We start from the raw sequence: 57,671 nt of genomic DNA on the forward strand, positions 1-57,671 counted from the left end.
TTCGTGTCGCAACGAGCTGGGAGATATGCTCGCCAGCTGTTGTAGTTTGTTTTCCCCCACCTAAAGAGGTGGAGGACATCTTAAAGCTCGTTATAACTTCCCCGAAGCCTTGCCCATGAATTTTTCCTTCATTACAGCGAAGCGCTCATGGGTGCCCGAACCTATTTCTTCCTTGTCATCAAAGGCCTTCACGGAAAAGGTTATCTTTCTGCCATCCACGGCAGTTACCTCCGCTTCTGCCCTTACACTCAGCCCAATAGGAGTTGCAGCCTTGTGCTGAACATCAAGGGATATGCCAACGGTGGTCCAGCCATCTGCCAACAATGGTTCCAGGGCCTCTGTTGCTGCCTTTTCCATAAGACAGGTCATGGCGGGGGTGGCATATACCTCCAGACTGCCGCTGCCCATGGTTTTGGCGGTATTTTTAGCTGAAACCTCTTCTGTCACCACATTTCTTAGTCCCACCTTAATTTCTTCCCTTGTAAAATCCATTACAAAACACCTCTCTTGCTTGTAATTTAAAAAAAGAAAAGCTGTGACGAAATAAAATCATTTCATCACAGCCTAAATACTATATTAATCAGCAAAAACCGGATCGGATGGCTTGAAGGTCATCTCACTGCGGCCCTTGAATATACCGCCGTCCTCAATCTTGAGGCTGCCAACCTTCACGTCACCAATGAGCTTGCCGGTGGAAGAGATGGACAAACCATTTTCAATGGTTGCATTACCCTCAACCTGGCCGGAAACCATCAGCTCCGGTGCCACAATGTCACCCTTTACAAGGCCATTCTCGCCAATGATAATGTTGCCGGAAACAGTCACAGAGCCTTCAACAGTGCCATCAATACGGAGATTGCTGCTGCCGTTGATTTCACCCTTGATGATGGTATTGATACCGATAATGGTCTCAATATCGTTTCCCTTTGAATTGTCAAACTGATTCTTTAAGCTACCAAACATAGTCTGTCTCCTTACCTAACAATCATTATCTAATATAGCCCGATGGATTTACCAGCTGGCCGTTAACTCTGATCTCATAATGAACGTGAGGACCCGTGCTGAAGCCGGTGCTGCCCATATAGGCAATAACCTGCCCACGCTTAACGTGGTCACCTGCACTTACTACAACCTGCTGTGCATGGCCATATCTCGTCATATACCCGTTGCCATGATCAATGTCCACCATGTTGCCATAGCCGCCGGAATTCCAGCCAGCAGTGGTAACAATGCCATCAGCTGTGGCCACAATAGGAGTACCATAATCATCAGCAATATCGATACCAGGATGGAAATCACTGCCACCCCATCTCATACCAAATGGGGAACTGATATCACCGGTTGATGGCCAGATGGACGGAGTGGAAGCATTAATGCTCTCCATCTGCTGAATCTGACGATGCTGCTCGTTTAAAATATCTCTCAGCATGGTAAGGCTGGCCTTGCGCTTTGCAATACGCTTTTCCACATCGTTAAGGGCATTGCTTACATCATTCACGTCAAGCTGCTTGTATGGGCCGCCCTGGCCGTTGTGGCTGCCATCACTATTATTGCTGTTTTCATCGCCCAATTCATCCCCGGCAACACCGGAAAGCTGGCGAATTTCTTTCTCTATCTGGCCTAACTGCTCGATTTCATCCTGAAGGTTGGTGGCCTTCTTGGACAGCTCCAGAAGCTGCTCCTGCTGCAGAGTATTTGCTTCCTTGAGCTTTTCGATCTGTGAGGCTTCATTTCTCAGGGAGTAGCTGCTGTATACGGAGTAACTGAAGGCACCCACCATCAGCACCACAACTGTCAAAGCAGAGAACAGGGCATATTTAATCCACTGCATTGGCAAATGAACGCTATGCACATCAGACCCCTGATGAGGAATAACCTTGATGGTATATTCGCGATTATCCACACTGTTTCCTTTCTTATCCAATGAAAATCCTCCAAACAATTTCTACACACAAAAAAAGACTCTATAGCTTGAGTATTATACCATAGAGTCTGGTGTTTTTCCAAGGGTAAAAATGATTAATTTTTTAGCGCTGGGCCATAGCCTGTTTCAGGGCTTCTTCTTCCTCATCTGTCATCTGATAGTTGGATTTTCCGGCGATAATTGGTTTTACATAGCTACGGGAATCCTCACGGGCAAAGATGCTGGACAAAACAACACCATTGTCATCGGAATCCAGCATGGCCACTGCATAGCTAAGGTCACTGCCCATATCCTCAAAGGCTCTGAAGCGTACCACAGCCACCTTGGTAATGGCCTTCTGAAGCAGTGCACGGATATCCTCAATATCCTTCTTTATCTGCTGGTTTTCCTCGGACACAGCCTTGGCATCGTCCACACAGCCGATAATGAGACGTTCAAGGTTGGTTCCGTCCACGCCGGTCATCATCTTCTTGTAGCGCTTCTTCATATAATTAAGATTGTACATAACATTAATCATCATGAGATACATGATAATCATCAGAACCCCAAGCCCGGCCACCATGTAGCTGAGATTGTTGACCACAAATTTCATAATTTCGGTATTATCCATCTTATAAAAAACTCCTCATTTTTTCATATTATACGTTGAATTTGCCCGTGGTGGAATATTCTCTGAGTTTTTTCAGCTTTTCAGCCGTATCCTGAACCTTTGCCTTTTCCGTCAAGAGTTCAAGGATACGTTCCAGATCCTCCTGGGAGGCAAAATCGATTTCCAGCTTTTTCTTCTTGCCGCTGTCCTTAATGCGAACTGATGTGCCAAAAATCATTTTCAGCTTGTCCTCGGCATCCAAAATAAACAGGCGGGCGGGATCAGTGTCTTCTCCCTTTGTGTCCACCGGCTTCTCGTCAAAATAATCAGGATGCTTCAAAAGCTGTTTAACCAGAGCCTCTGCCTTTCTAACAGACAAGTCATTGTCTATTATAAAGGTTGCGGCCTTTTCTTGCAAATTCAGGTCCTCAAGAGCCAAAAGCGGCTTTGCCTGGCCCATGGAAATCTTGCCATCCACCAGCAATGTCTGAATCTTATCAGACAGCTTCAAAAGGCGGAGGAAATTGGCAATATGGGAACGGCTGCGGCCCACCTTCTTGGAAAGCATATCCTGGGTAAGACCGTAATCAGAGAGAAGATGCTGATAGGCATGAGCTTCTTCAACTGGATTCAGGTTTTCACGCTGAATGTTTTCAATAAGGGCAATCTCCGTCATCTGGGCATCGTTATATTCCTTGATAATGGCAGGAATTGTTTTCTTTCCCGCCAGCTTGGAGGCCCGAAGACGTCTTTCACCGGCAATAAGCTCGTAGCCCTTGGCTGTTTTTCTCACAATTATAGGCTGGATAACACCATATTCCTTAATGGAATCCTGAAGTGCATTCAGTGCATCCTGGTCAAATTCAGTACGTGGCTGATTTGGATTAACCTTTATTTTGCTTATATCTATTTCCTGTGGTGAACCCACTGGAGCCTGTGCCCCTTTATCAATTTCATTTGTCTTTGCAGCCTTTGGCTGTACCTTTTTTTCTTCAGGCGTATTTACAGACTGAGTAACAGTAGAACTGCCAAGGCCCAAGGCTCCAAGACCGCGGCCAAGGCCGCCTTTTTTCTTAGCCATTATTAATTACCTCCTGCGCAAGGTCCATATATGCCTGTGCCCCCTTGGATGAAGGGTCATATGCAAAAATTGGGCAGCCATAGGAAGGTGCCTCACTAAGCCTTACGTTCCGTGGAATAGTAGTATTGTAAACCTTTTCCCCGATGTGATTGCGTACCTCTTCCTCCACCTGCTGGGAGAGGTTGGTACGGGAATCATACATGGTGAGGACAACACCCTCAATGTAAAGATTTACATTTATGTTTGACTTAATCATCTCAACGGTATTAAGGAGCTGGGACAATCCCTCCAGAGCGTAGAACTCACACTGCAAAGGAATCAGTACAGAATCAGCTGCCGCCAAAGAATTCAGTGTAAGAAATCCAAGGGATGGAGGACAGTCGATGATAATATAGTCATAATTATCCTTCACTGTGTTAATGGCCCTTTGCAGTCTGTACTCCCTGTTTTCCAGTGAAGCAATCTCAATTTCAGCCCCGGCCAGGCCAATCTGGGAAGGAACAATATCTATCTTGTATTCGGTGGGCAATATAATATCGGAAATATTCCAGTCATTAATGATAACATCATAGATACTGGACTCCAAATATTGCTTGCTTATACCAAAGCCACTTGTTGCGTTTCCCTGGGGATCGCAATCTACCAGTAATACTTTCTTTCCTTTTTCTGCCAAAGCTGCACTGAGGCTGACTGAGGTTGTAGTCTTTCCTACGCCGCCCTTCTGATTTGCAACTGCAATTACCTTGCCCATTTGCTCACCGACCTTATTATACAATGTAAAAAAATTATTCTCGTTTTTCGTACTTATATATTGTACCATTAATGGATATTTTTTTCGATATGAAAAATAATTGTTTTTTATTTTTCTTCATGGCAAAATAAAATGAGACTTCCAAAATGTTTCACGTGAAACATTCTGAATGATGAGGTGATAATATGGCAATATTCAACTCGCCATTTTTTGAAATAGATAAGTCAGAAACGAAACGCTATGCCGGTCTCAGAAAATCCGATTTTGATGAGAAGCTTATTGATGAAGCCTGTGATCTGGCAAGGCTGATTATTCATCCCACGGGAAATTGGGAAATATATGATTATGATGACAAGACCCAGACCATCGCTTCCACTCCCCCATTTCATATTGAAGGGGAATCCATCAAGAAACATCTCATGGGCTGTGACAAGGTAGTGCTGCTGGCCGCCACTGTGGGACAGGAAATAGAAGATAAAATTACCTCTTTATTTAAGGAAGGAAAATATGCACTTTCCCTGATTCTTGATGCTGCTGCAACTTCGGCTGTAGAGCAAAACGCAGATTTGATGGAAAAGGCTATCTTTGAAAAGATTTCCCGTCAGGGGTATAAAATGAAATGGCGATTCAGCCCCGGTTATGGAGATTGGCCTATTGAACAGCAGCCAGAAATGATCCGCACCTCCAAGGCTGAAACAATAGGTGTCCATCTCACTGAATCCCTTATGCTGGAACCACGTAAATCCATCACTGCAATTATAGGCCTATATATAATAGAAGAAAGTTGCACAAATGAGGCAGAAAAACATAACTGTGAGGCCTGTGATAAAACCCACTGCCTTGCTAGGAAATAAACTTGCGTGCAAGGCCTGCAAAATGTATACTTTCATTATGAAAGTTTAAAGAGTAAACAACCAGAGGGCAACCCTTCGGCTTCAGCCCGACGTTGCAATCGCCATGCACAATATATTCGACATACTACTTGGCGGTAGGACCGTGCTAACATCCAGCCATCAAGAAATGTCGTGCCCATGGCTCGCCTTCGGCAAGCAACTCTGGGCTTCCAGGCGAAGAATTACCCTCTGGTCTTTTCACTATCTTACTAAAAAATCTCAAGGACTGATTAAATGATTCATATATTTGACGGTGCCATGGGTACTATTTTACAGCAGAAGGGGCTTCTTCCCCCAGGCTACTGCCCGGAGCTTCTTAATATAGACAAGCCTGAGGAAATTACCGCCGTACATCAGCAATATATTGATGCGGGATCCACTATTGTGGAAACAAATACTTTTGGTGCTTCCCCTCTGAAGCTGGCCCATTATAATCTCAGCGACAGAGCCAGAGAGATTAATATCGCCGCAGTAAAGGCTGCAAGGGTTGCTGCCGGGGATAAGGCAAAAATCGCCGGAAGCATGGGGCCAACAGGCAAATTCATAAAGCCATTGGGAGATCTTGATTTTGAGGATGCCTTCGAAAATTACAAGGTGCAGGCTGCTGCCTTGGCCGAGGGTGGAGCTGATTACATCCTTATTGAGACTTCCATTGATCTTCAGGAAATGAGGGCTGCTCTGCTGGCTGCCAAGGAGGTAACCAACCTTCCTGTTATTTGTCAGCTTTCCTACAGCGAGGATGGCAGAACAGTTACTGGTACAGATCCCCAGACAGCGGCCATAACCCTGGATGCCATGGGTGCAGATATTATTGGTATTAACTGTTCTCTTGGTCCTGAACAGCTGGTGCCAATCGTAAAGATTCTCTCCGAGAATACAGAAAAGCCTATCAGCGTCCAGCCAAATGCAGGTCTGCCACAGCTGGTAAACGGCAAGACTACCTTCCCAATGGGGCCTGAAGATTTTGGAAAATGGGCTCCAAAGCTGGTACAGGCAGGAGCAACATACGTTGGTGGCTGCTGTGGTACCTCCCCTGCCCATATCGGAGCAATAAAAGAGGCTTTAAAGGACGTGGAGGAACCAAAATTTAAGCCACTCCGCCGCAGACTTATGCTGGCCAGCCGCAGTAAAACCGTGGTGGTTGATAAAGAACTTCCAACAGTTTTAATCGGTGAACGCATTAATCCTACAGGCCGCAAAAAACTGGCGGCAGAAATAAAGGACGGTTCATTCCTTTCAGTAAAAAAAGAGGCCATGGATCAGGTGAAGGCCGGAGCCAAGCTCCTTGACGTTAATATGGGCGTTGGTGGAATTGACCAGGCCAAGGCTATGAAAAAGGCCATTACTGAAATATCCCAGCTCACAGACGCTCCACTGGTAATTGATACCAGTGACCCGGAGGTTCTGGAGGCTGGTCTCAGGGCTTATCCCGGCAGAGCATTGATTAACTCTGTAAGTGCAGAAAAAGAAAGACTTCGCACCTTTATTCCATTGGCTATAAAATATGGTGCAGCTATTCTTTGTCTCCCATTAACTGATGATGGCATTCCCCAGACTGCTGAGGAACGCATCAAGGTTATGGACATTATTATTAATGAAGCAAAAAAAGCTGGTCTTAAGGACGGGGATTTTCTTCTGGACGGTCTCGTAATGACTGTGGCTGCTGACCAGTATGCCTGCGGCCATGTATTAGATACCCTCAGATTTTACAGGGAAAAATATGGCTATCCATCCACCATGGGTCTCAGCAATATTTCCTTTGGTTTACCAAACAGACCACTAATAAACAGCACCTTCTTTGCCATGTGTCTTGCCGCAGGGCTTGATGCTCCTATTATGAATCCTTATGACGAGCAGATGCAAAATGCCCTTATGGCCAGTATGGCTCTTTTGGGCAAGGACCCTAATGGCAAGGATTTCAGCACCAACGAAAAGAACCTTTCCGTGCCAAAGAAAGCTGCTGTGGCCAAGGAAGTTGATCTTACTCCTTTGGAAGCAGTAAAACAGGCTGTAATTGACGGTAACGCAGATGCTATGCCGGAGCTTATTGAAAGAGCATTGGCAGACAATATAGATCCAAATGAGCTTACTGAAAAAGCCCTTACTGCAGCCATGAACGATATTGGCGTTGATTTTGGTGCGGGACGTGTATTCCTGCCACAGGTGCTTCTCTCTGCTGAAGCCATGCGCAGCGCCTTTAATATCCTTAAGGCAAAATATCCTGCCAAAGAGGGTGAGGGAAAGGGCACAGTGGTACTGGCCACCGTTAAGGGTGATGTCCATGACTTGGGCAAGAATATCGTGGGGGCACTGCTGGAAAACAGTGGTTTTAACCTTATTGACCTTGGCAAGGACGTGCCGGCAGAGGAAATTGTGGCCACTGCCATAAAAAATGATGCGGATATTGTGGGACTGTGTGCATTGATGACTACCACCATGACAGAAATCGATGAGGTAATCCGCCAGTTAAAGGAAAGCGGAAATACCTCCAAGGTCATAGTTGGTGGTGCGGCCCTGACCCAAGATTATGCAGATGAAGCCGGTGCAGACTACTACGCCCAGGACGCAGTAATAGCGTTAAACATTGCCAATGATATAATTTCTAAATAATAAGGTATCGGGTGGCATGGGATAAGGACTTCCCCCTATCCCATGACATGACCCGTATAAAATTTTATGTAAATTGTTTCACGTGAAACAATCTCCAAATGAAATACCCTGCTCAAAAATCTGAGCAGGGTATTTTATATACAGTATACTTAATTCTTTATTCTTAGTGGTGGAACAGACGGATGTGGGTGAAGGCCATGGTAATTCCATATTTATCCGCAGTCTCAATTACATTATCATCACGGATGGAGCCGCCGGCCTGTGCAATAAACTCAACGCCGCTCTTATGGGCACGCTCCACATTATCCCCAAATGGGAAAAAGGCATCGGAACCAAGTGCCACACCGCTGATGGTCTTTAAGTAAGCTTTCTTTTCCTCTCTTGTAAGAGGCTCAGGCTTTTCGGTGAATACACGCTTCCAGTCATCGGTCTCCAGCAGGTCCTCCCACTCCTCACCGATATACACATCAATAGCATTATCACGGTCAGGACGGCGAACCTCATCCTTAAATGGCAGTGCCAAAACCTTTGGATGCTGGCGGAGATGCCAAACATCAGCCTTGTTGCCTGCCAGACGTGTACAATGTACACGGGACTGCTGGCCAGCTCCAATACCAATGGCCTGCCCATCCTTGGCATAGCATACGGAATTGGACTGGGTGTATTTAAGAGTAATCAATGCAATAAGAAGATCGCGCTTTGCTGCATCAGTGAAGCTCTTGGACTTGGTTGGGATTTCCTTCAGGCAATCATCTGTGATTTCCACATCGTTGCGCTTCTGCTCGAAGGTAATGCCAAATACTTCCTTCTGCTCCAGCTCGGCAGGCTTGAAATTTGGATCCATCTGAAGCACAAGATAAGTTCCCTTGCGCTTGGTCTTTAAGATTTCAAGAGCCTCTGCAGAATAGGATGGTGCAATAATGCCGTCGGAAACCTCTCTTGCCAAGAAGGAAGCAGTCTGGGCATCACATTCATCGGAAAGAGCCACAAAATCACCGTAGGATGACATGCGGTCTGCACCTCTGGCCCTGATGTAGGCAGTGGCAATAGGAGAAAGCTCAATGCCCTCCACGAAGTAAACCTTCTGAAGAATTTCTGGTAATGGGGCAGCAACTGCAGCACCGGCCGGGCTAACGTGCTTAAAGGATGCTGCTGCAGGAAGGCCTGTGGCCTGCTTCAGTTCCTGAACCAGCTGCCAGCTGTTCATGGCATCCAGCAAATTAATATAGCCTGGCTTGCCATTTAATACTGTAAAAGGAATATCCCCATTCTTTACAAATACACGGGCAGGTTTCTGATTAGGATTACAACCATACTTTAATTCTAATTCTTGCATCTTTTTACTCCTTTATTTAATTTATCAACTGCGCTATAATTAGTTCAAAGGCGTAACTTATACGCCATCATTACAGCCACGAATTTACTGTATCATCAGTATGTTTTTTTGTCAATTCTAAAACTTACAGGGGGTATATATATGTTAAAAAGCATCGGCGTTTTAACCAGCGGCGGCGACAGCCCTGGTATGAATGCAGCTCTCCGTGCAGTTGTACGTACTGCTCTCTTTGAAGGGGTAAAGGTTTGGGGCATTTACAACGGCTATCGGGGACTTCTGGATGAGGAAATGGAGGAAATGACTTCCCGCAGCGTAAGTGATATTATTCAGCGTGGTGGCACTATTCTGGGTACAGCCCGCTGCAAGCGCTTTATGACAGAGGAAGGCCGTAGGCTGGCCTACGAAAACATGAAGAAGCGCGGCATTGAGGGTCTGGTAATTATCGGCGGTGACGGCAGTCTCCGTGGTGCTACCCAGCTCAGTCTTGAGACAGGTGTGCCTATTGTGGGACTTCCTGGTACCATCGACAATGACGTATGGGGCACTGATTATACCATTGGCTCCGATACTGCAGCCAACACCATCATTGATGCCATCAACAAGCTCCGTGACACTGCCTCCTCCCATAACCGTATTGCAGTGGTTGAGGTAATGGGCCGTCACTGTGGTTGGCTGGCCATGCTGGCTGGTATTGCCGGCGGTGCAGAATTTATTCTGGTGCCGGAGGAAGAATATAACCTTGATGATATTTGTGCGGGTATTATAAAGTCCTACGAACAGGGCCGCCGTTATTCCCTCATAGTTGTTGCTGAGGGTGTTGGCAGCTCCCTTGATATCGGCAAATACATTGAAGAAAAGACCAATATGGATGTCCGTGTGTCCGTACTTGGCCATATTCAGCGTGGCGGTTCCCCATCTGTTCAGGACCGTGTTAAGGCAAGTCAACTTGGTGAAAGGGCAACCCTGGCATTGATTGCCGGCCAGTCCGATGTGGTATTTGGCTTTAATCAGGGCAAGGTTGTGGCCATTGATCTCCACGATGCCATTACCAACAAAAAGAAAATGAGCGAGGAATTTACCCGTTTGGCCAAGCAGCTGAATTAGTTACACCTAACAATTATCCACAAGTTAATCACATTTTCACATTCAATAAAAAAATCCTGTAGAACACTGTAATATCAGCGTTCCACAGGATTTTTTGTTTACTCTCAATAGACTTTTCTATATGTTATCCACAAGTTTATTCACATATTCACAAATGTGTTCGCTTTTTTTGTGGATAATCCCATATTTCTGTGAATATAACATGAAAGCAAGGATAAAATACTGTTAAATCTTGCCCATCTGAATGATTTCCTTCATTACCCTTACAGTAAAGAGGCCTTCAATGATTTCATCAATGGTCTTCCAGGTATTGTTCTCATTGGTCTTGCCGTATTTATCAACCACAGCATGGAAAACCGTATCCTCCACGCTTTCAGGAATCAGAGGCTCCCAATTTTTATGGTCATATTTTCTTTGGGTAACGTTATTATGTGGTCTTCCGCCTTCCACCTCTATTTCACACATGAACTGAATCTTTTTGTTTGGCGGGTCCACCAGATAATGCTCCAGGAAATATCTGGAGTCATCTATCTCAGGACTGTACATATCATGTATAGCATATTCGTAAGGTACCATCTTGACCCAGGCCTCAATAACGTATTTGTCCATGGTATATGGTCTTCTTACCCAGCCTGAATCCTGCTTGTCCAGATAGTAGACATAGTTCTCATCCTCAGCAAACTTGATAAATCTGCTTGGTGCCTTGGACTCTGTATCATCATTGGAAGATGACTTATATCTTTCGGGAGGCTGCTGAACACCACCCTCGGCACTTACAATACTAAAGCTGCATAATATGGATAAAACAGTAAAAAGCAGTATGATACTTTCCTTCACCATAATCACATCCTGTCTGTGTAATTGAAAATTTACCTATCACGTAACACTTCTATAAAAGTTAAGAAAATCCTTCAGTTTTAGAGAGGATTTTTATCAGGAGTACCAGCCTTCCGCGGATAAACCTTTGGGGTGTTCTTTTCTTTCTTTATGTAGATTACAGCCCGCTTGTCATCAAGATCCGGCAGCTTAACTTCCACACATTCTGCAGGGCCACCGCCAAGGACAGACAGAGCCTTCTTGGCAGCTTCAGCTTCTTCGGCAAATTTCATACCCTTCAGGGCAGCAAAGGTGCCATTTTTCTTTACAAAGGGCAGACAATACTCTGCCAATACAGGAAGTCTGGCCACAGCACGGGACACAGCCAAATCAAAGGTCTCACGCAGCTTCTTGTTGCGGGCACCCTCCTCTGCCCGTGCATGAATGCACTGAACATTCTCCAGACCAAGCTCGTCAACCACAGTCTGAAGAAAATTAATTCTCTTATTGAGGGAGTCAAGTAAGGTAAGCTTTATGCCGGGCTGAAAAATCTTCAGGGGAATACCGGGAAATCCGGCCCCGGTACCCACATCAATAACACTGATATCATCCTTGAACCTTCCATCATCCCAGCAGGTCAGTGAATCAATCATGTGCTTGATGGCAACTTCCTTTGGCTCAGTAATGGCTGTAAGATTTATTTTCTCATTCCACTCAATAAGGAGGCGGAAATATTTATCAAACTGATCTATCTGAATCTCATTTAAGGAAATTCCGTATTTATCTGCCGCATCCTTTAAGTATTCCTTAAAGCTCATGTTTTGTCTCCTCTATCCTCTTTTGCTGCTCCAGATATATCATCAGCACGGAAATATCCGCCGGGGATACGCCGGAAATTCTGGCAGCCTGGCCAATGGAAATTGGCCTGATATCAGCCAGCTTTTCCCTGGCCTCGTCACGGAGATTGGCCACATTGTCATAGTCGATGGATTCCGGAATAAGCTTTTCTTCCAGCTTCTTCATTTTCTCCACCTGCTCCAGCTGCTTTTTAATGTATCCCTCGTAGGTTATGGAAATCTCCACCTGCTGCTTTGCTTCCTCATTGATTTCCGGCAGGTCAAAAATTTCCTTCAATTTATCATAATTAATATCAGGGCGCTTCAGCAAATCGTAAAGGCTGATGGTATTGCGTATTTCCTCAATTCCATTATCAGCCAATATTTTCAGTGTCTCCTGATTTGGATTCAGCTTTCTTTCCTTCAAAAAATCAACTGTATCATTAATAACCGCCATCTTCTTTGTAAATCTTTCCCAGCGGTCATCCTTAACAAGGCCCACCTTGCGCCCTAATGGTGTGAGACGCTGATCCGCATTGTCCTGACGGAGAATCAGGCGGTACTCAGCCCTTGAAGTCATAATTCTGTATGGTTCGCTGGTGCCCTTGGTAACCAGATCATCTATAAGCACACCAATATATGCATCAGAACGCTTTAATATCAATGGCTCCTTCCCCTGGACCTTCAAGGCCGCATTAATACCCGCAATAATTCCCTGGGCCGCAGCCTCCTCATAGCCCGAGGTACCATTGGCCTGGCCTGCGGAAAAGAGGCCGGATATTTTCTTAAGCTCCAGAGTTGGCTTCAGCTGCAGGGGATCAAGGCAGTCGTATTCAATGGCATAGCCTGCCCGCATAACCTTGGCATTTTCCAGTCCCGGAATGGTGTGGAGAAAATCAATCTGCACATCCATTGGCAGGGAGGTGGACATACCCTGAACGTATACCTCATTGGTATGAAGTCCCTCAGGCTCCAGAAACAGCTGATGTCTTTCCTTGTCCGGAAATCTGATAAGCTTTGTTTCAATGGAAGGGCAATATCTTGGGCCAATGCCTTTTATAATGCCGTTAGCCATAGGTGCCCTGTCAATATTGTCCATAATAATCTTATGGGTCTGGGCATTAGTATATGTAAGCCAGCAAGGGGTCTGCTCCCTTGTTGTAATATCGCTCATAAAGGAGAAATTACGGGCCTCATCATTGCCCGGCTGAATCTCCATTTTGTCGTAATCCAAAGTTCTGGCATCAACTCTGGCAGGTGTTCCCGTCTTAAAACGCATAAGCTTTATGCCCGCATCAAGAAGGGACTGGGATAGCTTTTCCGCAGAGCGCTGGCCGCTTGGCCCCCCGGAATATGTATGAAGGCCAATAATAATCTGGCCCTTTAAATAAGTGCCAGTGGCCAGAATAGCCGCATCACAGAGATACTGCTCCATATTTTCCGTGATAATGCCCTTTATTTTATTTTCTTCAATAATGAGCTTGTCAATCATCAGCTGCTTAACATCAAGGTTCTCTGTATTTTCACAGACCTCCTTCATGCGGAACTGATAATGCTTCTTGTCCGCCTGGGCCCGGATAGCATGAACAGCAGGTCCCTTGCCGGTGTTCAGCATTCTGAACTGAATACAGGTTTCATCGGCATTTATGCCCATCTGTCCCCCAAGGGCATCCAGCTCCCGCACCAAATGACCCTTGGCCGGGCCACCAACTGATGGATTACACGGCATAAGGGCAATATTGTCCATGCTAAGGGTAGCCAGCAGAGTATTGCATCCCATACGGGCGGAAGCCAATGCTGCCTCCACTCCCGCATGGCCGGCGCCAATTACAATTACATCATATTTTCCAGCTATAAACAGCTTGTCAGTTGCATTTTCCATTTATAAAATACCTCATCCGGCAATTTATTTTCCAATACAGAAATTACTGAATATCTGATCCACAATGTCGTCTTCAATGGTTTCGCCAGTTATTTCCCCCAGCTTTTCCCAGGCACTGCGAAGGTCAATTACAATAAAATCCTCGCTCATGCCAATATCAATGGTATTCAGGGCATCACCCAAAAGATTTGCACTCTGGCGCAGGATTTCCCCCTGACGGGCATCGCACAGGGCCTGACTTTCCATAATTTTGGTATTGCCCCCATAAACTATATCCTTAAGAAGCTGCTCCAGTTGTTCCTGTCCTTCACCGCTCTTGGCAGACATTGGAACGATTCCACGAATTTTGCCGCCCTTGCAGCCCTTTATTTTCTCACTAATAATATCAGAATTTACATCAGCTGATAAGTCCATTTTATTCATTATAACAATGATATTTCCTGGACATTTATCCATTAGCTGAATTATTTCCTCATCCTCGGAGGTCATGGACTCATTGCTGTCAAAAACAGCCAGCACCAGCTCTGCGTCATTGGCATAGGAATATGCCTTTTCCACGCCGATTTTTTCCACTATATCATCAGTATCCCTGATGCCCGCAGTATCAATAAGGCGCAAAGGAATGCCGCCAATATTAACATATTCTTCAATGCTGTCCCGGGTAGTGCCTGGAACATCAGTAACAATGGCCCTCTCCTGGCCCAAAAGAAGGTTCATAATACTGGATTTTCCAGCATTTGGCTTGCCGATAATGGCAGTTTTCAGACCGTCCCTAAGGATAATACCCGTATTGGCAGACTCCAGCATTTTGTTTAACTTATCCTGAAGAAGGGAAATCCTTTCTCTGGTGTCCTCAAAATCCATTCCCTCAATATCATCCTCGGGAAAATCAATGGAGGCCTCCAGATGGGCTATAATGGCCAATATATCATTTCTGAAGCCCTTTATTTTATGGGAAAATCCCCCGGAAAGATGGCTCATGGCCATTTCAAGGGAAGCCTTTGTCTTGGCATTTATAACATCCATTACGGCCTGGGCCTGGCTTAAATCCAGCCTTCCATTTAAGAAGGCCCGCTTTGTAAACTCCCCTGGCTCTGCGGCCCTGGCCCCCATGCGGTATGTAAGGGCCAAAATTTCCCGCATAACAACGCTGCCCCCGTGGCACTGTATTTCCACCACGTCCTCGCAGGTATATGAATTTTGAGCATTCATCACAATACAAATGGCTTCATCTATAATTCTGTCCTGTTCATCAAGAACATGACCGTAAACCGCAGTTCTGAAGCCGTATTCATTCAGGGACTTTGCAGCAAAGGGCCTGAAAATCCTGTTGGCAATGGAAATGGCATTTTCGCCGCTGATTCTTATAATGCCAATACCGCCCTCTCCCGGAGCTGTGGCAATGGCACTGATGGTTTCCTCCATCAAATTTTTCTCCTGCATAAATCCTCCAAATTCATATTTCATAAAATGATAACTTATTCAGATGGGGTTTTAAACTCCACCTGAATTTAGTTGAATTTTACCCAGGGCTTTACTGGTGCTTAACTCCCACCTACAAGGAAGGAGTCTTAGCACCAGTTAGCATCGGACAATATATAGAAAAGGCTGCCCCAAAGGTGAGACAGCCTCAATAGATAATATTTACAAAGAAAAAATTATTCTTCTCTGTCCTTGCGCTCATGATAATCGCGACGGCCGCCACGCTTCAGTTCAATTACAACCTTACGATAAGGCTCATCACCAGAGCTATAGGTAGATACGCGGTAATTATCCTGCAATGCCATGTGAATGATCTTTCTTTCGTGACGATTCATAGGCTCCAGAACAATGCGCTCCCCGGTTCTTCTTACCTTGTCGGCCAATCTCATGGCCAGACGGCGCAGGGTATCCTCACGGCGGCTTCTGTAGTTCTCAATATCGATAATAATGCGAACCTTATTATCGGTGAGACCACGGTTGGCAGCCAGATTTGAAAGGTACTGCAATGAGTCAAGGGTCTGACCATGCTTGCCAATCAGAATACCGAGATTATCCCCAATAAGATTGAAAATCGTGCCATCCTCAGATTCCTTCTTTTCAATCTCAATATCCAGCTTCATAGCCTTAAAGATATCACCAAGGAATTTTTCTGCCTTCTCAATAGGTGAAAGCTCACGAACTACGGCCTTAACCTTTGCGGGCTTGCCACCCAGGAGACCAAGGAAGCCCTTTGTTGGCTCCACAACCTCCACAAACTCCACCAAAGAAGAATCAACACCAAGCTCCTTTAAAGCAGCCTGCTTTGCTTCATCAACTGTTTTACCAGTCATCTCAACTTCTAAAGACATTAAATCAAGCAGCCTCCTTCTTATCCTCATTTCTGAACATATACCACTGCTGAACCATCTGGCAGATATTCATTACTACCCAGTACAGCACGAGACCTGCCGGGAAGTTGATGGAAATATAACCAATAAAGATTGGCATAATGTACATCATCATCTTCATCTGCTGATTTTCCTGGCCATTGACTGACATGGACTGTCTCTGGGCCAAATAAGTGGTCAGGGCTGACAGAAGAGGCAGAATATATGTAGGGTCTGAATCAGATAAGCTGGTCAGCCACAGAAAAGTTGGATCACCGGAATATTCCAATCCATAAAGAGAATAATATACACCCATGAGAATTGGCATTTGTACCAGAAGCGGCAGACAGCCGGCCAGCGGATTAACGCCGGATTCCTGGTAAAGCTCACCCATTTTCTGCTGCATCAGCTGAGGGTTGTTCTTATAATCCTTCTGGATTTTCTTCAATTGTGGCTGAATTTCCTGCATTGCCTTCATGGACTTGATCTGCTTTGCATTTAAGGGATAAAGGCAAAGCTTAACGCAGATAGTCATGAGAATGATGGCAACGCCATAGCTTGGAAATCCTGCCATTTCGGTAATGCCGTAGAAACCGCCCATAATAACACGAAACAGCTCTACAACAGGCTCAAATGCCGATGCTAAAAAATCCAATTTAACACATCCTAATTTCTACAGTTAAAACTGTCAAAAAAATAAAATCCTATTTTACGGAACCGGATCATATCCACCTTTATGAAATGGATGGCAGCGAAGAATCCTCTTTACTGCCAGATATCCACCCTTCACGGGTCCGTATTTTTCAATAGCAATCATCGCATATTCCGAACAGGTGGGAACATAGCGACAGGAAGGCGGCTTAAGTGGTGAAATATACGAGCGGTAAAACTCAATCGTGAACAACATGAATTTCTTCACCAATTATTCTCATCTCCCAAAAATTTCGGCCTTTCTGCCCAAATTGAGAAAAGCCTTTTCGACAACATGGTATTTAACTTCCACAGCTGGTTTTCTGCCAACCAGGAGAATACAAATATCCTTTTTGATATCCTGCTGGTGCAACCGGTAACACTCCCGCATAAGACGCTTGACTCTATTACGCGCAACTGCGTTGCCAAGTTTTTTTCCGGCAGCAAAGCCAACCTTGTCCTCCAGCCCGCTTGCTGTAAAGACATACAATACTAAGTACCTGTTTGCATAGGATTTCCCAAAACGGTGGACCTTTTGAAAATCGTTCCTACGACGCAGGATCCGACTTTTAGGCAACTTGTACATGGCAAAATCCTCATTTCAGCAAATAGAACATAGAACCAGATATATACCTCATATTTTGTGGGTATAACTGGTTCTATAGAGAAAAATAGGCCACCGAAGTGACCATTTTATTAAGCTGAAATCTTCTTTCTGCCTCTGGCGCGTCTTCTTGCCAAAACCTGACGGCCACCCTTAGTCTTCATACGCTCACGGAAACCATGAGTCTTCTTCTTCCAATGATTATTAGGCTGATAAGTCTGCTTCAATGCTGGCACCTCCTTATATATTTACGAGCAAAATACTCGGTCAAACCGCAATTACACATAGTCCTTGGATTTTAACTAACAAGATTATAGACCAGGGGTTATTACAGTGTCAAGAAAAAATACTAGGCAGGCTGGGTATAAGTCTGGATTTTTGTGGATAAAGCCATCACTTTAGGTCACATATACACCATTTTTTGTTGATAACTGCCAGATATTCTGTTATGATTATGAAGGTATTTCACATACGTTTATCAACAGAGTCAGAACTATAAATTTTGTATATATTATATATAGTAGAAAAAAATCAAAAAATATCAAAAAATGCCTGAAATTATTGATTTATCCACATACTTATTAACAAATGTGGATAAATTTCTTTATCTGTTGATGAATTTTTCGAGGAGAATTAGAGAGATGGATCAAGATCAGCTTAATGAAATTTGGGACAAAATTATCAAAGAGCTCCAGAATACACTGGCTCCCCAGGTAATTGAAAACTGGTTTTCAATGCTCAGCCCACTGGATTATGAGAATGATGTAATCATTCTCAGTGCACCAAATGATATTGTAAAGAAGTTTATTGATGAGCGTTACATGAACATTATCATTGACGCCTGCAAGAACACCTTTAATAAATCCGATGTTTCTTTTGAAATAAGGGTAATTGAAAAGCCTGCCCCTGAGCCGGAGCAACCGGTGGAAAATCTTTTCACTGATACTGAGAACAAGTCTTCCTTTGTGGCAGCCTACGATACTCCGGGCCAGATTGCACCAGGGGATGCTTCTTCCTTAAATCCACGTTATATTTTTGACACCTTTGTGGCAGGCAACTTTAACCGCATAGCCTATGCTGCTGCCCAGGCCGTGGCCAAAAATCCTGGCCAGAACTACAACCCGCTGTTTATGTACGGCGGCGTGGGACTTGGCAAAACCCATCTCATGCATGCCATTGGCCATGAGGTGCTGAAAAACAATCCGGAAAAAAGAGTTCTTTATATAACCTCTGAGAAGTTCACCAATGAGCTTATTAACTCAATCCGTGATAACACCACAGAGGCTTTCAGACAGAAATACAGAAATATTGACCTGCTGATGGTGGACGATATCCAGTTTTTGTCCAAAAAAGAGCGTACCCAGGAGGAATTTTTCCATACCTTTAATGCTCTTCATCAGGCCAACAAGCAGATTGTACTGTCCTCAGATAGACCGCCTCACGAAATCAAAACCCTTGAGGAGCGTCTCAGCTCCCGTTTTGCCGGCGGAATGCTGACAGATATACAGCCACCTGATCTGGAGACACGAATTGCTATTCTGAAAAAGAAAACTGAGGCAGACCGCATTGACGTGCCAAATGAGGCACTGGTTTATATTGCCAGCCGCATTGACAACAACATCCGTGAGCTGGAGGGTGCCCTTACCAGAGTTGTAGCATATTCCGAGCTTATCGGCGAAAAGATTACAACTGATCTGGTGGCAGATACACTTAAGGATGTTTACCCTGAAAATCACAACAAGGAAATCACCATGGATGTGATTCAGGAGGTTGTGGCAAACCACTTCAATCTGAAGGTGGAGGATCTGAACAGCAGCAAGCGTACCAAGGCTCTGGCTTATCCAAGACAGATTGCCATGTACCTTTGCCGTGAGCTGACTAACACTTCTCTGCCACAGATCGGTGAATTCTTTGGCGGACGTGACCACACCACTGTGCTTCATGCCCACAACAAGATTACTGAAGAAAAGGCCACTGACATAAAACTTGATAATACTCTACAGGAGCTTACAAAGAGAATTGAACGTATGTAAGTAACTTATTCCACATTTTCTGTGAATAACTGTGTATATTCCCTGTAGAAGAAATGTAGATAAAATTAAGGGAAGGATAATTCTGTGATTAGTGTGGATATCCTTCCCTGTTTTATCAACTTTTTATAAACACGGGATTTTTCTTTTTTTTCAAAGACCCGGATTACTTATCCACTTTTCCACAGGCCCTACTATTACGACTACTATTTTTATATAATTAATAATCATAAATACTATAAGGGGTGCATAAAATGAAATTTACATGCCAGAGAAATGATTTATTGCAGGCAATCCAGACTGTAGCAAAGGCAGTTTCCTCAAAGCCACAGAACCCAATCCTTTCAGGAATATATATAAAAGCAGAGAACAACACCTTGGAGCTTCAGGCCACAGATTATGAAATCGGCATTATCTGTAAAATCGAGGCGGAAATAACAGAACCTGGCAATATTGTATTAACCGGCAGATACATTCAGGAGGTTGTAAACAATCTTCCTGGTGTTACGGTGGAATTTGAATATGATCGTCAGGAGAAAATTTCACATATCCGCTCCAATCGTTCCAACTTTACCCTTCTCAGCATGTCAGCTGATGATTTCCCTATTATTAAGAAACTTGAGGCAAATAAGAGCCTTAAGATAATGGACAATGTACTTCAGGAGCTTATTGGCAGAACTACCTTTGCCTGCTCAAATGAGGAGGCAAGACCAGTATTTACCGGCTGTCTGTTGGAGCTTAACGACAACTCCGTTGTTATGGTTTCCACCGATACCAAGAGACTGGCTCTTCAGTCCAAGGTTCTGGAGGATTTTGAAGGCCAGGGAAAAATGATTATTCCTTCCAAGATTTTGAATGAAATTCACAAGCTGCTGTCCTCTGATATGCCACGTCCTGTTAATATCAGCTACAACTCCAACCAGATAAGCTTTGAATTTGACAATATCTATATTTCTTCCCGACTCATTGATGGCCAGTTCCCTGATTATCATCGTGTAATACCAACTGATTTTGGCACCAGAATCAAGCTGAACACCGAGGAATTCCGTTCCGTTATAAGGAGAACTGCCCTTATTTCCCGTAAAACAGATTACAATGTGGCCACCATGGAATTTGCCAACGGCATGGTTCGCATTACCTCCGACAATCCTGAAATCGGTAATTCTGATGAGTCACTTACAGCTGAAATCGACGGGGAGAATATTGTAATTTCCTTTAACGCCGACTATATTTCTGATGTATTAAAAATTGTTGATACAAAGGAATTCTATATTTCCCTTAATAATTCACTGAGCCCTGCGGCTATCCGCATGCTTGATGATGAGTCCTTTACTTATATCATTACCCCTGTACGTACTCCGGGTCAGTAAATAATAGACTTGGCAACCATTAGCGTGGGGCAAAGAGGTAAAATATGGCTAATATTGAAAAAATTGAAGTAAATACTGAAACTATCCAGCTGGACCAGTTTTTGAAGTGGGCCGGTGTTTTGGAGTCCGGTGGCCAGGTGAAGCTCATGATTGAGGATGAAATGATACTGGTTAACGGCACAGTGGAAACAGCCCGCCGCAAAAAGCTCCACCACGGCGATGTGGTGGAAATAAAGGAAATGGGTTCCTGGCAGGTTGATTTCAAGGGAGAATAACAGGTCATGAAGCTGAAGCGCCTGAAGCTGGTGGGATACAGGAATTATAAGGAGCTGTCCCTTGATTTATCCGAGGGCACTAATATTTTTATTGGCAGAAATGCTCAGGGGAAGACAAATATCCTTGAGTCTGTTTGCTATGCCTCCATGGGCAGCTCCTTCAGAACCGGCACAGACAACGATCTCATTATGTGGAATGAGCCGGGCAGCTCTGTAACCATTGATTTTCAGCGAATGGGCGTGGACAACAGGCTGGAATTTATATTCCAGCGTGAAAAGAGGCGCCAGATTATCCATAATGGAGGAAAAATAAAGGCCAAGGAGCTTATTGGCATCATAAATGTGGTGCTGTTCTCCCCGGAGGATCTTACCCTCATAAAGGGGGCTCCCTCGGAGCGCAGAAGATTTATTGATATGGAAATTTCCCAGGCCAGTCCTGCCTATTATGGTGAGTTAATAAAATATAACCATTTATTGCAGCAGCGAAATACCCTTTTAAAGAACATCAGGGATGGCAAGGCCCATATATCCATGCTGGAAATGTGGGACAGCCAGCTGGTGGACAGCGGTATAAAAATTATTGGCAAGCGGCTGGAAACGGTAAAAAAGCTGAATATGCTGGCAAATCTTATGCAGAGACGAATTTCCACAAATGAGGAAAATCTGTCTCTGTCTTACTGTATCAAGGGATACACAGGACTTGTGGATAAGATAGATGAAAAGCTGATTTTATGGTATAATGAGACGTTGCGTGAAGTAACCAGGGAGGATATATATCGTGGTTCCACCAGTATAGGTCCTCACCGTGATGATATTCAGATTTACGTCAACGGAATAGATCTGAAGGCCTTTGGCTCCCAGGGGCAGCAGCGCACAGGGGTACTTTCCATGAAGCTTTCGGAGCTGGAATTTATCCGCTCGGAAAAAGGTGAATATCCTATTTTGCTCCTGGATGATGTTATGAGCGAGCTGGATATGAACCGAAGGCAGCAGCTGCTGGAATTCATCAAAAAGGAAAATATCCAGACCATTATTACCGCCACTGACAGGGCATATTTCCCGGAGGACAACAACTGCGTGTTTTATCATGTGTCCGGGGGAACAGTTGAGTTAAGTGACAGGAAGTGATACCGTGTCAGCTCCCAGAAAAGGCAAGCTGGAGAAAATGAATATTATACTTCCCCAGATTGTGAGCTCCATGAGTATTGGCAAGGAATTTTCCTCACACATGGTGATGTTTTACTGGCCAAAGATTGTGGGGAAGCATATTTCCGATAATGTGTCCCCGGTGAAGCTGGAATTTAAAAAGCTGTTTTTGTATACATCACACCCTGTATGGGCCACCCAGCTTTCCTACATGAAGGAAGAAATAAAAAATAAAATCAACAGCTTTATGGGTGAATATCTGGTGGAGGATCTGGTATTTACCAATATAAAGCCGGAAAAAATTGATTTTGATGATACTGATAATGAGGTTAATCTGGGCCTGGAAATAAAAAAAATAAATATTTCTGATGAAGAGGTAAGGGAAATCTCCCATAATCTTGATGAGGTTCAGGATGATGACCTTAGAAAGCTCCTTCTGAAGGTTAAGACTAACGATGAAAAGCTGAAAAAATACCGCAAAAATGCCAACTGGCACCCCTGCAGCAAGTGTAATACCCTGTGTCCCCCAGAGGACCAGCTTTGTGACAGCTGCAAGAGAAATGCCAATATTGACAGGCTTAAGAGCATAAGACGATATCTTATGGATGTGCCCTGGGCGAGATTTTGCGATATCGTAAAGACTATTCCCTGCACCGCTGAGGAAGTAAATGAACAGCGGATTATCCTGATGCAGATACTGGCATCAAAGATAAGCTCAACCAAGACTGACTGCATGGAGGCCACCATACTTACCATGCTTTATAAATCTGTGTCCCCGGACAAACTGACTCCGGAGCTTAGACAGCAGACAATAGATAAATTCAAATACGATTTTATGGACAGTTTTGCCGCCAAAAAGGGCAAAAAATACCATAACAGCAAAAAAGTTTGAGATTGTTTGATTTGGAGGAGAATTAATTAATGGCAACTGAAAATGAAGCTTTAATTGATGATGAAGAAGTAAAAATAAATGTGGATGAAATAGGATCCGAGGTATCCGCCGTTGACGGTGATTATGGCGCAGACCAGATTCAGGTTCTGGAGGGTCTTGAGGCCGTAAGAAAACGTCCTGGTATGTACATCGGCAGCACCTCTGAGCGTGGTCTCCACCACCTTGTATACGAGGTGGTGGACAACTCCATCGATGAGGCCCTGGCTGGATATTGTACTGATATCGATGTAACCATTCATAATGACAACAGTATTACTGTAGTTGATAATGGCCGTGGTATTCCAGTTGATCTCCATGAAACTGGAAAGCCTGCTGTGGAGGTTGTTCTTACAGTGCTTCACGCTGGCGGTAAGTTTGGCGGTGATGGCTACAAGGTATCCGGAGGTCTTCACGGCGTAGGTGTATCTGTAGTTAATGCCCTCAGTGAATATATGGATGTACAGGTAAAGCGCGATGGAAAGATACATGAAATTTCCTTCCAGCGCGGTGTTACCACTTCTCCAATGACCATTACAGGTGATACTGAGGAGACCGGCACCAGAGTTCATTTTATGCCGGATAAGGAAATCTTCAGCGTTACTGAATATAACTTTGATACTTTGAAGCACAGACTGAGAGAGCTGGCCTTCCTTAACCGTGGAATTACCATTAATCTCAGTGATGAGCGCAGCGGCAACCGTGAAACCTTCCATTTCGAGGGTGGTATCCGTTCCTTCGTGGAGCATCTGAACCGCAAAAAGACCAAGATTAACGAGACTCCTATTTACTTTAACGGTACCAAGGATGATATTGTGGTTGAGATTGCCATGCAGTACAACGACACATATCAGGAGAATATTTACAGCTTCGTAAATAACATCAACACCGAGGAGGGCGGTACCCATCTGGCGGGCTTTAAGATTGCCCTTACCCGTGCTGCAAATGATTTTGCCAAGAAGAATAACATCATCAAGGGAAATCAGCAGAATCTGTCCGGTGAGGATGTGCGTGAGGGTCTCACCTGTGTTATCAGCTTAAAGATCCGTGAGCCTCAGTTTGAGGGCCAGACAAAGACAAAGCTGGGCAATTCTGAGGTCCGCGGTATTGTGGACTCCATTGTTTCCGAGGGTCTCAACGAATATTTTGAGGAAAATCCTGTTATAACCAAGCGCGTGCTGGACAAGGCTGTTATGGCCTCCCGTGCCCGTGAGGCAGCAAGAAAGGCCCGTGAGCTCACCAGAAGAAAGAATGCTTTGGAGGTTAATTCCCTTCCTGGCAAGCTGGCTGACTGCTCCATCAAGGATCCAGAACAGGCTGAAATTTATATCGTAGAGGGTGATTCTGCAGGCGGTAGCGCCAAGCAGGGACGTGACCGCCGTTTCCAGGCTATCCTTCCTCTTCGTGGCAAGATTCTCAACGTGGAGAAGGCCCGTCTTGACAAGATTTACAGCAATGCGGAAATCCGTACCATGATTACTGCCTTTGGCAGCGGTATCGGTGATGAATTTGATATTTCCAAGCGCCGCTATGGAAAAATTATTATTATGACAGATGCGGATGTTGATGGTGCCCATATCCGTACTTTGCTTCTCACCTTCTTCTACCGCTATATGAAGCCTCTTATTGAGCGGGGCCATGTTTATATTGCCCAGCCGCCTCTTTACCAGATCAGAAAGGGCAAGAAGCACTGGTATACCTTCAGCGATGATGAACTGGAGGCAAAGCTTAACGAGGTGGGCCGTGATGGTGCCACTGTTCAGCGCTACAAGGGCCTTGGTGAGATGAATCCTGAGCAGCTTTGGGAAACCACTATGGATCCTGAGACCAGAACCATGCTTCGTGTAGACATGGAGGATGCCCAGGAGGCAGATGAGCTCTTTAATATTCTCATGGGCGACAAGGTTGAGCCACGCCGTCAGTTTATTGAGGAACACGCAAAATACGTAAGAAATCTGGATATTTGATTTTTTGACATTTTTTAATTTATTTTTCAGAATAGTGATGTACAATCTCTTTATAAAGAAGCCTTTCCCTTTGGGGAAGGTGTCAGCCCTTGGTGCCAGCCATTGGGCTGACGGATGAGGTTTATAATTAGAGAGGTGAATGTTAGCTATGAATACATTAAAAACTACAGTATTAATGGCCCTGCTTATGGGTATTATGATAGCCCTGGGCAGTGCCTTCGGAGGCCGTCACGGTGCCATGCTCATGCTGGTGATTTCCCTGGGTATGAATTTCTTTACCTATTGGTTCAGCGATACCATGGTGCTGAAGATGTACGGTGCAAAGGAGATTTCCCAGCAGGAGGCTCCACAGCTCTTTAATATGGTTGCTGGTCTTGCGGCCACTGCCCAGCTGCCTATGCCAAAGGTTTGCATTATTAACAGTGCTATTCCAAATGCCTTTGCCACAGGCCGCAACCCTTCCCACGCAGCGGTGGCAGTAACCACGGGTATTATGAACGCCCTGTCTCCTGAGGAATTAAGCGGTGTTCTGGCCCACGAGCTTTCACATATAAAGCATCGTGATACCCTGATTTCCACCGTGGCAGCGGCCTTTGCAGGTGTTATTTCCATGATTGCCAATATTGCCCAGTGGTCCATGATTTTCGGCGGTAATTCCGATGATGATGATAATGGTGGCAACATTGTTGGTCTTTTGGCCACTATTATTCTGGCTCCGTTGGCGGCAGCCCTGATACAGATGGCTATTTCCCGTTCCCGTGAGTATGAGGCGGATAAGTCCGGCGGTGAAATTTGCGGCAATCCAAATTATCTGGCAGATGCACTGCAGAAGATCGAATATTATTCCATGCATGCACGTCCAATGGAACAGGCAACTCCAGCCACTTCACACATGTTTATCATTAATCCTTTGGCCGGCTCCAGAATGAAGCTGTCCACCCTGTTCAGCACACACCCTGCCACCAGCGAAAGAATTCAGCTTCTTCGCCAGCAGGCTGCGGCTATGGGAAAATAAAAAAATAAGACTGCCCGGCTGGGCAGTCTTTTTCTATGTTGTAAAAAATATACTAAATTTTATGATTTAATCCTGGGTAATTTTGGTAACCTGGGTCTTGCCAATGAGTCCCATAATAGCCATAAGCTGATCCAGGGACTTCTCCGGGTCACCAATATTCTTGATAACGTAATTGGTATTTTTCCAGTTATCAAATTCACCGTTATTTTCCGCATATTCCAGATGGTACTTCATATCCACATTATTATGTCCCATCTTGAGCATACGGTCAATGAGAGTTACGTAATCCACCATAATGAAAACGGTTTCAAGATTGTTGGTCAGAAGCTTGCTGACCTGCTTCACACCGTTAATGGTAAGCATGGTAACAGAGATTTTCTCAGTCTTAAGGGCATTCAGGACGTCATTTTTCAGAAGGCCATAGTAGTCCCCTTTGTATGTAACCTTCACAATCCAATCCTGCTTGAGGAAATCGCTCTGACTAAGGAAAATTGTAGTTTTGGAATCCTTGTCGTAATCCATAGGAGGTCTGGTGGTATAAACGGGAATATAATGAATACCCATTTCCATCAGCCTGGTGATAAGAGTTGACTTACCACTTGCATGTGGGCCTATCAGCGCATAAATTTTAGAGGTCATATACATCACCATCGATTCATCGTTTCAAAAAAATTAAATCTTCCAGTGTTATATATTCATTTTAACATAAAAAAAAGCAAATAAGTAGAGGTTGATTAAATTAATTTCAAAAATAATAACGGAAATACAAAACGGGCAGCAACCGAACGCTACCCGTTTTGCCTCATCTGCCTTTTTCCACCAAAACACTGTCCCCACAGTGTTCACCCAAGAAGATAATAACACAATTTCATGTGCATTTCAATTGTTATATAATATTATATATAAATTAATTTGAGGGGCGTAGCAATATGATTCAGGGGATTATAGATATTGGTTCAAATACTGTGCGCATGGCAATTTACGAAATTGAAAAGGATTACATTGAACTGATTTTAAAGAAGAAGCACATGGTGGGCCTGGCAGCCTATCTCAATGACAATGTAATGACACAGGAGGGCGTGGACAAGGTTTGTGAGGTGTTGGAGGAATACAAGGAATTTCTTGATGTTTTCAGCATAAACAATATAATGGCCTTTACAACAGCGGCCCTGAGAAACTGCAAAAACAGCCAGCAGGTGGTTTCTGAGATCATTAACCGCACCGGCATAAATATTGTTGTTATTTCCGGGGACAAGGAGGCTGAATACGATTTTGTGGGAGCCACCAGAAATATTAATATGAGTGAAGGACTGCTGGTTGATATCGGCGGCGGCAGCACGGAGCTGGTTTATTATGAACAAAACAGAATAACACACAAGATAAGCCTTCATATAGGTTCCCTTGGACTTAAAAAGGAGTGCTGCTCATCCTTTATGCCAAACAGGGATGAAGTGGAAAAAATGTATGCCATAGCCAGGGAGATAATAGATGGCGCCAGTGATTTCAAGGATATAAAATCAAAGGTTATCTGCGGTATCGGGGGAACCTTCAAGGGTACCAGAGCCCTTTATAATGCCCTTTACAGCAAGGACAGAAGGAATAATGAGATTGATACGGCCAAATTTTCTGAAATCATTAAGAGATTCGGTACATCGGGTAAGCTGACCCAGTCAGAATCAGTTATTCTTATGAAAAATATTCCCGACAGGATACATACAATTATTTCCGGCCTGGTTATTGCTGATGTAATTGCCAAAAAGTTTGGCACTGAAAAGGTTATTTACAGTGATTCCGGGGTTCGGGAGGGCTTTATCTATTCGGAAATCATAAAATAATTATTCAGACAAATAAAAAAGTAAAAATATGGCTCCTTATTGCGCCATTAATGCCTGATTATCAATGGATTAGGGGATTTTATCTTTATATATTGGGCAAAATATGGTATAATAAGGAGCTAATTGATTTTGTATTAAACTTTTTTGAGGTGAGATAGTGGAATTCGGCGAAGGTAAGATTTTACCTGTAAATCTGGAGCAGGAGATGCGTAATTCTTATATTGATTACGCCATGAGTGTTATTGTTTCCAGAGCAATCCCAGATGTTCGTGACGGTCTGAAGCCTGTACACAGACGTATTCTTTACGCCATGCAGGAAGCCGGCATGACCCCTGGCAAACCATATAAAAAATCCGCACGTATTGTTGGCGAAGTATTGGGTAAATATCACCCACATGGTGACAGCTCCGTATACGATGCCATTGTCCGCATGGCCCAGGATTTCTCCATGCGTTATCTGTTGGCTGATGGTCACGGCAACTTCGGTTCCGTGGACGGTGACCCTGCTGCAGCAATGCGTTATACTGAGGTTCGTATGTCAAGAATCTCCGAGCTTATGCTCCAGGATATTGACAAGGAAACCGTTGATTTTACTCCTAACTACGATGAGTCACTGAAGGAGCCAACTGTACTGCCATCCAAGTTCCCTGAGCTTTTGGTAAATGGTACTTCCGGTATTGCCGTTGGTATGGCCACCAACATTCCTCCTCATAACATGAATGAGGTTATTGATGGTGTGCTGATGCTTATTGATAATCCTGATGCCACCGCTGAGGAGCTTATGACCGTTATTAAGGGTCCTGACTTCCCAACCGGCGGTCTCATTATGGGGACTTCCGGCATCAAGAGTGCTTATACCACAGGCCGCGGCCAGATTAAGATGCGTGCCAAGGCCAATATTGATACCATGTCCAATGGCAAGCCACGTATTATTGTAACTGAGCTGCCATATCAGGTGAACAAGGCCCGCCTTATTGAAAAGATTGCCGAGCTGGTCCGCGACAAGCAGATTGAGGGCATTACGGACCTTAGGGATGAGTCTGACCGCAGCGGTATGCGCATTGTTATGGAGCTCCGCAAGGATATTAATCCTGACATTATGCTGAACCAGCTTTATAAGCACACCCAGATGCAGGAAACCTTCGGCGTTATTATGTTGGCTCTGGTGGAAAACCAGCCAAAGGTGCTGACCTTAAAGCAGGTTCTCCATTATTATATCAAGCATCAGGAAGATGTTATTACCAGACGTACCCGCTTCGAGCTGGCCAAGGCAGAGGCAAGAGCCCACATTTTGGAGGGCTTGAATATTGCTCTTGACCACATTGATGCTGTAATTACAACTATCCGTGAGTCCCGTACTGCTGATATTGCCCGTACTGCCCTCATGGAAGGCTTCAGCCTCAGTGAAAAGCAGGCCCAGGCCATCCTTGATTTGAGACTTCAACGCCTCACCGGTCTGGAGCGTGAAAAAATTGAGGAAGAATACCAGGAGATCTTAAAGAGAATTGAATGGTTGAAGTCTGTACTGGCTGATGAGTGGAAGATCATGGAAATCATCAAGGAGGAGCTCACCGAGGTTAAGCGCAAGTTCGGTGATGAGCGTCGTACAAATATTACCCACGATATGAGTGAGATTGATATTGAGGACATGATTGCCGACGATGATGTGGTTATTTCCATTACCCACAGAAATTACATCAAGCGCATCAAGCTTGATACCTATAGAAGACAGAACCGTGGCGGCACAGGTGTAAATGGTATGCCTACCAAGGAGGACGATTTCGTGGAAAATCTCCTCATTACCACCAACCACCACACAATTCTGTTCTATACCAACAAGGGTCGTGTATATTACCTCAAGGCTTATCAGATTGCAGAGGCCAGCCGTACCGCCAAGGGTACAGCTCTTATCAATCTGCTGAAGCTGGATAAGGATGAGAAGGTAAGTGCCGTTATTCAGGTAAGGGATTATGATCCTGACAAGTACCTCTTTATGGCCACCAAGATGGGTGTAGTAAAGCGTGTAAGCCTGTCTGACTTCAATACCTCCCGCAAGATTGGCGTTATTGCCATCAGCCTCCAGGAGGATGATGAGCTCATCGGCGTTAAGATTACCAATGGCCAGCAGAAGATTATGCTGGGTACCAGAAATGGTATGGCCATTGCCTTTGACGAGGAGCAGGTTCGAGTTATGGGACGCGTAGCCAGAGGCGTAAAGGGTATCAGACTTACCCCTGGTGACGAGGTTGTGGCTATGGACAGCCTGAAGGAAGGTGCCGACGTACTCACCATTACCGAATGTGGTCTTGGCAAGCGCACCACCATTGATCAGTACACTGTTCAGAACCGTGGCGGCAAGGGCCTCATTAACCTTAAGGTTACTGAAAAGACCGGCAAGGTAATTGGTATGGCTGTGGTTCACGAAGATCATGAGCTGCTTCTCATTACTGAGGGCGGTGTGGTTCTGAGAACCTCCATCAGCGGTATCAGCCAGATCGGCCGCAATACCCAGGGCGTTATCATCATGAAGCCAAGTGAAGGAGACAAGGTTTCCTCTATGGCAACACTGCTTCAGAAAAACGACTGATAAAAAAATTAGGGACTGCTTAAAAGCAGTCAAAAACAACAAAAAGGCTATGACCAGGTGTCTGATATAATACCAACAGGTCATAGCCTTATTTTACGTTCAATATATCATTCTTTCCCTATATTAATTAACTTACTCCAGCTCGTCAAATACGCTGAAGTGGGACTCATAGCGCTCCTTAACATGGTTAATACCCATGTATTTAACAAATGGTGCCAGTTCATCAAGCTTCATTACACGGACTTCACCCTCCAGATTGGCCATAACAACCTCAGGAATTTCAAACTCTGCCATAACCTGGAGACAGCCACCGCATGGCACAAATGGATTTTCCGTATCGGCTACCACTGCAACAGCATCAAATTCACGCTTGCCATCGGCAATTGCCTTATATACAGCTGCGCGCTCAGCACATACGGACAAACTGCTGGAGCCGTTTTCCACGTTGCAGGCTCCGTACAAGGTACCGTCAGATGCCAAAATGCAGGCACCAACTTTAATGTTTGAATAAGGGCTGTAGGCTTTCTGGCGGGCATCCTTGGCCATCTTAATCATAGTGTCGCAGATATCTTCATTTAACATATTTCTTGGCTCCTTTGCTTAATATTTCACAAATGTAATAATACCGATACTACTTAGATATATTTTATTCTATAAGAATAATTTTATCAATTCATTTTTTCAAAGCCCAAAAGCCCTGTTTATACACAATTTCCACAGGTTATCCACAATTATTAACAACTATCCACGCAATAAATGTGCATAACTTAAATATTCGTGTAACACTTAGGTAGCTTAAGGTATATAAATAATATAACGATATGTTCACAATAAAAATAATAAAGAAAATGGAGGTGCCGAAAATGAATAGACTAAACACACTAAAGAAAAATATATTAATCATTGGAATAATCCTATTATTGCCATTATTTCTTTCCACCTCAGCATTTGCAGAAAGGCATCAGGTAGAAGGTGATGGCTCCTACTTCCTGATAAACAATGAGCTTGAAGATGAAGCACTTGCCAAAGAACGTGCCAAGTATGAGGCCTTGCAAATTGCCAGCGAACAGGCTGCTATTTTTGTTGACACTTCATCAGAATTGTATTTTGATCAGCTGACCTTTTCTGAATTACATAGCTATGCTGCCAGCGTAATAAAAGTTCAGGGATTGCCACAATTTACCAGTTCAACCAGAGGAAATGGTACCATGTATTATTGCCATCTGACTGCTGTGGTAGACACCAACGACTTTAAGCATACCTCTCTTGAGTCTGTACAGAAAAGCTGTCGACAAAGGGATGAACGTAACCGTCTGATACGTGAAATGGATGAATTGAAGCATAAATATGCCCGGGCCTACAGTGAAATAGAAAAACAGAATATTCGCTTCCGCATGAAGCAGCTACGGGACAAATTTATGAGAAATGAGTCAAATACTTCATCTACATACAATACGGCAATGGCAAAGCTGGCATATAATGATGGCCTTGATTATGATAATAACAAGGATTATTCCAACGCCATTGAATGCTATCAAAAGGCCCTTAGCTATGATCCTCGGTATGTCAAGGCATATAACAACCTAGGAATAATTTATGAAGATGTATTGATGAACTATGAAAAGGCCCGTGAATGTTTTGAGACCTCTGTACAGATAGACCCTTCCTACGATTATGGATATTGTAATCTGGGTATCCTTTATAATGATATATACCATGATTATGATAAGGCCATGGAAAACTACAATAGGGTTCTTCGCCTGAATCCTGAATTTCCTGGTATAAATAGATATATAGCCAGAACCTATCTGGCCATGGAGCAATATGAGGATGCCTTAAGCAATGTACAGAAGGAAATGTCTAATAATAAACCGAAGAAACACGACTATTGTTTATTAGGTGAAATATATCTGGCAACCGGTGAATACGAAAGGGCAATGGAAGCATTGGAAAAGGCAATCAGCATGGATAATGATTATGCAGAGGCCTATCTTTATCGGGGACTTACCTATGAACAAATGGGTAATAGTAGCCAGGCCCTTCAGGATATTGGCAAAGCCAAAGAACTTGACCCGAATAATGAAAAGGTCAGACAGCATTATAACCGCTTGAAATAATTATCCACAAATATTAACGTTTATGCACATAATATGTGTTCTGTTTTTGTGGATAAAGTGGATAACTTTGTGTATAACTCAATATATAGTGGATTTTTTCATCCAAAACACAATATATAGGGCAATTTTTTCAAAAATATCCAATTAAACTTGTGGATATTTTACATTTCCTTTTCATGTTTAAAAATTATACTTAAAATAATTGAAATATTATCCACAATTAGTTGCATTAGTCATGTGAAAATCTTATAATGTCTAGGCAGTTTAATTTTTTTGAAACCAATTCTTTCATATAAAAATAAAAGGAAGCGAAATAATTGCAAAACAATAAATACAATGAGCAGCCGCCTATATATCGTTCCAAGCGGCGCAAGAAAAAGAAAAGTAATTTCTGGCCAATGTTCCTGCTTTTATGTGCCTTTGCTATAGCGGCAGTGGCAGGAGCCCTCTTTGCCTCGTCTTATCTCTTTGATAAGCCTGCCAAGCCGGAAAAGACAAATCTTATGACGGCCAAGGACAAAATCGTTGTTATGATTATGGGTGTGGATGAACGTGAAGGTGATGTGGGCCGGTCTGATACCCTTATGGTGGCCACATTGGACCCTAAGAAGAAGAAAGCTGCTCTTTTATCAATTCCCCGTGATACCCGTGTTAAAATCAAGGGCTACGGCTTTGATAAAATCAACTCAGCTTACGCCTATGGTGGCTACGAGCTGACCCAGGACACTGTGGAGGACCTGATTGGCGTCCATCTGGAGCACCATATTCTAATTAATATAAAATCCTTCAAGAAGATAATCGACGCTATTGGTGGCGTGGATATAAACGTGGAAAAGCGAATGTACTACGAGGATGTATGGGATGACGACGGTGGTCTGCTTATTGACCTTCAGCCTGGTCTCCAGCACATGGATGGCGACACAGCCATTACCTACGTGCGCTACCGTGATGAGGAGGGGGATATTGGCCGTATCAGACGCCAGCAGAAGTTTATGCAGGCGGTTATGGACCAGATAACATCACCTGCCATCATTCCACGTATTCCGTCCATTATTAAGGAAGTAATTGACTCTGTGGAGACTGACCTTTCCATGAAGCAGCTTATTGAATTTGCCACATCCCTTAAGGATGCACAAAGAGCAGGTCTCCAAGCGGAGATGCTGCCAGGCAAGCCTATGTACATAGACGAGGTAAGCTATTGGATTCCTGATCTTGGCAAGCTGAGAACAACAGTGGCTAATACTCTTGACTGTACTCTGGATAAGACACTGAGGGATGATCTGGCAGAGGATACCCGTGAATATGAGGAATCCATTCCTGATAATGCCCGTGAGCTTAACGCCGAGGAAGCAAGGGAAATTTACCGTCATGAAAACACCGAGGATATGGAACGGGCTAAGCAAATTACCAAGAAGGAGTCTACAGACGAAAAGCTGAGAAAGGACCCTTACGAGAAAAAGGAAGAGACCCCGGCAAAGAAGGAAATTGAGCCTGAGCCACAGCCGGCAAGGGACAACAATCCTAAGCCAAGGGGACCTGCCCCATCTCCTACAGTACCAAGTGCAGGAAAAACTGCTAACTGATATGAATTGATGATTTACCTAAGTAAAGTGGCGTAAATATTGATATTAATAAGGCTATGATCTGTTGGTATTATATTAGATACCCGGTCATAGCCTTTTTATATTTCTTATAATTATAATTTTGCTAAACTATATTAATTAATTATAATAAAAATATTGAAATAATTAATAAAATTTACTAAAATAAAAATAGTGATTTTAATGTATAAGGAATATATTTCTTATATTCCTTGAAAGGAATATATTATGTTTGATATAATTCATTATGAGAAAGCAAATAGCGAAAAACCTGTTGATGAATTTCTTATGTCCCTGGATATAAAGATGAGGGTAAAGGTGCTTCGTAATATTGGCCATTTAAAGCTTAATGGATATAAATTGAGAGAGCCATTATCTTCTCCATTAAGAGATGGTATATTTGAATTACGTACACAAACGGCTGGTAATATCACCAGAATATTATTTTTTTTCTATACAGGAAATAAAATTGTTTTAACCCATGGATTTATAAAAAAAACCCCTAAAACACCACAGTCGGAAATAGAGCGGGCATTAAGATATAAAAATGACTATATTACAAGAAAGGAGTCTGAGTCCCATGGATGATTATGAGCGGTTTTTAAATGAACAACTAAAAGATCCGGAATTTAAAAAGGAATGGGACGCCAGTCAGCTTGAGTTTGAAATTACTGAGATGATTATTGCTGCCCGTCATGAGCAAAACCTTTCTCAGAAAGAATTAGCGGCTAAATCTGGTATTAGGCAATCCAATATAAGTCGTATTGAAAATGGACAGTGTGTCCCTAATCTTAATACTCTGCAAAGAATTGCTGCCGGGCTAGGAAAAAAAGTTCAAATACAATTTGTGTAAGGAAAAATCAGGGTATAGGACGCGTTATTGCGGTTCCTATACCCTGATTTATTTTTAATGTATGGATTTTTTCTTGAAGCGGCCACCTACAATGTCGTGGACAGGATTAATGGTGATGAAGGCGTTTTCATCCTTGTCGATGGCTATTTCCTTAAGCTTGTCCACCTCCAGGCGGGTCACCACGCAATAAATAACCTTCTTTGGATCCCCGGTATATGCACCCATGCCCTTTATGAAGGTAACACCACGGCCCAGACGGTGCATAAGGGCATCTGCTATTTCATCGCTTTCCTCTGACACGATCATAACGGCATAGGATTCGTCCAGCCCCTTAATAACCACATCAATCATCTTGGATATTACGAAGTATGCCACCAGTGAATACATGGCCTTGTCCCAGCCAAAGACAAAGCCTGCCGCTCCCAAAATAAAGACATTGAAGCCAAGTACAACCTCACCAACGGAGAAGGTAGTGCGTTTGTCCAGTATAATGGCCACGATTTCCGTACCATCCAGGGAGCCGCTGTTTCTGATAATCAGCCCCACACCGATGCCCGCCACAATACCGCCAAAGATGGCGGCCAAAAAGTAGTCGTCCGTCACCTGGGGTACCGGCTTAAAGTATTCTGTCCAGAATGACAACAGCAGGATAGAAACTATAGTTGATATGGAAAAGGTTTTGCCGATGTGTTTATACCCCAAATATAGGAAAGGAATATTAATGAGCACCAGATAAACACTGAAATTTATTGGTGTCAGGGCATCTGCCATAATGGATATACCCACCACACCACCATCAATAATATTGTTTGGAATAAGGAAGGTTTCCAGTCCCACGGCGTAAAGAAAAGCACCAAAGCACAGGATGAAAAATTTCTTTACATAGCTGCCAAGGGTTTTCTTTTTCCGAACAAATTCCTTTTTCGCCTGCAAATCAACTATTGTGGCGTTTTCGGACTTTTCCTCCGTGACCGGTTTCTCCGTCTCATTTGATGTCTCTGAAATTTTGTTAACTTTTTTCGCCTCTATATCATTTATTTCAATAGGTTCATTTTGGGTATCATTCATAAAAATTCACCTCTAATATTTAGAGTAGCACAAGAATACAGATGGCACAAGGTATTATTAAATGGGCAAGAAATTATGCAGACTATTTTTTGAAAAATTTTTCAGTAAATTAAAATTATTGCTTGATTTTTACATTTGTAACATGGATAATGAAATTGTGTTTACAATTATGCGAAGGTTTTTTCTTGCATAATATATATTTAGGGGGAAATAGGGGTATGGCTCGTGACAGGGACAAGCTATCCATTAACGTGGCCAAGCTGTATTACCGCTCGGAATACAGCCAGCAGCGGATAGCTGAGGAGCTGGGCATATCAAGGCCGTCGGTGTCAAGACTGCTGCAATATGCCAAGGATAAGGGTTACGTTAAAATCCAGATTATGGACCCGGTGGAGGATATGTCCAACATGGAGCAGATGCTTGTGGAAAAGTATCATCTCCATGAGGTGCGTATAGCTTCCTCTACCATCAATGATGAGGATGAAATCAAGAAATACATCGGTATTAAGGCAGCGGAGTATCTTGATTCCATTGTACAGGACGGGGATATTATAGGTGTTGGTTGGGGGACCACCCTTTATGAAATGTCCTGCTCATTATTGCCAAGGACCCTGAAGGGGTCCCAGGTTGTGCAGCTGGAGGGGGGCGTTACCCATTCCAAGTGGCGCAACTACGCCAAGGATATTTTGGAGAATTTCTCCAATAATTACGGCACCATTGCCCAGTATCTGCCATTGCCCGTGGTTTTTGGCAGCCGTGAGGTAAAGGAAATGGTGGATCAGGACCGTCATATCAAGAGGGTACTGGAAATGGGGGCCCACGCCAATATTGCCGTCTTTGGTGTTGGTACAGTGCGGCCAAATGCCCTGTTCTTCCGTCTTGGCTACACGGATCAGGAGGAGCAGGCCAGAATTCAGCAGCTGGCTGTGGGAGATATTTGCTCCCGTTTCTTTGACGCAGACGGACGTATCTGCAACAAGGAGCTGGATGCCCGTACTGTTGGTATTAAGCTGGATGATCTTAAGTCCAAGGAGCACAGCATTATGATTGGCGGCGGTGAGGCCAAGGTGCCTGCCATAAGGGCCGCCTTAAGGGGACATTATGCCAATGTGTTCATTACGGACCAGTTCACTGCCAAGGAACTGCTTAAGGATTAAGAACTGAATATGTGAGAAGAAAAAACTCTTCCCGTAAGTCTCAAAGGCGAGACTATTTACGGGGAGAGTTTTCGTTTTTGGAGGTTATATGAATTATTTTCTTAATGTATTATGCCCACCAGCTTTAAAAGGAACTGGGCATTGGTGGTCCTGCAAGGCCCCTCCTTCATGGTGTAATCAAAGAGAATTTTATCTTCATCAAAATGCTCTTCAAAATGGTAATTATTTACTGGTACCTGGTCAGCTTTAATATTGCAAAGCTCAAAATCATGGGTGGAAACCAGGGTAATGAGATTGCTGCGGCTGAGATGTTTCAGGGCTGCCTCTGCCCCTACGATTCTGTCGGCGGAATTTGTGCCCTTGAAAATTTCATCTATTACCGCCAGTATGGGAATATCCTTGTCAGCTGCTTCAATCATGGCCTTTATGCGTATGAGTTCCGCGTAGAAGGTGGATATGCCACTGGCAAGGTCGTCATTTACCCTAATTGATGTGAGAATATGTATAGGGGTAAGCCTAAAGGCCTTGCCGCATACAGGGGCCCCGGCGTAGGCCAGTACACAGGAGCTGGCCAGAGTCCGCAGCCAGGTGGTTTTTCCCGACATATTGGAGCCGGTAATAATATTTAAGGAAGGATTAAGAATAATAGAATTCGGCACCGATTCACCGTAGGGAATAAGGAGATTGTTGAGGCTATCTGCCTCAATATGGGGCTTACTGTCATAGTTATCAAGAAGCTCCGGCATAATTGCATCTCCCCTGATATGTCCAATCACGGAAAGGCTTATGGCAGTTTCGGCCTCGTAAAAAATATTCAGCCAATGCTCCAGCTTTTGGCCATATTTCTTTTGCCAGTCAATGAACATTCTTACCACATGAAAATCCCATAAAATCAGGGCGTTAAGGGCAAAGAGCAAAATGAAATTGTGACGCACCTCTGCCAGGGCACAGAGCTTTCCCAGCTCCCCTATAGGCTTCATGGCTTCCCTAATTTTCGCCGGATCAATTCGACCCTTTTTTTCCGTCACCATGGCTTCCATGGCGTAGAGAAGCTGACAGTAGGCGATTAGTTCCTTGTTCAGCCTATATAATGGGGTAATGTGTACAGCATTTTTCCCCAGGGACACCAGAGCAAGGCCAAGTTGTATGATAAATAATACTATTGATGCCTCCATGGGAATAAGATTAAAGAGTCCTGCACCCAGTAATATCAGGGCTGCCACGGGCATAATAAATATAAGTTTATTAATGAAGGAAGCAGGATCCTGGCGTCTGTCCTTAAGGTAATCAAGGAGGGCCTGTACACTGTGGTTAAGGGGAATCTGGCGGCTGATGGCCTGCAACTTTATGGCATCCTCTACCCTTGTCATAAAGAAGGCTGTTTCCTCCTGGCGCAGCTTCAGCTCCCCCGGCTCCAGGGGCTTAGGACTTAACCGGCTGGCCAGAAGCCTTCGGCCCGACTGGGTGCGGGCTGTATTTATAAACTGGTAAATTGAGGACTGGCCTAAGATATTTAGGTCATTATCCTGGGTCATATTTCTGTCAAGGAAGTCATTACCCTTGTCCTCAAAGCTTTTCCATTCCCCCGTAAAGCGGTGAATGTATTCCTTAATAACCTCATTTCTGTTTAATTCATAATTTAGGTCGCCATGGAGACGGCTGTGGCCCCTTATTAAATGGAAGAAATAGGCAAAAATAAGGATTCCCGCCAAAAGTGGCCATGGGGAATTCATATCGTATGCCACTGCCACAGCGCCCAGCAGGGCCAAAAAAGACATGGTGCGTTTGGTGGTAAAGAGCTGGCTTTTCTTCTTGTAGCTTTCTATGGTTTCCAGGGATTCCCGGTTTAATTTTTCAAAATATGACTGTTCCATACTTGGTCCTCCTAAGGTTTGCTCACGGAAATTATTATACAATTATTGAAGTCAATTTACAAAAATTCTTAAAATTTGTCAGACAAGGAGTCTTTTTTAGATAGACATATTAAAAAAAGTATGTCTATGGTATACAAAACAAAAAAATATTGTTATAATTGAGTTGTGCAAAAGCTGGGAATAGTGTGAATTTTCAGCGAAATTTATTTTATTTATCTCATTATTTTTATTATTAATTGGAGGGATGAAAAATGTCAGAAGAAGAAGGCAAGAAATCTATTCTTGACAGCCTGGGAAAGTGGATTATTATCGCCACTATTCTGGGTGCCGTTGTAGGTCTGGTAATGGGAAAACCAGCCCACATGTTTGCTCCTGTCGGTGACCTGTTCATGTCACTGATCAAGATGGTAGTTGTACCTATGGTTTTCTTCTCATTGGTAGGAGGAGCTGCTTCACTGGGAAATTCCAAGGGTGCAGGTAAAATCGGTATTATAACATTCATTTATTATGGTGCCACTACAGCCGTAGCCGTAGCATTGGGTCTCCTCTTCAGTGAGATGTTCAAGCCAGGCTCCGGTATTAATATGGCCGCAATTTCTGAGGCAGCTATTGATATCGATATGTCCCAGAGCGGATCCATTCCGGGCTTCTGGGAAACCGTTATCGGCTTCGTTCCAACCAACCCATTTGCTGCACTGGTACAGGGTAATATCCTTCAGACCATCGTATTTGCACTGTTTGTTGGTTTTGCTCTTTCCGTTTTGGAGCCAGAGAAGAAGCAGTTTATGGTGAATATCTTCAATTATTTCACTGAAATTTTCATCAAGATTATGACTGCTATTATGTGCGTTGCTCCTATCGGTGTATTTGCCCTCATGGCTGATGCTACCGGTACCTTCGGTTATGACGTGCTGGTTAAGATTATTAATCTGATTGTTCTCTATGTTGTTGTACTTGCCATCGTTACCTATGTAATGATTGGTGGTACTGTTGCCCTCTTCTCCAAGAAGGTTGGCTATATTCAGTTCTTCAAGAGCATGTGGAAGTGCCAGGTATTCGCATTCTCCACTGCTTCCTCCATGGCTACTCTGCCACTGAACATGAAGACCAACGAGGAAGAATTTGGCCTGAACAAGGGTACTGTTTCCTTTGCCCTGCCACTGGGTGCTACCATTAACATGAATGGTAACGCTGCATATTATGCCATGGCTGCCACCTTCATCGCCCAGATGTATGGCATGGAGCTGAGCATGGGTCAGTATGTTGCCATCATTGTTACTTCCACCCTGGGTGCTGTTGGTCAGGCCGGTGTTCCTGGTCCTACCCTGCTGGTAGTTGCCGTACTGGTTGCTGCTGGTATTCCTATCGAGGCATTGCCAATTCTCTTCGGTGTAGACCGTATCTTCGATATGCTCCGTACCGCAGTTAACATCACTGGTGATGCTGCATGTGCTTGTATCGTTGACCAGTTCCGCGAGGAAGAGGCTTAAGGATACAATAGATGGGATAAATGATTCAATGAAAAGATTAGAGTGCTGTCATTTGACGGCACTCTTTTATTTTTAGAAGGATATTAAACTATTTTGTCGTATATATGAAAATATAAAAATTTATTTAAAGAGGAGTTTTTATATGAATATCAAAGCAAAAATATTTAAAAAGTATCTTGAGGAAAAGGAAATTACAGCATTTAATGTGGAGGAGGTGCCTGAGGACGAGCAGAATACAGTGATGTTCAGTTCCAATATAGTTGTGGAGGGCCAGAAGCTTCCTACATTGGTACTGCTGGATGATACAGCCTTCTCCGTAATACGGGTGCTGATTTTGAACAATGCCCTTACATCGGATAATGAGCTTAAGGTTATGCACATGGTAAATAAGGAGAACCTGGGTTATAAGCCATTCAAGCTGTATTTTGACCGCAACGGGGCATTGCTTATGGATGTGTGCATGACCACACCCGGTACTGAGGAAAAGGATTTTGACACCCTTGGGGATGAAATTTATGCCATGCTTAATTTGACAATAAAGTTTATGGGAGAAAAATATCGTAACTGGATGAAGGAAATCTGGTAAGTGAAGAAGCATTAAAACCGGTGGCTGAACAGTCACCGGTTTTTTCATTTTAGTTTCATTGTATTTTGCAGAGTTTAGCGGGGCCTGGCATGGGATAGGGGGTGTCCTTATCACATGTCACCCGTAAGATATTATATAATTAGCCCACTGTCTAAAATTAAATTAAGTAAAATGTTGATTTATATTAATTAAATATGGTAACATATAATCGTAAATTAAAAATGTATTAGCGGGATGATACATAAGAAATTATGGTATAATGGGAGAAAGAAATATGGGGAAGATTGATACAGAGGCAAAAGGGTATTTATCCAATGTGGAACGGTTCAGCGATTTGTTTAATTATTGGATATACAATGGAGAAAAAGTTATCCAGCCAGAGAATCTGCATGAACTTGACACCACAGCAATTGCCATTCCTTATGGTAACAAGTCCAAAAAACACGTACAGAAATATCGTGACCTGCTGAAGTTGTATAAGGCTATGGAGGATGACCAGGCGGTATATTTGATTTTTGGCTTGGAAATCGAATCAAAAATCCATTATGCAATGCCTGTACGCAATATGCTATATGATGCATTGAGCTATGCACATCAGGTGGATATAATTGTCAACCATAATAAAAGGGAAAAGAATTCCAAAAATAGTCACGAATTCCTATCGGGACTAAATAGAGATGACAGATTGCACCCGGTTGTGACACTGGTGGTTAATATCAGTGGCAAGCACTGGGATGGTTCTGACAGTATTCATAGTTTGTTATCTGTGGGGGATGAGCGGATTTTGAAGTTTGTTCCAGACTATAGGATAAATTTGCTTTCCCCGGATACATTGGCTGAAGATGATTTTGACAAATTTCATACTGGCATTGGAGCAGCATTGCAATTTATAAAGCATCAGCATGACGACAATATGGATTGGATTATAAACCAAAAGCGATTGGAAAGGGTAGACCGGGCAACAGCAGAGTTTATTCAAATTGCCACGGGAACCAGTTTTGAGATTGACGATGAAGAAGAGGAGATAAATATGTGCAGAGCATGGGAAAACTCAATGGAACAGGCTAAATCTGAAGGAAAAGCAGAAGGAATTATTGCGGGCCGTGTAGAGGGACAAAGGGCAGCTCAGCTTACCTCTATTCGTAATTTGATGAAAAATAAAGGTTGGACAGTACAGGAAGCAATGGATGCACTTATGATTTCTACAGAGGAACAGGCAGAATATATATCCATGATTTAGCATGCGAATTGAATTTTGTGTATATAAGATATCCTGCTGGTTGGTCATTTGACTGGTCAGCAGGATTTTTTTATGTACGGCGGGGCCTGTCACGGGATAGGCCATTCATTTGCTTCGCAGTGCCACATCAATTTATTTAGGGGCTTAAGCTGCTAACTTGATAATACATCAAAAATGATGTAAAATAAGCATTATCCAGAGCCCGTAAAGAAGGACTGTTGTAAAGGGGTGGAAATATGTTAGTTAAAAGCGATGCCCTTAAGGAGCAGAAAAAAATAGCGGAACTTACCGCCGGTGATGAATCCCTGATGAGGCAACATCAGCTATTTCAGGCGGAAATGCAGTTTAAGCAGGAACTTATAAATAAACGTAAGGCATATTCTTTGACTCAGAAGGACATAAGTGAGCGTTCTGGTTTATCTCAGCAGGCCGTCAGTAGATTGGAAAAAGGAAATGGCGGTACAATAGAAACCATCATCAAATATTTAAGTGCTATGGGCTGTACATTAACTTTAAAAGATGGGGCTATGCCATAAAATGACTCCAAGACTGGAAAGGGGTGTAAAGAAATAGCCCGTGTTACAAAGCTCACTGTTGAGCAGGTTGTTGAAATAGGGAAAAAGAATGCGTTAATCTAGTTATGGCGCAATGAATATTATATATGTATGAGATATCCTGCTGGGGGGTCATTTGACTGGTCAGCAGGATTTTTATTTAAGCTCCCCTATGATTTTGGTCGATATAATAGTATATGGTTTGGTAAGAAATTATTATCCCAAAAATATTTTTTTGCAGGATATTTGGATTATATGTAGAAGTAATAAATGATAGGTATCAACTATTATTTTTAGCGAATTTAGTGATGTTTCCTACCCCGAAGGGAGTGACAGGGCATGAAAGCGCAGAAGATATTGACAACCAACGTGCAGGGCGGTTTTTTTGTGCCTGAGTCTGTCCTCGCGGGGGGGGGTAACTGTTCAGCTCCAGTAGACACTTATCAACAAGTATATAACTATGTAAATAAGCCTTCTCTCAGGAGGCTGGTGAGTCTTTGCGGCTTGCCGGCGGCCTGAGGGAAGGCTTTTTGTGTTTTTAAGCGGTAAATAGCCCAGGGAGGGGAGTAATATGAAAAACAAGAAAAGCAAAAAAGAATTGACCCGTCTTATTATGGCGGCACTTATATTGGGCGGAGGGTGCCTTTATGGGCCTGTGGCTGAGGCGGGTAGTGTCACGGTCACAAGTGATGAGACCGTAAACTATGTCTATAATGGCACAAAATCCAACAATTCTAATGAGCCGGATCCGAGAGAAAATGCGGATGATCATACAACTACAGTCTATGGTACAGTAATTGGTAAGGGCTATTCTCAAGCAGGAGATTTAAATGGCGGGACTTTTGGCGGATTGAACAATAATAGTTCCTCTGGTACGGCCAATAGAAATAAAGTTATCATCTACGCTGGTGCTCGTATCTACTACGATGTCTTTGGCGGTCGTGGATATTATGCCAATGATAATACCGTCACTATCAACGGCGGTTATTTTTCTCAAAGCAATATTTATGGTGGATATACTACTGGCGGCACAAGCAGCGGAACAGCCAATAACAATACTGTCAATATCAATGCGACAGTGTCCGGCATCGCTACCATAAATGGCGGTTCAGGTTCCGGCAACGTCCTGAACCTTGGCGGTCTTGATGAGGATGAGGGACTCAACACGGGAAATGTTTATAATTTTGATAAAATTGTCCTTGGCTACACTGATACAAAGAACGTATCACACCCTGTGACATTTAAAAATAACGCGTATGTGCTCAAGGCAAGTGGCCAAGTAGTTAAACCAAACTCTTGGCTGGACATTTCGGGCATGACCATTCCAGCTGCTAATTATGGTACCATGACGCTGCTTTCCGGTAAGCAAGAATCACAATGGAAAACCAGTTTAACAGGTATTACAGTGAAATACGGAACCGGTGACAACGATAAGGTGCATCTTACTCAAGCCTCACCCAGCGCGGTAGTTGGGGGCACGTCGGTCGACAACGACACGGTCAATAACGTCACCCTCCACTACAAGACGGATGTGGTAACCGCATTCCTTAACACTAACACCTATAATGGCCAATTTCCAGATTTAATAAATAACGAGGTGAAATTATCACGCAGTGCCGACAAAACTCCTGTCACTGAAGTCACTCTCGGCGCGATGACATGGGGTACGGGAAGGACGGACGGGAGCAGTTACACCTTCAATTCGAGTACCGCCATCAATGCCTCGAATCTGACCTTTACAGGGTCATTTAACAGTAACCCGATTAATCAAACCACAACTTTGCTTTCTAATGCAAATGGTATAAAGGATAGTACCACAGCGAAGGCAATTAATCTTGCTGCCTCCTTCCAGGATGCCAATGGCGTCGGATATAGCGGTGCGGCAACAAATGGTAATGTAATCTCCAGCAATACCAATAAGAATATTACATATAAAGTAACTGGTGCTACTTTAAACAGTCTTAATCTTGCTGGCTGGAATGGTTCCACTAGCACCCTTCTGTCTGGCTGGACGAACAATTCCAGTGGTGTCAATGTAACTGCTTCCTTTACCAATCTGCCCAATATAGGCACTGATGTGTCCAGAATTATTATGACCACAAATGGTAAAACGGGCTTTTTCAGTGATGACAAAATTACTGGTAACAATAAATATAAAACATCTGGTTCCATTGTGGATGTTCCTGTGGCAGGAGTTACTTTGTCCGGAAATACGGCCGGTGGTGTAACGACAACCAATAGCGGTGCAGATCTGATTTATTACGCCACAAAAAACGATGTAACTGGTATTACCCTTGGTTCCACCACCTGGGGAGCCAAGCGGGATATAAATAACAATGCTGCCTATGATTTCTCCGGGGTTACCAGCATTGATGCATCGGGGCTTACCTTTACGGGGACAGCTACCATAAATGGGTTCACTGATTCCACCAATATTCTTACGAATGCAACTGGTCTTGCCTATGCTGGTGCTATTACCCAGCCAACTAATAAGACCTTTAATATCTCATATACGGATAATAATACCAAGATTACATATAAGGGCCAGGCAACCAATGGAAGTCTGACCCGTGATAATACAAATTTAAAATATACCATTAGTGCCGGAAAAGTGAATGAAATTGATCTGGGCCAGTGGAACGGAACTGCAGCTCCAGCCCTTCCTAATACTTGGGATACACCTTCAGGGGGTGTGGCTGTTGACACTGGAGATTTTGAAAGCCCAACTGGCACAGATAATGTGGATATTTTTACCACCACTGAGGATGGCTTCTTTAATGAAAACAATATAACAGGAGATAAAAAATACAAGGACAATGAGCCGATGCCAGATGACAAGAAGGATGGCGTTACCATTTCCGGCACCAAGTCCGGAGGTATTGCTCCTTCTGAGGATGGCCTGACCCCAACAACAAGTGGTAAAAGACTCACATATTTTGCCGAGTCCACCACGGGAAGCAAGATTTCCCTTGGTGAAGTGGCCTGGACTAAGGCTGGCACAGCCCGTGCATTGACTGGAAATTATAACTTCTCCAACTTGGTCAACAATGATGTGGATGCCACTGGCCTTAAATTCACCTTTGCCAATAGCAGTGATGATACCAGTGTAAATAAAATCGCTGCTGGGGATACCATGACTATCCTTGCGGGGGCAACGGGACTTAATTCCGGGTTGACTGTTGCTGGTTCCCCTAAGAGCCAGGCTGTCAGCTATGGCATTAATAATGTGGCAAATCTTTCCGGAACCTTAACTGGTAATGTAACCACAACAGCTAATACGGTGAACTATGAAGTAACCAGCAAGACCCTGGACAGCGTGGATATTTCCAGCTGGGATGGCAGCACAAGTGAGGCAGTTGATGGAAGCTGGACAAGAAATTCCAGTGGCATCAATGTAACGGGCAGCGGCTTTACAGCTCCTACCACTTTAGGGGATACCCCTATCCTTACGGCAACAGGGGGCTTGTTTGCTGATGCAAAAATTGCTGACAGCATTAAATACCAGCCAAGCGGCAAATATACTGAAAAAGAGCAAAATATTACCCTTTCCGGGAAGCAGGCCAAGGGCGTGCAGACAGCTGACAGTGACAACAAGCTGGTTTATTCTATAGGGGCGGCCTATATTGATAACCTTCAGCTGGGGAAGGTAACCTATAATAAGAATGCAGAGCTCTTGGATAAAAGCTCTGCCATGTACAACTTCTCCTATCTGACCAGTCTGGACACATCCGGCTTCGGCGTTACCATGACCGATGACCAGAAGAAGACTGCCCAGGCAAATGACTCCATGAAATTGGTACATGCCAATGCAACTTTAACTGATATTGCAGCCAAGGAGGCTGGCACCAACAATTATTCCTATGCTCCAACCTCTGGTATGACAGTGGGTGGCTCCGTTGTGGGCCAGGTGCTGGCAACAAATAATGATGTGCTTTATCAGATAAAGGAAAATAAGGCATCTACTCTGGATATTACAAATGTACAATGGGATAATACCTACGCCCGTCCAAATGACGAAATTACCTACAGCACAGCTGTGGTGGATTCTTCCAATATAAAATTTACTGGAGTGGACAACCTTACTACGGGTCAGACCATGATCTTGGTTTCCAACTATGGCGACAGCGTTACCAAGACCAGGGCCGGAGTATTCACCCTGGATGATGGCCGAACTGGCAAGGGAACTGCCTACTATGACACAAATACGAAAAACCTTATGTATAAGGTAACTCTGGGTTCTGGTGAGACCCAGCCAACAGTAAATGTCACTGGCCATACGGAAATTTTTACTGATGGTGGTACAAAACAGGGCACCATTAATGGCGGCGAGGCCAAGGGTGACGGTGAATCCACAGGCAATGGAGCTGAGGTTAAGGGTACAATAATTACCAACGATGACGGCACTGGCGGCGATGTATTTGGCGGCACCAGCGAGGATGGCCCAGCCAAAAATAATACAGCGGATGTAGAAGACAGCGAGGTAGCTGGCGATGTTATCGGTGGCCAGAGTGACAACGGTCCGTCCACTGAGAATAAGGCCAAGGTCAAAGACAGTAAAATCCACGGCGATGCAGACGGTGGCCGGAGCAACGGCGATGGCGATACCACAAAGAATGAGATCTTTGTAGAAGGCGGCGGAACCACAATAGATGGTGACGTAAACGGCGGTCATTCCGGCGGCAACGGCAATTCCGACGAAAACAAGACTGATGTTAAAGGCGGTGCCAAGGTCAAGGGCAATGTAAACGGCGGCCACACCAACGGTCACGGCCACGCCACGGGCAACGAAGTCTTTATTGAAGGCGGCGGAACCACCATAGATGGTGACGTAAACGGCGGTAAGAGCGACACTGACGGCGACACCGATAAAAATAAGGTTAACGTGAAGAATGGCAGCAAGGTCGGCGGTGACGTAAACGGCGGCCATACAGGCGGCAATGGTCACGCCAATGAAAACACCGTTGATATAGACGGTGGCACAGTAGATAAGGATGTAAATGGCGGTAAGACCGATGGCAACGGTGACGCCAAGAACAACAAGACCGATGTCAAAGGCGGCAGCAAGGTTGGCGGCAGCGTAACTGGCGGCAGCTCTGGTGGCAGCGGCGAGGCATCTGGCAACGAAACCACTATTGAGGGCAAGAGTGAAATTGGTGGCGACGTAACTGGCGGTAAGAGTGGCAGTGGCGGCACCAAGGACAACAAGGCCGATGTCAAGGAGGGCAGCAAGGTTGGCGGAAGCGTCATCGGCGGCAGCTCAGGTGGCAGCGGCGAGTCCACTGGCAATAAGGCCAATGTGGAAGGCGGAAGCGAGGTTCAGAAGGATGTAATCGGTGGCCAGAGTGAAAATGGCAACACCGACAAGAATGAAGCAACTGTTACTGGCAAGAGCAAGGTAAATGGTGACGTTACAGGCGGCAAGAACAATGGTAATGGCACTTCCTCCGAAAATAAGGCCACTGTAGCTGGTGGAAGTGAAATCGGCGGCTCAGTAACTGGCGGTCAGAGTGTAAATGGCAATACCAATAAGAATGAGGTCAGTGTTTCTGATGGCAGCACTGTAAATGGCTCCGTATTCGGCGGAAAGACCACTGGCAGCGGCAGTGCGGACAACAATACTGTTAATATTGCCAGCAGCACCATCAAGGGCAGTCTCTCAGGCGGTGACAGCAATGGCGGCAGCGCTTCTGGCAATACAGTTACTGTGAATAATACCAATGTGGGTACAGATACCAGCGATGGCAATATCTACGGCGGTAAGACTGCTGGTGTCAACAAGCCGGCGGATACCAACACCGTAAGCCTCACGGGAGGCACTGTAAAGGGTGGCGTATTTGGCGGCTACAGTGAAAATGGCTCTGCTGCCAATAACAAGGTAACTGTAAACGGCACCACCATTCGTGACTACATCTACGGCGGCAAGAGTAAATATCTGTCCCAGAATGATGAGGTTTACTTCAAGAATGGCTCCGTAATGGGTATTATCGGCGGTGGCTGTGAGGAATCCCTCAACAATCTGGCTGAGCTTTCAGATGGTACTGTAGAGGAGCATGTTCTTGGCGGCTTTGCAACAGGAACTGACGGCATTGCCAAGGGCAACAAGGTTCAGAAGACCGGCGGCACCGTAAAGGGCAGTGTTATTGGCGGCTATGGCAACGGCACTGCTGAGGGCAATACCGTATATCTCAGTGGTGGCACCGTACAGGGCAATACCATTACTTCAGCTATATTGGGCAACACCATTGTTGGCGGAGTATATGGTGGCTATGGCACAGGCTCCACCAAGAACAACAGCATATATCTCTATGGAACTGCTGATGTTTCCAATACAGCTCTTATTGGCGGTACCAGCGAGGCTACTGGCAATATTCTGAATATTGGTTACATGGACAATGGTACAGCCACCCCATGGACTGGTGGCGGCCAGAGTGTAAAGGATATCAAGAACTTTGAATCACTGAGCTTCTCTGTAGTGCCTTGGAGCACCAGCCAGTCCGGTATCCAGATTACAGATGGCACAAACAGCGATTTGTCCATGACCACTGTATCTGCCAAGGACGTAGTCTTTACGGGCACCAAGTCCCTGGCAGTGAATGATACCATGACTCTCCTTGATCAGAGCAAGGCAAATAAAAAGGCTACCAGTCTGAATACGACTTCCAACTTCACTGTGGGTACAGTGGGTGAAGGTACTGGTACGCTCTCTTTGGATAATAAAGAAAATGTAATTTACAAGGTGGAAACCGTCCATGCCAGTGAGCAGACCCATAGTACCGTTATGGATGCCGCAGCGGGCATGACCTCCCTGTTGGCAGGCAACGAGTTTATCGATGATTCCATTAAGGGACTGGCATTGCAGGAGAGCATTGGCACTGATGGTATTGCCACCTATGCAAAGCTTGGCGGCAGCGATATGCGTCAGGAGACAGGCAGCCACGTGAACCTCCATACATGGAATGGTATTTTGGCAGTGGGCCACAAGAACGACAAGAAGAAATCCTCCTTTGAGTATGGGGCATTCCTTGAATACGGTACTGGCAGCTATACCACCTTTAACGGCCAGTACAGAGGTGACGGCTCATCCAGATACAGCGGCGGCGGTGTTCTGGGCAAGTGGCAGCATAAGGATGGTATGTATGTGGAAGGCAGCCTCCGTGGGGGCAGAATCCACAGTGATGCCAACAATCTCCTCCGTGATGGCCTTGGCAATGGCTACAGCTACACCACTGATGCACCATATTGGGGCATTCATCTGGGAGTAGGCAAGGAAATACAGGTAAACAAGACAGATACTCTGGACGTTTACGCCAAGTATTTCTTCAACCGTCGTGGTGACGTATCCTTTGATGCAGGCGGCCATTATGAGCTGGATGCAGTAAGCTCCAATGTACTTCGTGTGGGAACCCGCTATACTGTAAAGAAGAATAAGAACTTCAATTACTACGGCGGTCTTGCAGTGGAGCATGAATTCAGCGGCGTGGCAAATGGCACAGCGGACGGCATGGCCATCCGCAGCGCAGACATCAGCGGCACCAGCCTCCGTTGGGAGATTGGGGCCACCTTCCAGCCGGACGACAAGACTCCAATGACCCTTGATCTTAACCTTACTGGTTTTGCAGGGCAGAAGCGTGGTCTCGCCGGCGGTGTATCCGCTCTGTGGCATTTCTAAAAAAATAAAAAAAGGTTCGCTGATTCCTGGGAGTCAGCGAACTTTTTTGTCGTCAATAAGTGATGGAACTTTTGCTTATGGAAAAATTTGAACAACTGCGTTATAATGTGTTAGATAAAATTGAAGGTGGTATATTAATGGCCCTTAGTCAGGAAGTGAAGGAAAAGCTCCAGAAGCGCATAGAGGAGCTTAAGAAGCGGATGCAGTACGATGCCAACGATCTGGATTATGAAACCCATCTGCACCAGATGCGGGAGCTGCAGAAGCTTATTAATAAGAGTAAATAGAAAGGGGCTGGGAAAGTATATACGGAACGCTCGCGCTCTCTAGTTTACCTAGTGGTACTAAGCTCATTCGGCGCCATAGGCTTGAATTCACTAAGTACCAAGGTAAAATATGTCCGTATATATCTTCCCCAGCCGTTTCATGTATATTTTTATATAGTAAATATATTACGAGGTGAATACGATGAAGGATACAACTTTAAAGGTTATTGATAATCTGATTGCGCGTTATTCTGCTTTGGAGGTGTGCCGCAGCTCCATTCAGGAGGCTCTGGAGGCTATCTGTGCTTCCTATAAGAGCGGCGGCAAGGTGATTGTCTGCGGCAACGGTGGTAGTGCCTCTGATGCAGAGCATATTGTGGGAGAGTTTATGAAGGGCTTTATCCTTAAACGTCCAATTGATGATGAATTATATGGCAAGATGAAGGAAGTATGCCCTAATGAGGCTGATTATTTAAGGGATAATCTCCAGGGGGCTTTGCCAGCCATTTCCCTTATGAATGCAGTAGCCTTGAATAGTGCCTTTGCCAACGACCAGGCTCCGGATTTGGCCATGGCCCAGCAGGTGCTGGGGCTGGGCAACAAGGAGGACGTGCTTATTGGCATCAGCACCTCCGGAAATTCCGCCAATGTAATTTATGCAGTACAGATGGCCAGGGTTAAGGGCATAAAGACCATCGGCCTCCTTGGTGGCAGGGAATGCAAGCTGAAGGGCCTTTGTGATATTGCCATCTGCGTTCCTGAAATGGAGACCTACAAGATTCAGGAGCTTCACCTGCCTGTTTATCACGCTTTGTGTATGGCAGTGGAAAATGAATTCTTTTTAAATTAATTTACAGCATAAAAAATACGCCCCTATTCATGGAAAATAACCATGAATAAGGGCGTGTTTGCTATATTTTGCTATATCTTAAAACAAGACTCCACTGTATTGGAGGAAAAGACGGAAACCATCTGTTTGAAGTGTTGGAACAAAGTCTACAACATTTCTCGCAAAGAATGCCTCGACATTATCGGAATAATCCCTTTCTGTCCAGTCTACAAAACCATCACCAAAATTTCCTTTTTGGCCAGAAATATTCACAAGATGAGCCAGTGGCCGTCCATTAGACGGATCCTTAACAAATATTAAAGAATAGTCATGCTTCTTTGTTTTGTTGTCATATATGTAAAAAGTATTTGTGTCAAAATCAAAGTCGAAGCAAATATAATGATATTTCTCCGTCGGACTTTCAGTAACTATTATGTATGTCCCATAATCGGTCACATTGTTTCTTTGCAGTTGGTTACGTGTATAATTTATGTTTTCTGGCATTTCAAGTTTCCACTCTTTATACGAACAATAATAAATAACATTATTGCTCCAATATGCTGCTGCATCTGCAACAGTTTTAGAATGTTGGAAGCGGTCAGGATGTAATGATTCCCAAAGCTCATCACGGAGATTGTGACGTGATGAAGGATTCTGCGCAATGGCATCACACTCGCTGTTGCAGGCATAGGTAGTTCTACGCACTGGTGCAGCCGCTATCTGAGGCTCATTTACAGTAACAGCAGCTGCTGCGGCAGCCTCTTCAGCCTCTACTTCTGCCTTCAGCTGTTCATACTGCTGCTGGTACACACCATTTTCATAATTATTACGAACTTCCTGAGGAATTACCTCCTGGTAGAACTCCTCACCTTCATCGTATTTGATTTTTTCAGTATCGATGATAATGGCGTTTGCAGAGTCAAATACTGTCCGCTTTGGGAACTGGGATGCATTATTACATACATATACAGCATCGTTGAGCTTCTTTAAAGTGTCTTTGTACTTGTTCAGCTTCTGCTGATGTGCCAACTGATTCTTTGCAACTATCTGACTTTGCTGGTTCGCAAATTCTGTTTTGTCATCAATTATTTCATTATCATATTTCTTGGCTTCTTTATAATCAGCATTGCTTTTATCTTTATTTCCCAGAGCTTCATAACACTTGCTGCGATAGAAGTAGGCATGGGCAAATTTATCATCGAGCTTTATAGCCGCATTAAAATCAGCAATCGCCTTGTCATATTGGCCTAATTCATAGTAAATACAGCCACGGGTATCCAGTACATAAGCTTTATTTTTATCCTTGAATACCGCCCATTCGGCATCCTCCAGTGCCTTATCATTTTGTCCTAACAGATAATACCACCATGCCCGCGTGTTATAAGCATTACTTGAAGGGTTCATCTCAATCCGCTTGCCAGCCCATTCAATAGCTGTATCATAGTCGCCTGATTTCCAGGCAGACTCTGCCAAATCACGCAGTATTCCCTGAGACTGGCAACCCTTATCGTAGGCTTGCTTCAAGGAATTGTACTCTGTTTTCCAATCCTCATCCTTTTGGGCTGCAATGGCCTTGGAAATTTCATTACCGTATTTTTCACTGGCTAATTGGTTGTCAGTGAGCACTTCCTCACAAAGATTAGGGAAGGAATCTCTTATGGCATTATAGGCATATTGAGACTCGCCTCCTATGTCCTTTAAATAACTCATGTCATACCAGTTTTTATCTGCATTCGGCTGGCTTTCGTCCAAATACAGCATTTTGTTGTTTAGTGGGTCAAACCAGGCATAATATGGTCCACTCTGAGTTACATAGGGAATGCCATAGGGAAGCATCTGCTCAAGATGTCTGGTATATGAGCATTCGATAAAAGAATAACCATAGTACTCAACTTTTTTTACGCTAGGCGTATTCAATCTGTAATACCCATAATCTATATAGGCAATAATTGGATTATCTGTATTCTCGGCATAACAGGTGCCAACTAACAGTAGCAGAACTGCCCACAGTCCCGTCAAAATTTTTCGTAATTTCATTATCCATCCTCCTTAGACACCGACCAGGTAACAGCATCAAACTATCACCTAGTCGTTCATTTTAATTATTCATCCCATTCGCATATGAAACCACGCTGCTCACTAGTATTTTTATATGATAAGTCGTCCCATTTGCGAGGCCATACGCATCCTTTCTTAATCAAGATTTTAATGTGTCGTACTTTTTGTGTCCACTAAATCATACTAACATCAAATAGTTATAAAAAATCTCATTTTAATACCTCCATGTATTACACTTTTCCATGCTCTCAAGTATAGCACCTATGTCCCTTTTGTTTATTTACCAGCTGGCACCCTTTTGCCAGAAGGATGGCCGCAGCATAACAAGAAATAGGAATATTTCCAGACGACCAACAACCATAAGGCCGCAGCAGATATATTTGGTAAGGTCATTAAGGGTGCTGAAGTCGTTGGCGGCACCAAAGGCCACTCCTGCATTTCCTATGGCGGAAAAGCCCAGCACAATGGCATCCATTATAGGCAGCCCCTCAATGGTAAATACCAGGGCACCCATAAGGGCCAGAAATACGTAGAGGAAGAAGAAGCGTCCCACGCGATTTACCACAATATCCAGCCTTTCCACCGTATCGTAGTGCATGTGAATAATCTGATTTGGGTGGAGCTTTTCCTGAATAATGTAATATACCATCTTGAAAAGCAGCAAAAATCTGGCTATTTTCATGCCCCCGGAGGTGGAGCCGGCGCATCCCCCTGTCAGCATCACAATGAGGAGACAGTATTTGGAGAAGGCAGGCCATTCATCGAAGTCGCTGTTGGAAAAGCCCGTGGTACTGATAACCGCCGCTGTCTGGAAGGTGGCATAGCGGAAGGCCTCAAAGAGGTTTATATCCAGGGCGGCGAAAAGATTGGTGGTAATGGCCAGTGACAGAATGGAAAAGAGGGCTATGTAGGCAATGAACTCACCGTCCTTGAACAGCTTGCGGTACCCCTGCTTCCAGGCAATGAGATAAAGGGAGAAGTTGCCTCCCCCTGCCAGCATGGCTATGGTAAGCACCACCTCAGCAGACAAATTGTCAAAGTATTCAATACTTTCATTTTGTGTGGAAAAACCGCCCGTGGCAATGGCCGACATGGCGTTATTTATGGCATCAGAAAAGCTGAAGCCGCATAAAAGCAACAGGCCGATAACCATAAAGGTGAGGAAAATATACACTAGAAGCAGGGCGTGGGCCGTATCCTTGAACCTTGGCAAAGGCCTGGCTTCCGTGGGTCCCGTGGTTTCCACCTCAAACATCTTAAGGCTCTTGGTGCCTGTCTGGGGCACTATGGCAATAAAAATAACGATAATGCCCAAGCCACCCAGCCAGTGGGTAAGGCTGCGCCACAGCCTGATGGAGGTGGGAAGTCCCGGAATATCTGTGACTACAGATGCACCGCTGCCCGTGATGCCGGAAACCCCTTCAAAAAAGCAGTCCACCGTTGGCATATAATGACCTGCCAGAAAGGGCAAAGAGGCGATAATGGAGGCAAAGAGCCAGCTGAGGCCCGTAATGGCAATACCCTCACGGATACTGATATCCTTTGTGGTAATTTTCCCCCGATTGCTGAAAAAAACAGCCAGGGAAAGACTCACAACAATGGCAGCCAAAAAGTCCAGCTCGTTGTTTTCATTTAACTGTATGGCCGTAAGGAAGGGAATCAGCAGGGTTACTGACATGGCAAACATAAGACGGCTCAGCATATAATAAATCACCGGATAACTCATGTTGCACCCCCTTTACCAGTGTTTGTGCAGCAGCTCCTGGCGGCTGCCGTATAGAAGAACCAAAAAGGCGAAGATATCCAGCTTGCCCAATATCATAAGGAAGCAGCAAAAGAGCTTTACTGCAACGGGCAGTGCCATAATCTGGCTGTGGCTGGTGTGAAACAGCATAATAGGCCCTGTACTGGTTATACATGCCAGGGCAATATCCATGGATTGCTGCATATCCAGTCCTGCGGCGGAAATCACCAGTATGGAAATGGAAATGGTTACAATAACCATGAAGAAAAAGGCCAGTATTCTGTTAATAACCTTGGATGGCACAATATCCTCATCGATTTTCATGGTCATAATAATATCCGGATGAATGGTGCGGGTGATTTCGTTGGCGCAGGACTTAAAGAGAATCATAAGGCGGAGAATCTTAAAGCCCCCTGCCAATGAGCCGATACAGCCACCAATGGAGGCAACCACAATAAGCAGCATCTTGTCGAAATCAGTCCATGTGAGCACCTCAACCGGGGGAGCTCCCGTGGTGCCTGCGTAAAGGGCCACGGAAAAGAAGCCGTACAGCAGGCTGTCGGAGAGACTGTAATAATTTTTATTAAATAAATGAAGTCCGCAAATAAGGCCGATTACCAGAATAATCAGCACGAAAATATGGAATTCTGAATTTGTGACGGTTTTTTTCAGCATGGAATACTGGCGGCGTTTAATGGCCTGCCAATATATAATTACATTACCTCCTGCGGCTATAAGGCCTACTATGGCAGCTGAAGCAAACCAGACATTATTGTATAAGTAGGCATCAGAAAAATAACAGCCACCAGTGGAAATGGTGACCATGGCAAAATTAATGGCATCGTAGGTGCCAAGCCCTGCAATGCTGAAGAAGAATACGCCGATAATGGTTAATAGGGCGTAGAGAATGGAGAGACGGCGGGTGTTTTTCCGCAGTCTGTTAATGGTTATGACACCTGTTTTCAGGGCCACAGGCATGGCAAAGCTGATGCCAAACATTCCAGTTATGGCCGGGAGCACCGTGGCGATAAACATGAGTATCATGCCCCCACCCATCCATTGGGTCATGCTGCGCCAAAGAATAAGGGCAGGATCCCTGAGGGACATAATGTTGGTATATCCTGTGGTGGTAAAGCCGGAAACGCTTTCCACAAAGGAATCAACGGCTCCCAGATTATGGCTCAGATAATAGGGGAGACCGCCGAAAAAGCCTACTGTCCCCCAAATTGAGCACAAAAAGATAGCTCCGCCGTAAACAGACAATGATTCCGGCGGATTGTGTGATTTTTTTATCAGAAACACTGCACAGAGCAATGTAATGAATATAGATTGTCCAAATACCCCGGTCATATAATCATGGCCCAGATATATGCTGTAGCCAAAGGGAATGGCCATACAGGCTGAGCAGAGCAGCAGGGCCCTGCCCATAAGATATAGGATTAATTTATCCATTTTTTATCCTTTAACGCTGTCTATGACGGCGTTTTGTTATTTATAGAAATATTTTAAAACCTTGGTGGTGGCCTGTTTTTCCGTAATGATAATAGCCCTTCCCCCGGCGGCCAGCATTGTGTTGCCGTTAGGGATTTCCACCACATCGTCCTTTACAAAGGCGCATACCAGACAGGATTTTGGCAGTTTGGCATCCATGAGCTTTTTGTTGCACACGTCACAGCCATCCTCAATGGTAACCTCCGTAACCTCGGCTCTGGCGTCCTGCAACAGGGATACTGCGGAGTTGCCCCGGACGAAGGCCAGCACTTCATTGGTGGCCAGAACTCTGGAGGACAGGGAAATATCCACACCCAGCTCAGCGAGAATGGATTTATAGTCGGTTTTGGCCTGACGGATAATGGTCTTTTTAACTCCGTGATGCTTGCCCAAAAGGGCCAGCAGGAAGTTCAGCTTATCGTCGTCAGTAAGGCAGATAAGGGCATCTGCCTCGTTG

48 protein-coding genes (1 of these 48 running past the window's edge) are annotated in these 57,671 nt (G+C 44.4%); 24 read left to right on the forward strand and 24 right to left on the reverse strand.

Annotated elements, in window-relative coordinates:
* Positions 1-90: 90 nt before the first annotated feature.
* The 6 genes from T525_RS0102035 to T525_RS0102060 all read right to left on the reverse strand — a co-directional run bounded on the left by T525_RS0102035 (position 91) and on the right by T525_RS0102060 (position 4,345).
* Positions 91-492 (reverse strand): thioesterase family protein, encoded by a 402-nt coding sequence (locus T525_RS0102035; protein ID WP_027405811.1) that lies wholly within the window; start codon positions 490-492, stop codon positions 91-93.
* 84 nt (positions 493-576) lie between these two features.
* Entirely contained in the window at positions 577-963 is a 387-nt protein-coding gene (locus T525_RS13905; RefSeq protein ID WP_037324891.1) for a polymer-forming cytoskeletal protein, read from the reverse strand.
* A gap of 25 nt (positions 964-988) precedes the next feature.
* Positions 989-1,924, reverse strand: coding sequence for a M23 family metallopeptidase (locus T525_RS0102045; protein WP_027405812.1), 936 nt, complete (start codon positions 1,922-1,924; stop codon positions 989-991).
* A 103-nt stretch (positions 1,925-2,027) separates the two neighbouring features.
* Positions 2,028-2,534 (reverse strand): DUF4446 family protein, encoded by a 507-nt coding sequence (locus T525_RS0102050; RefSeq protein WP_027405813.1) that lies wholly within the window; start codon positions 2,532-2,534, stop codon positions 2,028-2,030.
* A 28-nt stretch (positions 2,535-2,562) separates the two neighbouring features.
* A complete protein-coding gene (locus T525_RS0102055) occupies positions 2,563-3,594 on the reverse strand; it encodes a ParB/RepB/Spo0J family partition protein (protein ID WP_051533342.1) in 1,032 nt (343 codons plus the stop codon).
* Positions 3,587-4,345 (reverse strand): ParA family protein, encoded by a 759-nt coding sequence (locus tag T525_RS0102060; RefSeq protein WP_027405815.1) that lies wholly within the window; start codon positions 4,343-4,345, stop codon positions 3,587-3,589. The genes T525_RS0102055 and T525_RS0102060 overlap by 8 nt, the downstream gene beginning before the upstream one ends.
* A 185-nt stretch (positions 4,346-4,530) precedes the next feature.
* Between T525_RS0102060 and T525_RS0102065 the strand changes: the two genes are divergently transcribed.
* Together T525_RS0102065 and T525_RS0102070 are read left to right on the forward strand one after the other, a co-directional pair.
* On the forward strand, positions 4,531-5,199 hold the full coding sequence (locus T525_RS0102065; RefSeq protein WP_027405816.1) for a vitamin B12 dependent-methionine synthase activation domain-containing protein: 669 nt from the start codon (positions 4,531-4,533) through the stop codon (positions 5,197-5,199).
* A 273-nt stretch (positions 5,200-5,472) separates the two neighbouring features.
* Entirely contained in the window at positions 5,473-7,848 is a 2,376-nt protein-coding gene (locus T525_RS0102070) for a homocysteine S-methyltransferase family protein (RefSeq protein ID WP_027405817.1), read from the forward strand.
* A gap of 163 nt (positions 7,849-8,011) precedes the next feature.
* On the opposite strand, the gene T525_RS0102075 is transcribed toward T525_RS0102070, so the two are convergent.
* Positions 8,012-9,184, reverse strand: coding sequence for a phosphoribosylaminoimidazolecarboxamide formyltransferase (locus tag T525_RS0102075; protein WP_027405818.1), 1,173 nt, complete (start codon positions 9,182-9,184; stop codon positions 8,012-8,014).
* A gap of 141 nt (positions 9,185-9,325) precedes the next feature.
* Between T525_RS0102075 and pfkA the strand changes: the two genes are divergently transcribed.
* Positions 9,326-10,288, forward strand: coding sequence for a 6-phosphofructokinase (gene pfkA, locus T525_RS0102080; protein WP_027405819.1), 963 nt, complete (start codon positions 9,326-9,328; stop codon positions 10,286-10,288).
* A gap of 225 nt (positions 10,289-10,513) precedes the next feature.
* Here pfkA and T525_RS15425 read toward each other — a convergent pair whose 3' ends face one another.
* From T525_RS15425 to rpmH, 9 genes are all read right to left on the reverse strand, one after another.
* Positions 10,514-11,128, reverse strand: coding sequence for a hypothetical protein (locus T525_RS15425; protein ID WP_051533343.1), 615 nt, complete (start codon positions 11,126-11,128; stop codon positions 10,514-10,516).
* A gap of 77 nt (positions 11,129-11,205) precedes the next feature.
* The gene (rsmG, locus tag T525_RS0102090; protein WP_027405820.1) at positions 11,206-11,922 is read right to left on the reverse strand and encodes a 16S rRNA (guanine(527)-N(7))-methyltransferase RsmG; all 717 of its coding nucleotides are present in this window, start codon (positions 11,920-11,922) and stop codon (positions 11,206-11,208) included.
* A complete protein-coding gene (gene mnmG, locus T525_RS0102095; protein WP_027405821.1) occupies positions 11,912-13,801 on the reverse strand; it encodes a tRNA uridine-5-carboxymethylaminomethyl(34) synthesis enzyme MnmG in 1,890 nt (629 codons plus the stop codon). Before mnmG ends, rsmG begins: the two co-directional genes overlap by 11 nt.
* Before the next feature lie 45 nt (positions 13,802-13,846).
* Positions 13,847-15,265, reverse strand: a complete 1,419-nt coding sequence (mnmE, locus tag T525_RS0102100; RefSeq protein WP_027405822.1) for a tRNA uridine-5-carboxymethylaminomethyl(34) synthesis GTPase MnmE — start codon at positions 15,263-15,265, stop codon at positions 13,847-13,849.
* Between the two features lie 215 nt (positions 15,266-15,480).
* The gene (gene jag / locus T525_RS0102105; RefSeq protein WP_027405823.1) at positions 15,481-16,152 is read right to left on the reverse strand and encodes an RNA-binding cell elongation regulator Jag/EloR; all 672 of its coding nucleotides are present in this window, start codon (positions 16,150-16,152) and stop codon (positions 15,481-15,483) included.
* A 4-nt stretch (positions 16,153-16,156) separates the two neighbouring features.
* Positions 16,157-16,825, reverse strand: coding sequence for a YidC/Oxa1 family membrane protein insertase (locus tag T525_RS0102110; RefSeq protein WP_027405824.1), 669 nt, complete (start codon positions 16,823-16,825; stop codon positions 16,157-16,159).
* 54 nt (positions 16,826-16,879) lie between these two features.
* Positions 16,880-17,077, reverse strand: a complete 198-nt coding sequence (gene yidD / locus T525_RS15805; RefSeq protein ID WP_369751926.1) for a membrane protein insertion efficiency factor YidD — start codon at positions 17,075-17,077, stop codon at positions 16,880-16,882.
* A 21-nt stretch (positions 17,078-17,098) separates the two neighbouring features.
* On the reverse strand, positions 17,099-17,446 hold the full coding sequence (gene rnpA, locus T525_RS0102115; protein ID WP_027405825.1) for a ribonuclease P protein component: 348 nt from the start codon (positions 17,444-17,446) through the stop codon (positions 17,099-17,101).
* Positions 17,447-17,556: 110 nt separating this feature from the next.
* Complete coding sequence (rpmH, locus tag T525_RS0102120) at positions 17,557-17,691, reverse strand: 50S ribosomal protein L34 (protein WP_027396727.1); 135 nt, start codon at positions 17,689-17,691, stop codon at positions 17,557-17,559.
* 414 nt (positions 17,692-18,105) lie between these two features.
* Here rpmH and dnaA point away from each other — a divergent pair, with 414 nt between their 5' ends.
* From dnaA to htpX, 7 genes are all read left to right on the forward strand, one after another.
* Positions 18,106-19,497, forward strand: a complete 1,392-nt coding sequence (gene dnaA / locus T525_RS0102125; RefSeq protein ID WP_027405826.1) for a chromosomal replication initiator protein DnaA — start codon at positions 18,106-18,108, stop codon at positions 19,495-19,497.
* Between the two features lie 251 nt (positions 19,498-19,748).
* Positions 19,749-20,864 (forward strand): DNA polymerase III subunit beta, encoded by a 1,116-nt coding sequence (gene dnaN, locus T525_RS0102130; protein WP_027405827.1) that lies wholly within the window; start codon positions 19,749-19,751, stop codon positions 20,862-20,864.
* Positions 20,865-20,917: 53 nt separating this feature from the next.
* On the forward strand, positions 20,918-21,139 hold the full coding sequence (locus T525_RS0102135; protein ID WP_027405828.1) for an RNA-binding S4 domain-containing protein: 222 nt from the start codon (positions 20,918-20,920) through the stop codon (positions 21,137-21,139).
* A gap of 6 nt (positions 21,140-21,145) precedes the next feature.
* Entirely contained in the window at positions 21,146-22,267 is a 1,122-nt protein-coding gene (recF, locus tag T525_RS0102140; protein WP_027405829.1) for a DNA replication/repair protein RecF, read from the forward strand.
* Positions 22,254-23,177: a DUF721 domain-containing protein gene (locus tag T525_RS0102145; RefSeq protein WP_198022582.1), complete on the forward strand. Its 924-nt coding sequence runs from the start codon at positions 22,254-22,256 to the stop codon at positions 23,175-23,177. The genes recF and T525_RS0102145 overlap by 14 nt, the downstream gene beginning before the upstream one ends.
* A 29-nt stretch (positions 23,178-23,206) precedes the next feature.
* Positions 23,207-25,180: a DNA topoisomerase (ATP-hydrolyzing) subunit B gene (gene gyrB, locus T525_RS0102150; RefSeq protein WP_027405831.1), complete on the forward strand. Its 1,974-nt coding sequence runs from the start codon at positions 23,207-23,209 to the stop codon at positions 25,178-25,180.
* Positions 25,181-25,328: 148 nt separating this feature from the next.
* On the forward strand, positions 25,329-26,195 hold the full coding sequence (gene htpX / locus T525_RS0102155; protein ID WP_027405832.1) for a zinc metalloprotease HtpX: 867 nt from the start codon (positions 25,329-25,331) through the stop codon (positions 26,193-26,195).
* A 66-nt stretch (positions 26,196-26,261) separates the two neighbouring features.
* On the opposite strand, the gene T525_RS0102160 is transcribed toward htpX, so the two are convergent.
* Positions 26,262-26,834, reverse strand: coding sequence for a hypothetical protein (locus T525_RS0102160; RefSeq protein WP_027405833.1), 573 nt, complete (start codon positions 26,832-26,834; stop codon positions 26,262-26,264).
* 290 nt (positions 26,835-27,124) lie between these two features.
* On the opposite strand from T525_RS0102160, the gene T525_RS0102165 reads away from it, so the two are divergent.
* Together T525_RS0102165 and gyrA are read left to right on the forward strand one after the other, a co-directional pair.
* The gene (locus T525_RS0102165; RefSeq protein ID WP_027405834.1) at positions 27,125-28,030 is read left to right on the forward strand and encodes an exopolyphosphatase; all 906 of its coding nucleotides are present in this window, start codon (positions 27,125-27,127) and stop codon (positions 28,028-28,030) included.
* Between the two features lie 157 nt (positions 28,031-28,187).
* Positions 28,188-30,617, forward strand: a complete 2,430-nt coding sequence (gene gyrA, locus T525_RS0102170; RefSeq protein ID WP_027405835.1) for a DNA gyrase subunit A — start codon at positions 28,188-28,190, stop codon at positions 30,615-30,617.
* Between the two features lie 132 nt (positions 30,618-30,749).
* Here the strand turns inward: gyrA and cdd are convergent, their stop codons facing one another.
* The gene (gene cdd, locus T525_RS13915; RefSeq protein ID WP_051533344.1) at positions 30,750-31,199 is read right to left on the reverse strand and encodes a cytidine deaminase; all 450 of its coding nucleotides are present in this window, start codon (positions 31,197-31,199) and stop codon (positions 30,750-30,752) included.
* 281 nt (positions 31,200-31,480) lie between these two features.
* Here cdd and T525_RS0102180 point away from each other — a divergent pair, with 281 nt between their 5' ends.
* From T525_RS0102180 to T525_RS0102195, 4 genes are all read left to right on the forward strand, one after another.
* Positions 31,481-32,734, forward strand: coding sequence for a lipopolysaccharide assembly protein LapB (locus T525_RS0102180; RefSeq protein WP_027405836.1), 1,254 nt, complete (start codon positions 31,481-31,483; stop codon positions 32,732-32,734).
* A 317-nt stretch (positions 32,735-33,051) separates the two neighbouring features.
* The gene (locus T525_RS0102185; RefSeq protein ID WP_369751927.1) at positions 33,052-34,317 is read left to right on the forward strand and encodes an LCP family protein; all 1,266 of its coding nucleotides are present in this window, start codon (positions 33,052-33,054) and stop codon (positions 34,315-34,317) included.
* 246 nt (positions 34,318-34,563) lie between these two features.
* Positions 34,564-34,923: a type II toxin-antitoxin system RelE/ParE family toxin gene (locus T525_RS0102190; RefSeq protein ID WP_037324898.1), complete on the forward strand. Its 360-nt coding sequence runs from the start codon at positions 34,564-34,566 to the stop codon at positions 34,921-34,923.
* On the forward strand, positions 34,916-35,188 hold the full coding sequence (locus tag T525_RS0102195) for a helix-turn-helix domain-containing protein (protein WP_027405839.1): 273 nt from the start codon (positions 34,916-34,918) through the stop codon (positions 35,186-35,188). Before T525_RS0102190 ends, T525_RS0102195 begins: the two co-directional genes overlap by 8 nt.
* A 54-nt stretch (positions 35,189-35,242) precedes the next feature.
* Here the strand turns inward: T525_RS0102195 and T525_RS0102200 are convergent, their stop codons facing one another.
* On the reverse strand, positions 35,243-36,256 hold the full coding sequence (locus T525_RS0102200; protein WP_084276826.1) for a YitT family protein: 1,014 nt from the start codon (positions 36,254-36,256) through the stop codon (positions 35,243-35,245).
* Positions 36,257-36,474: 218 nt separating this feature from the next.
* Here T525_RS0102200 and T525_RS0102205 point away from each other — a divergent pair, with 218 nt between their 5' ends.
* On the forward strand, positions 36,475-37,413 hold the full coding sequence (locus tag T525_RS0102205; RefSeq protein WP_027405841.1) for a sugar-binding transcriptional regulator: 939 nt from the start codon (positions 36,475-36,477) through the stop codon (positions 37,411-37,413).
* Between the two features lie 101 nt (positions 37,414-37,514).
* Here T525_RS0102205 and T525_RS0102210 read toward each other — a convergent pair whose 3' ends face one another.
* Positions 37,515-39,287, reverse strand: coding sequence for a hypothetical protein (locus T525_RS0102210; RefSeq protein ID WP_027405842.1), 1,773 nt, complete (start codon positions 39,285-39,287; stop codon positions 37,515-37,517).
* A gap of 251 nt (positions 39,288-39,538) precedes the next feature.
* Between T525_RS0102210 and T525_RS0102215 the strand changes: the two genes are divergently transcribed.
* The 7 genes from T525_RS0102215 to T525_RS0102250 all read left to right on the forward strand — a co-directional run bounded on the left by T525_RS0102215 (position 39,539) and on the right by T525_RS0102250 (position 51,942).
* Positions 39,539-40,777 (forward strand): dicarboxylate/amino acid:cation symporter, encoded by a 1,239-nt coding sequence (locus tag T525_RS0102215; RefSeq protein WP_027405843.1) that lies wholly within the window; start codon positions 39,539-39,541, stop codon positions 40,775-40,777.
* A gap of 142 nt (positions 40,778-40,919) precedes the next feature.
* The gene (locus T525_RS0102220; protein ID WP_027405844.1) at positions 40,920-41,363 is read left to right on the forward strand and encodes a hypothetical protein; all 444 of its coding nucleotides are present in this window, start codon (positions 40,920-40,922) and stop codon (positions 41,361-41,363) included.
* A gap of 274 nt (positions 41,364-41,637) precedes the next feature.
* Positions 41,638-42,603, forward strand: coding sequence for a hypothetical protein (locus T525_RS13920; protein WP_051533345.1), 966 nt, complete (start codon positions 41,638-41,640; stop codon positions 42,601-42,603).
* A gap of 236 nt (positions 42,604-42,839) precedes the next feature.
* Positions 42,840-43,139, forward strand: coding sequence for a helix-turn-helix transcriptional regulator (locus tag T525_RS0102230; protein ID WP_027405845.1), 300 nt, complete (start codon positions 42,840-42,842; stop codon positions 43,137-43,139).
* Positions 43,140-43,728: 589 nt separating this feature from the next.
* Positions 43,729-50,826, forward strand: a complete 7,098-nt coding sequence (locus tag T525_RS0102240) for an autotransporter outer membrane beta-barrel domain-containing protein (protein WP_027405847.1) — start codon at positions 43,729-43,731, stop codon at positions 50,824-50,826.
* Between the two features lie 137 nt (positions 50,827-50,963).
* Positions 50,964-51,113: a hypothetical protein gene (locus tag T525_RS0102245; protein WP_027405848.1), complete on the forward strand. Its 150-nt coding sequence runs from the start codon at positions 50,964-50,966 to the stop codon at positions 51,111-51,113.
* Positions 51,114-51,294: 181 nt separating this feature from the next.
* The gene (locus T525_RS0102250; protein WP_027405849.1) at positions 51,295-51,942 is read left to right on the forward strand and encodes an SIS domain-containing protein; all 648 of its coding nucleotides are present in this window, start codon (positions 51,295-51,297) and stop codon (positions 51,940-51,942) included.
* A 78-nt stretch (positions 51,943-52,020) separates the two neighbouring features.
* Here the strand turns inward: T525_RS0102250 and T525_RS0102255 are convergent, their stop codons facing one another.
* From T525_RS0102255 to trkA, 4 genes are all read right to left on the reverse strand, one after another.
* A complete protein-coding gene (locus T525_RS0102255; protein ID WP_027405850.1) occupies positions 52,021-53,958 on the reverse strand; it encodes a tetratricopeptide repeat protein in 1,938 nt (645 codons plus the stop codon).
* A 301-nt stretch (positions 53,959-54,259) separates the two neighbouring features.
* Positions 54,260-55,705: a TrkH family potassium uptake protein gene (locus tag T525_RS0102260; protein ID WP_027405851.1), complete on the reverse strand. Its 1,446-nt coding sequence runs from the start codon at positions 55,703-55,705 to the stop codon at positions 54,260-54,262.
* A 12-nt stretch (positions 55,706-55,717) separates the two neighbouring features.
* Positions 55,718-57,175 (reverse strand): TrkH family potassium uptake protein, encoded by a 1,458-nt coding sequence (locus T525_RS0102265; RefSeq protein ID WP_027405852.1) that lies wholly within the window; start codon positions 57,173-57,175, stop codon positions 55,718-55,720.
* 36 nt (positions 57,176-57,211) lie between these two features.
* Positions 57,212-57,671, reverse strand: the end of a protein-coding gene (gene trkA, locus T525_RS0102270; RefSeq protein WP_027405853.1) for a Trk system potassium transporter TrkA. The gene runs 878 nt beyond the window's last position; the window shows 460 of its 1,338 coding nt (coding positions 879-1,338); its start codon lies off the right edge, out of view; the stop codon is at positions 57,212-57,214.

This window comes from Anaerovibrio sp. RM50, assembly GCF_000622005.1.
In the GTDB taxonomy this organism is placed as follows: domain Bacteria; phylum Bacillota; class Negativicutes; order Selenomonadales; family Selenomonadaceae; genus Anaerovibrio.

What these genes read in the sequence shown, in the direction of transcription:
- T525_RS0102035 (WP_027405811.1), bottom strand. Translation starts at nt 492, where the DNA reads ATGGATTTTACAAGGGAAGAAATTAAGGTGGGACTAAGAAATGTGGTG.
- T525_RS13905 (WP_037324891.1), bottom strand. Translation starts at nt 963, where the DNA reads ATGTTTGGTAGCTTAAAGAATCAGTTTGACAATTCAAAGGGAAACGAT.
- T525_RS0102050 (WP_027405813.1), bottom strand. Translation starts at nt 2,534, where the DNA reads ATGGATAATACCGAAATTATGAAATTTGTGGTCAACAATCTCAGCTAC.
- T525_RS0102055 (WP_051533342.1), bottom strand. Translation starts at nt 3,594, where the DNA reads ATGGCTAAGAAAAAAGGCGGCCTTGGCCGCGGTCTTGGAGCCTTGGGC.
- T525_RS0102060 (WP_027405815.1), bottom strand. Translation starts at nt 4,345, where the DNA reads ATGGGCAAGGTAATTGCAGTTGCAAATCAGAAGGGCGGCGTAGGAAAG.
- T525_RS0102065 (WP_027405816.1), top strand. Translation starts at nt 4,531, where the DNA reads ATGGCAATATTCAACTCGCCATTTTTTGAAATAGATAAGTCAGAAACG.
- T525_RS0102070 (WP_027405817.1), top strand. Translation starts at nt 5,473, where the DNA reads ATGATTCATATATTTGACGGTGCCATGGGTACTATTTTACAGCAGAAG.
- T525_RS0102075 (WP_027405818.1), bottom strand. Translation starts at nt 9,184, where the DNA reads ATGCAAGAATTAGAATTAAAGTATGGTTGTAATCCTAATCAGAAACCT.
- pfkA (WP_027405819.1), top strand. Translation starts at nt 9,326, where the DNA reads ATGTTAAAAAGCATCGGCGTTTTAACCAGCGGCGGCGACAGCCCTGGT.
- T525_RS15425 (WP_051533343.1), bottom strand. Translation starts at nt 11,128, where the DNA reads ATGGTGAAGGAAAGTATCATACTGCTTTTTACTGTTTTATCCATATTA.
- rsmG (WP_027405820.1), bottom strand. Translation starts at nt 11,922, where the DNA reads ATGAGCTTTAAGGAATACTTAAAGGATGCGGCAGATAAATACGGAATT.
- mnmE (WP_027405822.1), bottom strand. Translation starts at nt 15,265, where the DNA reads ATGCAGGAGAAAAATTTGATGGAGGAAACCATCAGTGCCATTGCCACA.
- jag (WP_027405823.1), bottom strand. Translation starts at nt 16,152, where the DNA reads ATGTCTTTAGAAGTTGAGATGACTGGTAAAACAGTTGATGAAGCAAAG.
- yidD (WP_369751926.1), bottom strand. Translation starts at nt 17,077, where the DNA reads ATGTTGTTCACGATTGAGTTTTACCGCTCGTATATTTCACCACTTAAG.
- rnpA (WP_027405825.1), bottom strand. Translation starts at nt 17,446, where the DNA reads ATGTACAAGTTGCCTAAAAGTCGGATCCTGCGTCGTAGGAACGATTTT.
- dnaA (WP_027405826.1), top strand. Translation starts at nt 18,106, where the DNA reads ATGGATCAAGATCAGCTTAATGAAATTTGGGACAAAATTATCAAAGAG.
- dnaN (WP_027405827.1), top strand. Translation starts at nt 19,749, where the DNA reads ATGAAATTTACATGCCAGAGAAATGATTTATTGCAGGCAATCCAGACT.
- recF (WP_027405829.1), top strand. Translation starts at nt 21,146, where the DNA reads ATGAAGCTGAAGCGCCTGAAGCTGGTGGGATACAGGAATTATAAGGAG.
- gyrB (WP_027405831.1), top strand. Translation starts at nt 23,207, where the DNA reads ATGGCAACTGAAAATGAAGCTTTAATTGATGATGAAGAAGTAAAAATA.
- htpX (WP_027405832.1), top strand. Translation starts at nt 25,329, where the DNA reads ATGAATACATTAAAAACTACAGTATTAATGGCCCTGCTTATGGGTATT.
- T525_RS0102160 (WP_027405833.1), bottom strand. Translation starts at nt 26,834, where the DNA reads ATGACCTCTAAAATTTATGCGCTGATAGGCCCACATGCAAGTGGTAAG.
- T525_RS0102165 (WP_027405834.1), top strand. Translation starts at nt 27,125, where the DNA reads ATGATTCAGGGGATTATAGATATTGGTTCAAATACTGTGCGCATGGCA.
- cdd (WP_051533344.1), bottom strand. Translation starts at nt 31,199, where the DNA reads ATGTTAAATGAAGATATCTGCGACACTATGATTAAGATGGCCAAGGAT.
- T525_RS0102180 (WP_027405836.1), top strand. Translation starts at nt 31,481, where the DNA reads ATGAATAGACTAAACACACTAAAGAAAAATATATTAATCATTGGAATA.
- T525_RS0102190 (WP_037324898.1), top strand. Translation starts at nt 34,564, where the DNA reads ATGTTTGATATAATTCATTATGAGAAAGCAAATAGCGAAAAACCTGTT.
- T525_RS0102195 (WP_027405839.1), top strand. Translation starts at nt 34,916, where the DNA reads ATGGATGATTATGAGCGGTTTTTAAATGAACAACTAAAAGATCCGGAA.
- T525_RS0102200 (WP_084276826.1), bottom strand. Translation starts at nt 36,256, where the DNA reads ATGAATGATACCCAAAATGAACCTATTGAAATAAATGATATAGAGGCG.
- T525_RS0102205 (WP_027405841.1), top strand. Translation starts at nt 36,475, where the DNA reads ATGGCTCGTGACAGGGACAAGCTATCCATTAACGTGGCCAAGCTGTAT.
- T525_RS0102210 (WP_027405842.1), bottom strand. Translation starts at nt 39,287, where the DNA reads ATGGAACAGTCATATTTTGAAAAATTAAACCGGGAATCCCTGGAAACC.
- T525_RS0102215 (WP_027405843.1), top strand. Translation starts at nt 39,539, where the DNA reads ATGTCAGAAGAAGAAGGCAAGAAATCTATTCTTGACAGCCTGGGAAAG.
- T525_RS0102220 (WP_027405844.1), top strand. Translation starts at nt 40,920, where the DNA reads ATGAATATCAAAGCAAAAATATTTAAAAAGTATCTTGAGGAAAAGGAA.
- T525_RS13920 (WP_051533345.1), top strand. Translation starts at nt 41,638, where the DNA reads ATGGGGAAGATTGATACAGAGGCAAAAGGGTATTTATCCAATGTGGAA.
- T525_RS0102230 (WP_027405845.1), top strand. Translation starts at nt 42,840, where the DNA reads ATGTTAGTTAAAAGCGATGCCCTTAAGGAGCAGAAAAAAATAGCGGAA.
- T525_RS0102240 (WP_027405847.1), top strand. Translation starts at nt 43,729, where the DNA reads ATGAAAAACAAGAAAAGCAAAAAAGAATTGACCCGTCTTATTATGGCG.
- T525_RS0102245 (WP_027405848.1), top strand. Translation starts at nt 50,964, where the DNA reads ATGGCCCTTAGTCAGGAAGTGAAGGAAAAGCTCCAGAAGCGCATAGAG.
- T525_RS0102250 (WP_027405849.1), top strand. Translation starts at nt 51,295, where the DNA reads ATGAAGGATACAACTTTAAAGGTTATTGATAATCTGATTGCGCGTTAT.
- T525_RS0102255 (WP_027405850.1), bottom strand. Translation starts at nt 53,958, where the DNA reads ATGAAATTACGAAAAATTTTGACGGGACTGTGGGCAGTTCTGCTACTG.
- T525_RS0102260 (WP_027405851.1), bottom strand. Translation starts at nt 55,705, where the DNA reads ATGAGTTATCCGGTGATTTATTATATGCTGAGCCGTCTTATGTTTGCC.
- T525_RS0102265 (WP_027405852.1), bottom strand. Translation starts at nt 57,175, where the DNA reads ATGGATAAATTAATCCTATATCTTATGGGCAGGGCCCTGCTGCTCTGC.